We start from the raw sequence: 57671 nt of genomic DNA, 5'->3' as shown, positions 1-57671 counted from the left end.
CGCCGCCAGCCCCGCCTGGAGCACCATGAACAGACTGGTCCCGTGCACGCGGGCGAGCTCGCGCAGGCCGCGGTGCAGGTCGGCGTCCAGCCCGGCGCGCACGGAGCCGCCCCGGTGCGAGGAGACCGCCGGGCGGGGCCGGTCGGTGGGCAGCTCGATCCGCTCCGGCAGACCGGCCAGCCGGCGGGTCCAGTAGACCGCCTGGCCGGCGAACAGGCTGTCCAGGTCGGAGGAGTCACCTAGCAGTTCGTGCTGCCAGAGGGTGTAGTCGGCGTACTGGACCGGCAGCTCCTCCCACTGCGGCGCCTCACCGCGGCAGCGCGCCGCGTAGGCGACGGCCAGGTTCTGCGTGAGCGGGCCCAGCGACCAGCCGTCGCCCGCGATGTGGTGGAGCACCAGCTGGAACACGTGCTCGTCCGCTGCCAGCTCGAACAGCTCGACTCGCAGCGGAACGTCGACCGCCAGGTCGAATCGGTGGGCCTTCGCCTCCGCCATGACGGCCGGCAGTTCGGCCTCGGTGGTCCACCTCACGAGCAGGCGCGGGCTGGCTGCCACGACGTCCAGCACCTGCTGGTGCGGCACGCCGTCGACCGCCGGGAAGACGGTGCGCAGACTCTCGTGCCGCGCCACGACGTCCGCCACGGCGGCCTCCAGGGCCCGCCGGTCCAGGTCCCCGGACAGCCGCCAGGCGAGGGAGATGTGGTAGTTCGCGCTGGCACCCTCCAACTGGTGCAGGAACCAGAGCCGCCGCTGCGCGAACGACAGCGGGATCACCTCGGGGCGCTCCCGCCGTGCCAGGGCGGGCTGCGCCGGTCCGGCCGCCACCAGGGCGGCGGCCAGGCCGGCCGGGGTCGGCGCCTCGAACAGGGTGCGCAGCGGCATCTCCACGCCGAGCGTCGCGCGGATCCGGGCGGCCAGGCGGGTGGCCAGCAGGGAGTGGCCGCCGAGGTCGAAGAAGCCGTCCTCGACGCCGGCCGACGCCACGCCCAGGACCTCGGCGAACAGCTCGCAGAGGACCTGCTCCTGCGGGGTGCGCGGTACGCGGGCGATGGCCGCCGGGGTGAGGTCGGGGGCCGGCAGGGCCCGGTGGTCCAGCTTGCCGTTGGCGGTCAGTGGCAGCGCGTCCAGCACGACGAACGCCGAGGGCACCATGTACTCCGGCAGCCGCTCGGCCAGGTGGCCGCGTAGCTCGGCCGGGCGCGGCGCGGCTCCGGCGGTCGGGACCAGGTACGCGACCAGCCGGGTGTCGTCGGCACGGTCCTGCCGGGCCAGCACGGCGACCTGGGCGACGCCCGGGTGCGCGGCGAGCGCCGCCTCGATCTCGCCGAGTTCGATGCGGAAGCCGCGCACCTTCACCTGCTGGTCGGCCCGGCCGACGTAGCGCAGGCCGCCGTCGGCGGTCCGGCGCACCACGTCGCCGGTGCGGTACATCCGGGAGCCGGCCGGGCCGAACGGATCCGCGACGAACCGCCCGGCGGTCAGGCCGGGCCGGTTCAGGTAGCCGCGGGCCAGACCGGGGCCCGCGACGTACAGCTCGCCGGCGACGCCCGGGGCCACCGGGCGCAGGCCACCGTCGAGCACGTACGTGCGCAGGTCCGGCAGGGCCGTGCCGATCTGCCCGGTGGCGTTGCCGGAGGCGTCGAGCGCCGCGTGGGTGACGTGCACGGTGGTCTCGGTGATGCCGTACATGTTGACCAACCGCGGGGCGTCCTCCGCGCGCCGCTCGTACCAGTCGGCGAGCCGGGAGTGCTCCAAGGCCTCGCCACCGAACACCACCGTGCGCAACACGAGTTCACGGCTGGTGTCCGGCGCCTCGGCATCCGCCTGCATCAGCTGGTAGAAGGCGGAGGGCGTTTGGTTGAGGACGGTCACCCGCTCGCGGGCGAGGAGCTCCAGGAACCGGCCGGGCGAGCGGCTGGTCTCGTGGTCCACGACCACCAGCCGGCCGCCGCGCAGCAGCGGGCCCCACAGCTCCCACACCGAGAAGTCGAAGGCGTAGGAGTGGAACAGCGTCCAGACGTCCTCGGCGGTAAAGCCGAACAGGTCCTCCGTGGTCCGGAACAGCCGCACCACGTTCCGGTGCGGGACCACGACTCCCTTGGGGTCGCCCGTGGAGCCGGAGGTGTGGATGACGTAGGCCGCCTGACCGGGATCGACCGCGACCCGCGGGTCGGTGTCCGGCTGTCCGTCCAGGTCGGCGGTGTCCAGCAGCAGCCGGTCCACGCCGTCCGGGGCCGGCAGCTCGCCGGCCGCGCCGGTCGTCACCAGCAGCGCGGGCCGACCGTCCTGGAGCAGGTAAGCGATCCGGGCGGCCGGGTACCGCGGGTCGACCGGGAGGTACGCGCCGCCTGCCTTCAGCACGGCGAGCACCGCCACGACCTGCTCTGCCGAGCGGGGCAGGGCCAGCGCCACGAGCTGCTCCGGGCCCACCCCCCGGTCGATCAGGGCGTGCGCCAGCCGGTTCGCGCGGGCGTTCAACTCCCCGTAGGTCAGGGTGACTTCGCCGTCCGTGAGGGCGACGGCGGCCGGGGTCGCCCGCACCTGCCGCTCGAACAGCGCGGTCAGGCCGCTGTCCGGATACTCCTCGCCCTGGTCGGTGCGAGCCGGGAGCAGCGCGCCGAGCTCCTCGGCGGACAGCAGGTCCACCCGGCCGATCCGCCCGCCGGGGTCGGCCACCACGGCACGCAGCAGCCGCAGCCACCGCTCGACGATCCCGGCCGCGGTGGCCGCGTCGAACAGGTCGGTGCTGTACTCCACCACGCCCGACAGGCCGTCCTCGCCGGGCTGTTCGGCCAGGATGAAGGTCAGGTCACACTTGGCCGTCCCGGTGTGGACCAGGTCGGTCGCCACCCGCAGCCCCGGCAGGTCGAAGGCGCCGAGCGGCGCGTTCTGCAGGGTGAGCATGGTCTGGAACAGCGGGTGGTGCGCCAGCGTCCGGGTCGGGTTCAGCGCCTCCACCAGGTACTCGAACGGCACGTCCTGGTGCGCGTACGCGGCCAGCGCGTCCGCGCGTACCCGGCCGAGGAGTTCGGTGAACGACGGGTCGCCGGAGAGGTCGGTGCGCAGCACCAGGGTGTTGACGAAGAAGCCGACCAGCTCGTCCGCCGCCTCGTCGGTGCGCCCGGCGATCGGGGTCCCGATCGGGACGTCGCTGCCTGCGCCGAGCTTGCCCAGCAGTGCGGCCAGTCCGGCCTGGAGCACCATGAAGAGGCTGGCCCCGCCGTCGCGGGCGAGCGCGCGCAGGCCCTGGTGCAGCTCGGCGTCGATCCGCACCGGCAGGTGGGCGCCCCGGTAGGACATCGCGGCCGGCCGGGGCCGGTCGAACGGCAGCTCCACCTGCTCCGGAAGGTCCGCCAGCTGCTCGCGCCAGTAGGCGAGTTGGCTGTTCAGCAGGCTGCCCTGGTCGGTGCCGTCGCCGAGCAGCTCCCGCTGCCAGAGGGCGTAGTCGGCGTACTGGACGGGCAGCGGCGACCACTCCGGCTTGCCGCCCTCGGCGCGGGCCGCGTAGGCGGTCGTCAGGTCCCGCGAGAGCGGCCCCATCGACCAGCCGTCACCGGCGATGTGGTGCACCACCAGCAGCAGCACGTGCTCCTCGGCCGCCAATCGGAAGAGTTCGGCGTGCAGCGGCGGTTCCTCGGCGAGATCGAACCCGTACCGGCCCGACTGCGCCAGCCGCTCCGATAGCTCGCGTTCGCCGAGCTCCGTCACCCGCAGCCGCGGCCGGGCCTCGTCGGGGTCCAGCACCCGTTGGCAGGGCACGCCGTCGACCGTCGGGAAGACGGTGCGCAGGCTCTCGTGCCGCTCGACCAGGTCCCCCAGCGCGGTTTCCAGGGCCCGCTGGTCCAGGCTTCCGGACAGCCGCAGAGTCAGCGGGATGTTGTAGGTGGCGCTCGGGCTGTGACTCGCCCGCTCGCCGGACTCCATGCGGTGCAGGAACCACAGCCGTCGCTGCGCGAAGGACAGCGGGACGGTCACCGGCCGCTCGCGCCGCCCCAGCGCCGGGCGCGCCCGGCCCGCGACGTCCACGGCCGCCGCCAGTTCCGCCACCGTCGGCGCGTCGAACAGGTCGCGCAGCCCCAGCTCCACGCCCAGCACCGACCGGGCCCGGGCGACAAGCCGGGTGGCCAGCAGGGAGTGCCCGCCCAGGTCGAAGAAGCTGTCGTCCAGCCCGGGCTCGGACACCCCGAGCACCTCGGTGAACAGCCCCACCAGCAGGTGTTCGGTCGCGGTGCGCGGAGCACGGCCCGGCGCGGCGGGCTGCCGCTCGGGCGCCGGGAGGGCCCGCCGGTCGAGCTTGCCGTTCGGGGTCAGCGGCAGCGCGTCCAGCAGCACGTACGCGGCCGGCACCATGTGGCGGGGCAGCCGGTCCCGCAGGTGGTCGCGCAGGGCGGTGTCGGTCACGGTGGTGCCGGGCTCGGGCACCGCGTAGGCGACCAGCCGGGGTTCCTGCTCGGTGCGCACCAGCACGGCGGCCCGGGCGACCTGCGGATGCTCGGCGAGGACGGCCTCGATCTCGCCCGGCTCGAGCCGGAAGCCGCGGATCTTCACCTGGTCGTCGGTGCGGCCGAGGAACTCCAGGTTGCCGGACGCGTCCCAGCGCACCAGGTCCCCGGTGCGGTACATCCGCGATCCGACCGGCCCGAACGGGTCGGCGACGAAGCGCCCGGCGGTCAGGCCGGGCCGGTTCAGGTAGCCGCGGGCGAGGCACGCGCCCGCGAGGTACAACTCACCCGCCGCACCGGCCGGCAGCGGCCGCAGGGCGCTGTCGAGCACGTACAGCCGGGCGTTGGTGGCCGGCCGGCCGATGACCGGGCGCGGGCTCGAATCCAGGGACGCGATCACCGGGTTGACGGTGCACTCGGACGGCCCGTAGAGGTTGAGGCAGGACACCCCCTCGGCCGCCCGCAGCTGTTCCCACAGCTGCTCCGGGATGGCCTCGCCGCCCGCCGCGACCAGCGCCGGGCGCCACTGCGGGTCGCGCAGCAGCCTGTGGGCGACGAGGACGTGCAGGTAGGACGGGGTGGCTTCGATGTAGTCCAGTCCGCAGCGTGCCGCGTAGCGGACGAAGGTATCGGGGTCGGTCCAGGTCGCGTGCTCCAGGACGTGCAGCTCGTGGCCTGCGAACAGGGCGAGCAACTGGTTCCACGACGCGTCGAACGACACCGACGTGGTCAGGGCCACCCGCAACCGCTGCCGCTCCCCGAGCACCGGCGCGAAGCGCGCCTGTCGCAGGTCGGTGAGCAGGTTGAGCAGGCCGCCGTGGGTCGGTGCCACGCCCTTGGGTCGTCCGGTGGAACCGGACGTGTAGATGACGTACGCCGGGTGCCGCGGATCGATCGCCGCGGCCGGATCCACCGCCGGAGATCCCGCCACCAGGGCAGCCGTCTCCGGGTCGTCGAGCACCAGCCGGTCGACGGGACCGCCGTCGGGCAGGCGCTCCCCGCTGCGGGAGTCGGTGATCACCAGGGCCGGCCGGGCGTCGTCGAGCAGGTACGCGATCCGGGCGGTCGGGTACTCGGGGTCGACCGGGACGTACGCGGCGCCGGTCTTCAGCACCGCGAGGATTGCCACCACCAGCTCCACCGAGCGCGGCAGGGCCACCGCCACCAGCCGCTCCGGGCCGGCTCCCCGGGCGATCAGGGCGTGCGCCAGTCGGTTCGCCCGCGTGTCCAGCTCCGTGTACGTCAGCGAGACGTCTCCGCACACCAGCGCGACCAGGTCCGGGGTCGTCCGCACGTGCTCCCGGAACAGCTCCGGCAGGCTCTCGGACGGGGCCGGCGCCACCGGGCCGGTGCCGACGGCCGACAAGTCGTCGCGCTCCTCGGCCGTGAGCAGCTCGATCCGGCCCACCGGCTCGTCCTGTTCGCAGTCCGCGAGGGTGTCCAGCAGCGCGAGGAGCCACTGCTGGTGCGCGGCGAGGTCGTCGGGGCCGTACGCCTCCGGCGAGCCGTGCAGCCGGAGCAGCGGCGGGTTGCCGTCCCGGTAGTCGAAGACCCAGACGGCGAGGTCGGTGGTCGACCCGGACACGAAGTGGTGCACGGAGGCCGGGTGCCCGGCGAAGCTCGGCCTGGAGTTGAAGGCCATGATGTTGACGATCAGCGGGAACGCCGTCCCGATGCCGCCCGGGGCGCCGAGGTCGCGCAGCAGGTCCTCGCTGCGGTAGCGCTCGTGGGCGACGGCCGTCTCGACCTCCCGCGCCGCCTGGGCGACGAGTTCGCGCCACGGCATGTCGGGTCGCACGGTCAGCCGCAGCGGCACCACGTTGGACAGGGTGCCCGGCACCGACATCAGGTCGCGGTCGGCGCCCCGGCGGGCGGTGACGGGCATGGCGAGCACCACGTCCTGGTTGCCGGTCAGCCGGTGGGCGTAGAGCGCCGTCGCCGCGATCAGCAGCCGGGACCACCGGACGCCGGAACGGCCCGCCGCCGCCCGCAGGGCGTCCGGGCGGAGCAGTTCCCGCTCCTCGGCCAGGCGGAGAGCGCCGTGCGGGTCGGTTGCGGAGGTGTCGGTGAGCCGGGTCGGGGCGGGCAGGTCGGCGAAGCGTCCGGTCCAGTAGGCACGGTCGGCGGCGAAGTCGGTGGACGCGCGGTAGGCGGCGTCGCTGTCGACCAGGTCCCGTAGCGAGCCGAACGGGCACGGCGGTACGGCGCCGCCCTCGGCGAGCGCCGAGTACACTTCGCCGACCCGCTGCCGGAGCATGGAGCTGCTGATCGCGTCCAGCACCACGTGGTGGTAGTTCAGGTACCAGAGGAATTCCGTCGGCGACGCCTTGATCAGCGCGTGGCCGAACAGCGGGTCCCGGGTGAGGTCCAGCGGGCGCAGCAGGTCCCGCTCCATCCACTCCACGGCCGCCGCGCGGGGGTCGGGCTCCCCGCTGAGGTCGAGGTGCGCGGGTGTCCAGTCCCAGCTCTCCCGGAGGACCTGGCGCGGGCCGTCGCCGTCGTCGACGAAGGTCACGTGCAGGGCGTCGACCTCGTCGACGACCCGGCGCAGCGCGGTCTCGAACAGCTCCCGGTCCACCGGCCCGTGGATCTCCAGGCACTCGCCGACGCGGTAGCCCGGGATCGGCGTCCGGGAGCTCTGCTCGGCGAGCCAGATCTCGCGCTGGGCGGCTGTCAGGGGAAGGGCGTCGCCGTCGCGACGGGACATGGGGGTACCTCCGAAGGTGTGGGCAGGCATGTGGGCAGGGCGCGCCGGGCGCCGCCGACCGCGGTGTCGTCACGCGGTCGGCGGGCGGGCGCTGCTGCTGTGGTCAGGCGGCGAGTTCGCCGGCCTGGAGCTGCCAGAGGGATGCGTAGAGTCCGTGCAGGGCGAGCAGTTCGTCGTGGGTGCCCTGTTCGGCGACGACGCCGCCCTTGTCCATGACGTAGATCCGGTCGGCGTGGCGGACGGTGGAGAGCCGGTGGGCGATGACGACCATCGTCCGGTCGGCGGCGAAGCTGCGGAGCGTGCGCTGGATGGCGGCCTCGGTCTCGTTGTCCACGGCGGAGGTGGCCTCGTCGAGGATGACGACCGGGGGGTCCTTGAGGATCGCGCGCGCCAGGGCGATCCGCTGCCGCTGGCCGCCGGAGAGCGCGGTGCCGCGTTCTCCGATCAGGGTGTCGTAGCCGTCCGGCAGCGTCGCGATGAAGGTGTGCGCCTCGGCCATGCCGGCTGCCCGGACCACGGCCTCGTCGGAGGCCGCGAAGGTGCCGTAGCGGATGTTGTCGGCGATGCTGCCGTCGAAGAGGAACGGGTCCTGGGCGACGAAGCCGATGGCGTGGCGCAGGTCGTGCCGTCGCAGCTCCCGGACGTCCTTGCCGTCGAGCAGCACGCTGCCGGATTCGGCGTCCTGGAAGCGCATCAGCAGTTTGGCGATCGTGGTCTTGCCTGAGCCGGTGGCGCCCACCAGGGCGGTCACCTGCCCCGCCGGGATGGTCAGCGAGAGGTCCTCCAGTGCCGCCGGCCGGCCGGGGTAGGCGAAGGTGACCCCGTCGAGGACGATCTCGCCCCGCATCTCGGCGGGGTCGAGCGTCCCGTTGCTGCCGCCGGCCTCGACGGGCAGGGCGCGCAGCCGCCGGACCCGGTCGTAGGAGGCGAGGGTGCGCTGGTACTGGTCGACGATGCCGCCGAGCCGGCTCATCCGCATCAGCAGCATCTGGGGCAGCCCGATCAGCGGGCTGAACACCTCGAAGCGCAGGGTGCCGTTGAGCACCGAACGGCCGCCGATCAGCAGGGTGCCCGCCATCGACGCGGTCGTGCAGGCCCGGACGGTCTCGGCGTGGCGGAGCGTGCTCCGGTCGGTCTGCGTCCTGCTCTCCTGGGCCGCCTCACTCAACCCGTCGATGCGTTCGGCCTCGTAGTCCTCGGTGCAGAAGCTCTTGACGGTGGCGCTCGCCTCCAGCGAGTTGATCACCTGGCTGCCCAGCATGACCCGGCGCTCGCCGGTGACGGCGTAGTCGGCCGCAGCCTTGTCCTGGTGGCGCAGCGACAGCCAGGCGATGACCGGGATCGGCAGGAACGCGATCCAGGCGATCTGCGGCGCCAGCAGCAGGAACGCCGGCACCAGGAGGGCCAGGCTGGTGCCGAGTTGCAGCACGTCGTTGGCCGGGCCGGCGAAGAAGGCGCCCAGCTGGCCGACGTCGTCGGTGAGCGCCCCGGCCACCCGGGTGGTCCGCTCGCCCTCCAGGTGTCCCAGTTCGAGGTGCTGGACGTGCCGGTAGGTGCGGCTGCGCCAGTCGTGCTCGATGTCCCCGCCGAGCGTGCGCCACTGCCGGTTCGAGGCGTACGAGAGGCCCGCCACGGCGGCGCAGGCGGCGGCCACCAGTCCGGCCAAGCCCAGGAGTTGAGCGGACGCGGTGGTCAGGCCGAGGCTGACCAGGGGCGCTGCCTCACCCTTGATGAGGACCAGTCCGGTCCAGCCGAGGAAGGTGCCGAGCGCCATTTCCGAGATCTGGCAGGAGACCGAGAGCGCGGCGGCCCGGTAGAGGCGGGCACGGTGCGGTCCGACGATCTCCAGCAGGGGGTGGCGTTCGGCTCCGGGCCCCGCAGCGCCGCGGGAGGCGTCGACCGTTCTGTGCCAGGCCTTCCGGACGACGGCTGCGGTCGCTGCGGCCACCCCGCCCACCGCCACCAACTGCCTGCTCAGCGCCGACCCCTTGATCAGCGCGATCCCGGCCGCGACCCCTCCGCCGACGGCGAGCACCGGTCGCACGACCAGGCCCCGGTCCGCCCGCGGGGCCGGTGCGGCGGCGGGCCCGGCGGGGGCGGCCGTTCTGGCCGGGCCCTCCGCGACCAGGGCGACGGCCTTGCGGACGATCCGGCCGACGTCCGTGGCACGCACTCGCGCATCGTGCCGGACGAGCACCCCGCCGGTGACCGGATTGGCCTGGGCCTCGGTGATCCCGGGAACGCGGCGCAGCGCGGCGGCGAGCACCTCGGCCCTCCGGGGCCGTCCGAGCACCAGCTTGACGTCCCAGCGCTGTCGGCCCGGAGTGACCGAGCGCGGGCTCGCGTCCAATTCCACGGAGCGGAATCCGGCTGCGGCGCCCAGTAGCGATGGCATGTGTACGATCACCTGTTTGCGGAGGTCGCGGAAAACCGTCTCTGATACGACGGATTGCGACGGCGGAGTGGGAAAGTCTGGCGACGAATGCGCTGCGGCTGACCGGCCTGCAGTCGGCCGCCGTCGGGGCGCATCCCTTCGAAATTCATCGGAATGCGCACCCGACGGCGGCCTGGGTTCCGGACGGGCCGTCAGTTCGCCTTGCCGGCGCCTGCGGTCGCACGGATCTTGGGGGCCCTCGGGTCCTCCTCGGCGGCCCGTCGGGCCCGCTCGACGGCCTCGTCCTTCGCGGCGCTCGGGGCGCCGTTCTCGTCGGTGTGCTGACCGTCACCCGCACGGGCTCCGGTGTCACCGGCGACGATCTGGGCCGCCACCATGTCGGCGGCCACCTCGGCCGCGAGGTCGTGGATGTTCTCCCCGGCCTCGTGGGCGGCCTTCTTCACCTCCATCGCGATGCCGACGGACGTCTTGACGACTCCGCGCAGCAGCGGCTTGAGCAGACGCTTGGCCAGGGGTGCGACGACGAGGCCGATCAGGAAGGGCGGTACTACGGGCGGCATGATGCTCCATCCTCTCTACACATAGGTATGACAGGGAACCCGGACACTGCGAACACCGGAGCAGCGAACAGCCGGGCGGACGGAAGCATTCCACCTCGGAATCCGGGATGCACCTACCGGACCGAATTACCGCACACGGCACTCGCCGCCCGATCTCTCTGCCACCGTAGTCGAACCATGCCCGCCAGAGCCAAGCAGCCTCCGCCGGTTCACTCTTGTGAGCGTTTATGGCCTTCTCCCGCACCCTGAATTGCAGCGCACCCCTACACAGGCCAATACGCTTACCTGCTTTTCATACTCATTCGGGATCGCCTGGAAGGCCGAGTTCACGCGCCACCCTCCGCCGCAGTCCCGCGAACGGCAACGCCCCGCCCCCCAGTACCGCCTCGTGAAAGGCCCGCACATCGAACCCGGCCCCCAGCTCCGCCTCGGCCCGCGACCGGAGCCGGCCGAACTCCAGGAAGCCGGCCCGGTAGGAGAGCGCCTGACCGGGCAGGTCCGTCGAGTAGCGAAGCAGGTCAGAGGCGATCTGGCCGTCCGACTCGGTGGAGTTGGCGCTCATGAACTCCCGCGCCTGCTCCAGGCTCATCGTCCCGAGGTTGAGCCCGGTGTCGACGACGAGGCGCTGGGCGGTGAACCGCTCCTGTGCCAGGCGCCCATAGGCGTCCCATGGATCCGCATAGAGACCCGCCTCCCAGCCGAGGCCCGCCGCGTACTCGGCCCAGCCCTCGTTGAAAGCACCGAACTCCGCTGCCTCTCGCCGCAGTTGCGGCAGCGACCGGTCCTCCGCCTGGCGGGCGAGGTGGAAGTGGTGCCCCGGAGCCAGCTCGTGGAGGATCAGCGAGGCCGAGCCGAGCAGGGACCTGCGCTCCAGGTCCGAACCGTTGTAGCGGTAGCGCCCGACCGGATCGGCCGCGGTCGGAGCCTCGTAGTAGCCGAAGGTCATCCCCGGCTCCAGCGCCGGGTCCAGCCGGGCCAGCCCGTACGGCGCACGCGGCAGGGTGGCGAACAAGCGCGGCAGCACCGGGGCCAGCCGGTCGAGATGGCCGCGGTAACGGGCCTCGACCTCCTCCGGCGTCCGGGCGTACAGCCGGGGCTCGGTCCGCAGCCGCTCGTGGAACTCAACCTCGGGGCCCGGGAATCCGAGGGCGGTGCGGACCTCCCGCATCCGCTCGGCGAGCTCCTGGCACTGCTCGCGGCCGAGCGCGTGCAGCCGCTCTGGCGTCGCGTCGCCCCCACTGTGGATCCGGACGAACTCCCGGTAGGCCTCCTCCCCGCCCTCGTACTGCGCCCAGCCGACGGTCTGCGGCGCCGAGCTCAGATAGGCCGGGTCGTCCAGGACGGCGAGCAGCCGGTCGAAGGCCGGCGTCAACTCGGCCTCCACCAGCCGCCGTACGCCGTCCCGGACACGCCCGCGTGCGGCCGCCCCCAGCCCGGCGAGCCGCTCTTCGGCCACCTCCGCCCGGCCCGTCGCCGACGCCCGCAGGCCCGCGAGCGTGGCGCGTGCCCCGGCCAGTGCCGGGACGGGCACCCGGAAACCGTGCGCCGCCTGACCCACCACCTTGTCCCCGATCGAGCCGATCACCCCAGCCAGCTCGCGCACCAGCCCCAAGTACCGCTCGCAGTCCGGCGGTTCCGCGAACCGGAAGGGGCGCAGCACCGCGTCGGTGTACAGCGACAGCGGGAACAGCCGGTACGGCGTGGCCACGGGCGTCAGCCAGTAGCAGCGGTGGGCGCGCAGCTCCTGCTCGGCCAGCCGCGTGAGGAACGCGGCGGTGTCGGCGTCGGCACCGGACAGCCTCGCGCCGTCGAGCGCCCGCACCCGGCCCAGCACCTTCTTGGCGAACCGCGCCCGCTCCTCCGCCTCGGCGAGGGACGCCCTGGGCAGTGTCTCGACCGGGAGCCCCTGGCGGACTCTCAGCAGTGGATCGCGCTCCAGCAGGAACGCCCAGTAGCGGTCCACCAGATGGCCGATTTCCCGGCCCGGTCCGTTCGCACTCGTGCTCATACGGCCAGTGTGGCGGCGTTCGGCCGCCCGGTCCGCGGTACAGCCGCCGCTCGCCCCTCGAACGGGTGACCTCCGGCCGGGAGACAGCGGCCTCCGCACGTTCCGCGCAGGTGCCGCCACGCCCCATACGGAAGGCCGCATCAACCTGGACATCCGGAAATCACCTTACGTACAGGCGTTCTGTTCGTGGGGCAACGGCTGGTGCGTGACAAGCGTGGGACGCATCAGGACGGGTCCGCGCCCTCACAGCCCCGGCCACCCCGCATACCGTGCTCGGCGAGCCCTGCTCCTCCGGGCGCTTCCACGCCGCCCCGGAGGTCCTCGATCGCGCCCGAGCGGAGCACCGTCACATGACCCTCACCCAGGACACGCCCGTGCACCACCACACCGGCACGGGGTTACCCGTCCCGTTCGCCATCGCCGGGACCGGAATGCATCTGCCCCCGACCGTCATCACCAACGAGCAGCTGACCCGCACCCTGGACACCACCGACGAATGGATCACCAGCCGCACCGGCATCCGTGAACGCCGCCGCCTGGCCCCGGAGCTGGCCACCTCCGACATGTGCGTCGACGCCGCACACCAGGCCCTGGACGCTGCGGGCGCCACCCCCGACCGGCTGGACGCGGTGATCGTCGCAACGTACACCTGGGACCAGCCCCTGCCGTCCACGGCGCTGATCGTCAAGGACGCCCTGGGCGCCCACCGGGCCCTGGCCCTGGACGTCACCCAGGCGGCCTGCGCCTCCGGAGTCCAAGCCGTGCTGATCGCCGCCCACCTGCTGCAGAACCCCTCCATCAGCACCGTCCTGGTCCTCGCAGCCGACTGCGCCTCCAGGATCACCGACCCCACGGACCGCACCACCGGCGTCTTCTTCGGCGACGCCGCAGCCGCCGTCGTGCTCACCCGCAGCGAGACCGCCGGGGCGGGGCTGCTCTCCTACGACCTGGGCTCCCAGCTCTCCTACGACGTCCAGGTCCCCGCCGGCGGCTCCCGCCTGCCCACCACCTCCGCCACCCTGGCGGCCGGCGCCCACTACCTGCGGATGAACGGCCGCGCCGTCTGGGACACCGCCACCACACGTCTGCCGGAGAGCATCACCAGCGCGGCCCGGCAGGCCCGCGTACCGGTCGCCGGGATCCGGCACTACTTCCTGCACCAGGCCAACCTGAACATCCTCACCGAAACCATGAACGCCCTGGACGTGCCGCACGATCGCGTTCCCGTCACCGTCGACCGGCTCGGCAACACCGGATCAGCCGGCCTGTTCACCGCGCTCCACTCGACCGTCGCCGCAGGCGACCTGCGGCCAGGGGACACCTACGTCCTGTCCGGGATCGGCGCGGGCTTCCAATGGGGCACCCTCTGCCTCCGGCACGCCTGACCCCGATCACCCCAGGAAGGAATATCCGAAGCGGTCCCGCCCTCCAATGCAACCCGAACACCTGTGCAGAACAAGCGAGTTGACTCGCCAGCGACAACACTCGGTGGCACCATGACGCCCATACCCCGTCGTACCCAGCCGACCGCCCGGGCGGTCGCCGCCGCCGTCACCGCCATCGCGGTGGCCGGCTGCGGAGGCGCCGCCCGGTCCTCGACGAGCGGGGCACTCGTCGACCACGGGACCGTCCGGATCGCCGAGTCCAGCGAGACGCCGAGCTTCAACCCGTACTCCACCTTCGGGTCCGGTCAGGCCCGCTACGCCTACGACTCGCTGGTCAACACCACCCCCGACGGCACCGTGGTCTCCGGCCTCGCCTCCTCCTGGCAGTCCACCACCACCGCGGCCACCTTCACTCTCCGCCAGGGCATCACCTGCTCCGACGGCACCCCGCTCACCGCCTCCGCCGTGGCCCGGGCGCTGACCTACGCGGGCGACCCGGCCAACCAGCTGGCCGGCGCCCAGACCGTCCTCCCCAACGTCCCGTTCACCGCAAGCTCCGACGACCGGGCCGGCACCGTGTCGGCGACCACCGCCGCGCCCTTCCCGTTTCTCACCCGTACCCTCGGGCTGCTGCCGATCGTCTGCCCCGCCGGCCTCGACCGGCCCGAGGCACTGGACCGCACCACCCAGGGCACCGGCCCGTACGTGCTCACCCGCTACTCCCTCGGCGGGCCCTACGAGTTCTCCGTCCGCGAGGGCTACACCTGGGGCCCGGCCGGCGCGACCACCGCCACCCCCGGCCTGCCGGCCCGGATCGCCCTCTCGGTCGTGCCCCAAGCCTCCACCGCCGCGAACCTGCTGCTCACCGGGGGCGTCGACATCGCGAGCGTGAACGGGCCCGACCGGGCCCGGCTCGCCGGCCACGGCCTGGCCACCGAGGACGTGGCAACGGTGGTCGGGCTGACCTTCTTCAACCAGCGCCCCGGCCGCCCCCTCGCCGACCCGGCGCTACGCCGCGCCCTGGTGTCGGCCCTCGACCGCCAAGGCCTCGCCAACGTCGCCGTCGGCGGCACCGGCCGGCCCGCCACCGACTTCGGTGCCGAAGGCGCCGTCTGCCACGCCGACCTCGCCGCCGCCAACCTGCCCGCGCAGGACGCCGCCGAGACCCTGCGCGCCGCCGGCTGGACCCGCGCCCCGGACGGCCGACTGACCAAGGGCGGCCGACCGCTCCGGCTGCGCCTGATCACCAGCCCGGACCTCGGACCGACCCTGCCACCCGCCGCCGAACTGATGGCCCGGACCTGGACAGCGCTCGGCGCAGACGTCGAACTGGTCACCGAAAGCCTGCCCGCCCTCGTCAACGCCATGTACCAGAGCGGCGAATTCGACATCGTGGTCGGCAGCACGCCGGGTTTCGCCCTGCCGGTCGGCTTCATCCCGTTCTTCTCCGGCCCCACTCCCGCGCAGGGCCTCAACTTCGCGGGCGTCGCCAACCCCGAGTACGACGCCCTGGTCGCCCAGGCCCTCCGGGAGCCGGACACCGAAGGCTGCGGCACCTGGAACCGGGCCTCCGCCGCACTCCTCCGATCGGCCGACGCCCTGCCGATCGCCGACGGCCGGAGCACCGTGTACGGCTACCGCACCACCTTCGCCACCACCTTCGGCGGCCAGATCGTCCCCACCAGCATCCGCCTCCACCATTGACCGGGGGGCCCGTCGTGTCCTTGCCCCAGCTGCTGCGGCGCCCGTGGGCGGCCTTCCTCGGCCGCCGCACCGCCCGGCTGCTCGTCTCCCTCGGGGTCGTGCTCACCGCGTCCTTCGCGATGGTCCGGCTCGTCCCGGGCGACCCGGTCCGCGCCGCGCTCGGCGTCGACGCCGCCCCCGCCCTGGTCGCCGCCCGCCGGCACCGACTCGGCCTCGACGCACCCTTCCTCGCCCAGTATCGGCACTACCTGGCCGGCCTGGCGCACGGCGACCTCGGGACCTCGCTGGTCACCGGCACGCCGGTCGCCGAACTGGTCCAGACCCGGCTGCCGGCCACCCTGGAGATCGCCGGCCTGGCCTTCCTGGTCACCCTCACCGTCGCCCTGCCCGGCGGGCTACTCGCTGCCGTCCGCACGCGCGACGGCCGGCACCCCCGCAGCGAGCTGGCGTTCACCGCGGCCACCGCCTGCCTGGCCGGGGTGCCGGACTTCGTGCTGGCCGCCGGGCTCACCGCGCTGCTGGCCGTCGGCCTCCAACTGCTGCCGGTGGCCGGTACGACGGGAGCCGAGTCCTTCGTCCTGCCGGTCCTCGCTCTCGCCCTCGCACCCACGGCTGTCCTGGCGCGCATCGTCCGGGTCGAGGCGCTGACGGTACTGGGCCAGGACTACCTGCGCACCGCCCGCGGCAAACGACTGTCCCCCGCCCACCGTTACCTGCGGCACGCCGCGCCCAACATGGCCACCGCCGCGCTCACCGTCGCCGGGAGCCTGCTGCCCGCCATGATCGCCGGCACCGTACTGGTCGAGAAGGTGTTCGCCTGGCCCGGCATCGGATCGGCGATGGCCCAGTCCGTGGTGAGCCAGGACTACCCGGTGATCCAGGCGATGGTGCTGATCCTGGGCTCCACCGTGCTGCTCTCCGGCCTCATGGTCGACGTGCTGCTCGCGCTGCTGGACCCTCGTTCGACGATCCGGGAGAGCTGAGATGACCCTTCCCCCCAGGTACCTCCGCTCACCGATGGCCTGGACCTCGGCGGTCATGCTGACGTCGCTGCTCGTCCTCGCGCTGGCCGCTCCACTCCTGTGGGGCACCGCGGCCGACCGCCCCGACCCCTTCGCGGTACTCCAAAGCCCTTCCACAACCCACCCGTTCGGCACCGACAACCTCGGCCGGGACGTGCTCGCCCGGGTCCTGACCGCCACCCGGCCCTCCCTGCTGCTGGCACTGGCCGCCACCCTGATCGGCGCCACCGGCGGCATCCTGCTCGGCGCGGCCACCGCCGTCGTCGGCCGCCGCGCCCGTCGGCTGCTCACCTCCCTGATCAACCTGCTGCTCGCCTTCCCCGCGCTACTGGTCGCGATGTTCCTCGCCGTCGTGTTCGGCGCGGGCGCCGGCGCGGCGGTGCTCGCCCTCTCCGTCGCGGGCGTCCCCGGCTTCGCCCGGCTCGCCCAGACGCTCTCCGCCGCGGTGGCCGGCACCGACCACCTGGCCGCGGCCCGGGTCCTCGGCCTGCGCCGACACCGGCTGCTGTGGCGGCACGTCCTGCCCAACATCGCCGAGCCCCTGCTGCTGGCCACCACCACGGCCGCGGGCACGGCCCTCGTCGCGCTCTCCGGGCTGAGCTTCCTCGGACTAGGCGTCCAGCCGCCCGACTACGACTGGGGGCAGCTGCTCAACCAGGGGCTCGACCGGATCTACGCCGAACCGCTGCCCGCGCTCGCCCCGGGCCTGGCGGTCCTCTACGCGGCCCTGGCCTTCCAACTGCTCGGCGAGGTCCTGGCCGGTGGCGTCGCCCGTCGCGGCCCGGCACCCCGTACGCCCGCGCCACCGCCCGCCCCGAACCGGCCCGCCGAGGACGACCTGGCCCTCCAGGTCGAGGACCTGTCCGTCGAACTCCCCACCCCGGACGGGGCGATCAGGCCCGTGCGCGACGTGAGCCTCTCCCTGCGCCCCGGCGAGATCGTCGGGCTCGTCGGCGAGTCCGGTTCCGGCAAGTCACTCACCGCACTCGCCATCGCCGACCTGCTCCCCGAACGGGCCCGCGTCACCCGGCGCGCCCTCCACCTGCTCGGTGCCGACCCCGCCACCATGACGCGGAAGCAACGCGAGCACCACCTCGCGACCAGCCTGGCGATGGTCTTCCAGAACCCGGCCTCCGCACTCAATCCGTCCCTGCGGATCTCCACCCAGCTCACCGAGGCCGTCCGAGCCCACCGCGGCGCGAGCCGCGCCCAGGCGCTGTCGGAGGCCGCCGACGCCCTGCGCCGGGTCGCCCTTCCCCCGGCCACGCTGCGCTCGCGTCCCCACCAGCTCTCCGGCGGCCAGCGCCAGCGAGTGATGATCGCCGCCGCGCTGATGCTGCGGCCCGGCCTGATCATCGCCGACGAGCCGACCACCGCGCTCGACGTCACCGTGCAGCGGCAGATCACCCGGTTGCTCTCCGACATCCGGCGCGATACCGCCGCCGCCGTCCTGTTCATCAGCCACGACGTCGCGCTGGTCGGCGAGTTCTGCGACCGCGTCCTGGTGATGTACGCGGGCACCATCGTCGAGTCCCTGCCTGCCGGCCGCCTTGCCGACGGCACCCGGCACCCCTACACCCGGGCCCTGGTCGCCTCGGTACCGGACCTCGCGGCGGACCGCGACCGGCCCCTGCCCACGGTGGAGGGCGCACCACCCGACCCGCTGGCGCCCGCCCCGGGCTGCCCGTTCGAGCCCCGCTGCCCGCACCGTCGGGACCACTGCGCCGAGCAGACCCCGCCGCTGGGAGAGCTCGACGCGGAGCACCGGGTCGCGTGCTGGAACCCGGTGCCGGTGGAGGTCCTCGCCCCATGACCACCCTTCAGGTCCGCGACCTCACCGTCCGCCACCACAGCCCGCGCGGCCCGGTCGCCGCCGTCGACGGGGTGTCGCTGGAGATCCCGCCGGGCACCACGCTCGGCCTCGTGGGCGAGTCCGGCTCCGGGAAGTCGAGCCTGGCCCGCGCGATCGTCGGACTCACGCCCGTGCACGGTGGCCGGATCCTGCTCGACGGCCGGGAAGTCCGGGTCCGCACCGTCCGCGACCGGCGTCGGCTCGGCCGTCAGGTCCAGATCGTCCTCCAGGACCCGGACACCGCACTGAACCCCAGAATGACGGTCCGTCAGTCCCTGGTCGAGGCGGCCACCGTCTTCCACCGGCTCGATCGTCCGACCTGTACCGAGCGCGTCACCGGCCTGCTCAGCCTCGTCGGCCTGGACCCCCGGTTCGCCGACCGCCTGCCGCGCCAGCTGTCCGGCGGCCAGCGCCAGCGGGTCGCCATCGCCCGCGCCCTGGCCGTCGGACCGGGTTTGCTGATCGCGGACGAGATCACCTCGGCCCTCGACGTCTCGGTGCAGGCCTCCGTCCTCAACACGATCCGCGAACTCCAACGGCGGCTCGGACTGTCGATGCTGTTCATCGGCCACAACCTGGCCGCGGTCTGCCACGTCTCCGACGCGGTGGCGGTCATGCGGCACGGCCGGATCGTCGAGACCGCCCCCACCGAGGCCCTGCTGGGCGCCCCGCAGCACCCGTACACCCGGGAGCTGCTCGACTCCGTGCCCCGCCTGCCGTTCCGAAGGACCTGATGACCAGTCACCGAGCGGACGCCGTAGTTGTCGGAGCCGGAGTGATCGGCGCCGCCATCGCCCTCGAACTCGCCCGCACCGGGCGCCGTGTGGTCGTCGTGGACAAGGCGGGCGCCGCCGGCCACGGCTCCACCAGCGCCTCCAGTGCGATCATCCGGTTCAACTACTCCACCTTCGACGGCGTCGCCACCGCGTGGGAATCCCGGCACCTCTGGACATCCTGGCCCGAGCACCTGCGACTCACCGGCCGCCGCCCGCTCGCCGCGTTCCACCGCACCGGCGCCGTACTGCTCGACTCCCCCGCCGCCGACCCCACGGAGGTCACCGCCCTGTTCGACCGCGCCGGCGTCCCGTACGAACGGTGGGACGCCGCCGCGCTGCGCCGACACCTGCCCGGGATCGACCCCGGGCGGTACTGGCCGCCGAAGCCGGTGGACGACGACGCCTTCTTCGCCGGACCGTCCGGCGAGCTCGGCGCACTGTTCACCCCGGACGCCGGGTTCGTCGACGACCCTCAGCTCGCCGCCCAGAACCTCGCGGACGCGGCGGGCGAGCTGGGCGCGGGTTTCCTGTTCCACCGGGCCGTGGTGGCCGTGGACCGGGACGCCGACCGGGTGACGGGCGTCCGCCTGGCCGACGGCACCCGGATCGCCGCGGCGGTCGTGGTCAACGCCGCCGGCCCGTGGTCAGGAGGCCTCAACCGGCTGGCCGACGTCGGCAGCGACTTCACGATCGGCGTCCGCCCGCTGCGCGAGGAGGTCCACCAGATCGCCGCGCCGAGCAGCCGCCCCACCGGCCCCTTCCCCCTCGTCGCCGACCTCGACCTCGGCACCTACCTGCGGTCGGCTCCCGGCGGCCACCTCCTGGTCGGCGGTACCGAGCCGGCCTGCGACCGGCCGGAGTGGATCGACGACCCGGACCAAGCCGACCCCCGCCCCACCGCCCGCCGCTTCCGCACCCAGGTGACCCGGGCAGCCCGCCGCTTCCCGGAGATCGGCGTCCCCAACCGGCCGCTCGGTGTCGCCGGGGTGTACGACGCCGCCGACGACTGGACCCCGATCTACGACCGCACCGCGCTGGACGGCTACTACGTCGCCATGGGGACGAGCGGCAACCAGTTCAAGAACGCTCCACTGGTGGGCCGCTTCCTCGCCACCCTGGTCGACCGGATCGAGGCCGGCCACGACCACGACCACGAGCCCCTCCGCTACCGCGGCGACCACACCGGCAACCCCGTGAACCTGGGGTCCTTCTCCCGCCACCGCCCGAACCGGGAGGACCCCGCGCGGAACGTCATGGGCTGATCACACGCAGCTCCCGCACCAGCTCCGCGACCACACCGACCACGAACTCGGGCGCCTCGTGCGGAAAGTCGTGGCCCGTCCCCTCCGGCGTGTGCACCAGCCGGGACGCCGTCGACGCCGCCAGGTACCGCGTCCTGCTCCGGAGATAGAAGCGACTGATCCGCTCGGCCTCGACCGCGTCCCGGGCGCCGGCCAGCACCGCCTCGCCGCCGATGAGGTCCCGGGGTATCACCAGCACCAGCGGCAGGTCACCGAGATCACCGTCGTACACCACGGTCTCCCAACCCACTCCCGCCAACCCCGACGGCGACAGCTCGGCGAAGATCGACGCGGCGGCGCAGCCCTGTCCTGCCCGGCTCCCGGGGGCGTGATGGGCCCCGAACAGCTGCCGCACCGCCGTCAGCAGGAAGCCGCGACGCATCGCCGCGAGCTGCCGGCTGGGCGGCGCGAAGGCGATGACCTCCAGCGGCGTCGGATCCAGTAGCACGAGCCCGGCCACCAGCTCCGGCTGGCGCCTGGCCACGTTCGCGACCAACAGCCCACCGAAGGAATGGCCGACGAACACGAAGGGGGGATGCTCCCCCGCCCCCTCCAGCGCCGCCAGTAACTCCTCGGCCTCGACCGCCGTCGTCCGCGGGAAGGGCCCGACATCGCTCCAGCCCGTCCCGAGGCGGTCGACCAGCACCGACCGCGCCCTTGCCGACAGCATCGTGTGCAGCTCCCGGAACTCCTCACCAGGGGCGTGTCCGCCGGGTACCCAGACCACCGTCGGTCCGCCCCCGGCCTCCCCCTCGGCGAGGACGTGCATCCGGTGACCGCCCACGTCGACCAACAGCCCCGGTGGGGGATCCCGCCGCCCCTCGTGGGCCACCAGCACCAGGTGACGAACGGATCCTGCCGCCAGCAGCACACCGACAGCCATCGCCATGCCACCGAGCGCCGCCGCCCATGCCGCGCCGACCCCGAGCAGCCCGCCACCCGCCGCCACCACCAGCACCGCGACCGGCAGTCCAAGCCAGTCCCGGCTCAGCAGTGCGAGCAAGGAGTTTACGACCCGTCCGTCCCGTCGCATCGGTCCTCCGCAACGGCACTCGAAACCCGATCCCTGCCAGTGTCATCCCCCCGTCCACCTGGCTCAACGCCGGACCGCCCCCGCAATCGTGCGACAAACGCACCGCACGTGATCCCCCGGGTGAGTCCGTCCCACTCACCCAGCTCGAACACGCCGCCGAGTACGGTGTCGGCGCCGTGCCCTGCTTCGACGTCGCCCTGGTGGACGACTCCTTCACCGCAGCGCCTTCGAATACCGGCCCGGTAGGCGCCCACGACCACCAGCCGCCCCGGCGGGGGGTTCTCCCGCCCCTCCGGACCGCCGGCGCCAGGGTGCCAAGCCCACGGACAACCCCACCGCGGTGGCGCCCGGCGCCACAGCCCCAAGCGCCACCCGGTCCGCCCCCACCTGGGCAAACGCGTCCCACGGCCCACCCACCAGCCCGGGTCCAGGGACGCCCGCGCGGCTGGGCCGGTCGGCTGACAAGCGGGCGCAGTCGGACCGGGGAATCAGTCCGTCCCGCTGGTCCCGGCTCCGTGACCAGCCGAAGATGGCGACATGGCTGTCGACGACTCGGGGCCCGGGCTGCTGGTGACGAACGTGCGCGTCTTCGACGGGATCGGAGAGGAATCGATACCCGGGTACGTCCGGGTCGACCGGGACAGGATCGCGGAGGTGGTGCTGGGCCGCCCATTCCCGCGCGGAATCCCCGCAGGCGCGACGGTGCTCAACGGCGGAGGCCGCGTCCTGCTCCCCGGCCTCACCGACGCGCACGTCCACCTGTTCGCGACCGGCAGCACCATGGCGAACCTGCGAGGCGCGCCGACCGGCACCGTCTACTACCAGGCTCTGGCGGCGGCCCGCGACATGCTGATGCGCGGCTTCACCACGGTGCGGGACATGGCCGGTGACACCGAACCGCTGCGGCAGGTTCTCGACCGCGGGCTGTTCCCGGGCCCACGGATCTACCCGAGCCAGGCGGCCATCTCCCAGACCGCCGGCCACGGCGACTTCGGGGCGGTCCACGACGCCCCGACCGCACTGGGCGGGCCGCCGGCCCGATCCGAACAGATCGGGTTCACCAGAGTGGCCGACGGACCGGACCGAGTTCTCGCAGCAGTACGCGAGCAGCTCAAGAAGGGCGCGACCCAGATCAAGCTGATGGCCGGCGGCGGCGTCATCTCCGACTACGACCCGCTGGACGTGCTGCAGTTCACCGCTGCAGAGCTGGGGGCCGCCGTCGCCGCGGCTTCGGACTGGGGCACCTACGTGAGCGTGCACGTCTACACCTCCGAGGGCGTCCGCCGCGCGGTGGAGGCCGGCGTGCGCTGCATCGAGCACGGGCACCTCGTCGACGAGGACACCATTCGCTACCTCGCGGAGAAGGACGTGTGGCTGAGCACCCAGCCGTTCGAGGTAGACGACCACCACTACGACTCCCCGGACAGCGACCACAAGAACCGCGAGGTCTGCGAGGGCGGCTCCCGCGCCCTCGCCTGGGCCGTACAGCACGGCGTTCGACTGGCCTTCGGCACCGACCTGGTACTCGATCCCGGGAAGGCCCATCGGCAGAACGAGATGCTGGTCCGACTCGGCACCCACCTCAGCCCGGTCGACGTCCTGAGGACCGCCACCTCCGGCAACGCGGAACTGTTCCGCCTGTCCGGCCGCCGCGACCCCTACCGCGCGGCGCGGCTCGGCGTCATCGCGCCCGGGGCATGGGCCGACCTCCTGGTGGTCGACGGCGACCCGACCACCGACCTGTCCGTCCTCGCCGATCCCGAACGCAACCTGCGTCTCATCATCAAGGGCGGCATGGTCCACAAGAACGAACTCGACTGACCCGCACCTGCTTCCACCTGCCCACGGCACCGGACAGCCCGCCTCCAGACGGACCGGATCGCCGAGCCAGGTCACGATCCCTGCGCGCGAGAACCTCGATCACGACCCAGGGTGCCCTCGGCGGTTCGGTGGAGCGGCTCAGCCGTGTCGGAGGCAGAGGGTTCTCCACTGGAATCCTGCGCCGATCCCGGACAGCACATAGGTGTCATGTCTCCCGTGCCCGTTGATCGGATGTCTACCGGCGCTTCCTACGTTCTTCGGCAGCAACCTGGATCAGCGGACACGCTATCGACCGAAAGCTCAACGGCAGCCATCTACAGCTGCCGTGACTTCGAAGGCCCGGAATGACCCCGCCCGGTTTCCCTTTGGCTTCCTGAAGCCCCGCCCGGCCGGGTCGAGTTCGCTTCGGACGGGCGGCGCGGCCGGGGCCTGCGCCCGTCCGTTGTCCGGCGGACTGCTACATGCGCCACTTTGGAGAGGAGTTGGCCTCGTGAGGCCTGAACTGAGTCAAGAGGATGAGAGTCGAGCCGCTACCGCGCTCGAACCGGCCGGTCCGCGTGCCGTGGTCTGTGTGCCGCAGCTGTTCGAGGAGCGGGTACGGGCCAGCCCTGATGCTGTGGCGGTCGTCGACCGCGACGGGTGCGTGACGTATGCGGGGCTTGACGCTGCCGCCAACCGGCTGGCCGGAGTGCTGGTGGAGCGCGGTGCGGGCGCCGAGAGCGTGGTCGCGGTGAACCTGCCGCGCGGGCGTGAACTGGTGACGGCGGTGCTGGCCGTGCTGAAGTCCGGTGCCGCCTACCTGCCGCTCGACGCGGCGCTGCCGGCCGAGCGCCGCAGGTACCAGCTGGAGGCCGCCGGTGTCACCCTGCAGATCGGGCCCGGGGGCTGTGAGGGGGTCGAGGTGGTCGACCTGGCTGCCGGCGAGCCGGCCGGGCGGTCCGCGCAGAACCCGGCGGTGGCGGTTACCCCCGACGACCTTGCCTATGTGATCTTCACTTCGGGTTCGACCGGGCGTCCCAAGCCGGTGGCCGTCACCCACGGGTCGCTGGCCAACCACGCGGTCGCCGTCGGCGCGGCCTTCGAATTGACCGCGGCCGATCGGGTGCTGCAGTTCGCCGGTCCGGGGTTCGATGTGTTCGGCGAGGAGGTGTTCCCGACTCTGCTGGCCGGCGCCCGGGTGGTGGTGGCTCCCGATTCGGTGCCGTCGCCCGCGGAGCTGGAGGAGTGTCTGCGCCGTGAGCGGGTCACGGTGGCCAACTTGCCGACGCCGTACTGGGACCAGTGGGTCCGCGATCTCGACGCCGAACCGCGGGAGGTGCCCGAGGCCCTGCGCCTCCTGGTCGTGGGCAGCGACACCGGGCATACCCGTACGTTGGCCGGCTGGCGAGGGCATACCTCGGTCCCCGTGGTCAACGCCTACGGTTTGACGGAGACCACCATCACCGCCACGCTCCAGGCGTTCACCGGGGACTCGATTCCCGAGGGGGAGACGCTGCCGATCGGGCGGCCGCTGGCCGGGGCGCGGGCGTACCTGCTGGACGCTGATCTGGAGCCGGTTGCGGCGGGCACCCGTGGCGAGCTGTACCTGGGTGGGGCGGTGCTGGCTCGCGGGTACCTGGGGCAGCCGGGGCTCACCGCCGACCGTTTCGTGCCGGACCCGTTCGGCGAGACGCCGGGCGGGCGGCTCTACCGCACCGGCGACCTCGCGGTGCTTCGCGCCGACGGTGCCCTGGCCTTCGTCGGGCGGGCCGACGACCAGCTGAAGATCCGCGGCCGGCGGGTCGAACCAGCGGAGATCAGTGCGGCCCTGTGCACGCACCCTGCGGTGCGTCAGGCGCACGTGCGGGCGGTGGACGATGAGACGGACGGCAAGCGGCTGGTCGCCTACGTGGTCGCTGCCGAGGTCGAGTCGTCGCAGCTGCGCGCCCACCTGACCATGAGTCTGCCTGCCGCGATGGTCCCGGCCTCCTACGTGGTGCTCGACGAGCTGCCGCTGACCGCGAACGGCAAGATCGACCACAGGGCGCTCCTGGTGCCGACCGTCGGCATCGCCACGTCCGGCGCGCCGCAGACGGTGGCGCTGACCGGCCTGGAGGAGCAGATAGCGGCCGTGTGGCGTGAGGTGCTGCGGGTCGGCCGGGTGGGGCCGGACGACAGCTTCTTCGAGATCGGCGGTCACTCGCTGCTGCTCGTTCAGGTGCAGCGCAAGCTCAGCGGGGCGCTGGGACGCCAGGTTCCCGGTGTCGCGCTCTTCGCCCATCCGACCATCCGCAAGCTCGCCGCCCATCTGCGCGGCGGCTCCGGGCCGGCCGTCGACGCGCTCGGTGACGAGCGTGCCGATGAGCGCCGCAGCGGGCACGCCCGGCTCCAGCAGCGCCGCGCCCGCCGGAGCGCCGGGGGTGCCCGATGACGCGGGCGGCACAGCCGGTGGATCCGGACAGCCCCTTCCTCGCCGTCGTCGGGATGGCCGGGCGGTTTCCGGGCGCGCGTGACCTCGGCGAGTTCTGGGACAACCTGATCAAGGGCGCGGAATCGGTCACTCGATTCCCCGGCGACCCGTCCACTCCCGAGTACGTCCCCGCGCTCGGAGTACTGGAGGACGCGGACGAGTTCGACGCGGCGTTCTTCGGCTACTCGCCGCGGGAGGCGCTGATCCTCGACCCGCAGCAGCGGCTGTTCCTGACCTGCGCCTGGGAGGCGCTGGAGGACGCCGGGTACGACCCCCGCTCCTGTGTCGGGCCGGTCGGCGTGTATGCGGGCAGTAGCCAGACCGGGTACCTGGATACGCTGAGGGCCCACCGCAACCGGCTCGGCCCGGTCAGCGAGTGGCAGCTGCGACTGGCGACCGGCATCGACTTTCTCACGTCGCGGGTCGCCCACCGGCTCGGTCTCGCCGGGCCGGCGGTGACGGTGCAGACCGCCTGCTCCACCTCTCTGGTCGCCGTACATCTCGCTGCGCAGGCGCTGCTGTCCGGCGAGTGCGACCTGGCTCTGGCCGGCGGGGCCAGTGTCAACGTCCCGGTTCGCCTGCCCGAGTACTCCGAGGGCGGTGTCATCTCGCCCGACGGGCGCTGCCGGGCCTTCGACGCCCGGGCCCGTGGGACCGTGGCGGGCAACGGTGTCGGCATCGTGGTCCTCAAACGGCTCGCCGACGCAGTTCAGGACGGCGACCACATCCGTGCCGTCCTGCGCGGCACCGCGGTGAACAACGACGGCATGGACAAGGTGGGCTTCACCGCTCCGGGAGTGGCCGGCCAGGCCGAGGTCATCCGCGCGGCCCACCTGGTGGCCGAGGTCGAGCCGGACAGCATCGGCTACGTCGAGACGCACGGGACCGGGACGCCGCTGGGTGACCCGATCGAACTGGCCGCGCTGACCCAGGCCTTCCGGCGCGGCACCGACCGGCGCGGGTTCTGTCGGATCGGGTCGGTGAAGACCAACATCGGCCACACCGACGCGGCCGCCGGGGTGGCGGGCTTCATCAAGGCGGTGCTGGCCGTCCAGCACGGCCTGGTCCCGCCGAGCCTGCACTACACCTCGCCCAACCCCGAGATCCCCTTCGCGGACGGCCCGTTCGTGGTGAACACCGAACTGTACCGGTGGCGCCCCGACGGTCCCCGCCGGGCCGGGGTCAGCTCGTTCGGGATCGGAGGCACCAACGCGCACGCGATCCTGGAGGAGCCGCCCGCGCGACCTTGCCTGCCCGGCGCGCCTGCGAGCCATCTGCTGGTGCTGTCCGCCCGGACCGCCCCCGAGCTGGACCGCGCCGCCGCCCGGCTTGCCGAGCACCTGCAGCGGCAGGCCGCCGGCGCCGCCGACCCCGGCCGGGAACTGGCCGACACGGCCTGGACGCTGCAGACCGGCCGCCGCGCCTTCGTGCACCGCCGGTTCGCCGTGGCCGCCGACCACACCGAGGCGATCCAAGCACTGACCGGGGCCGGCACCCACGGCTACCCGCCCGTGGGCGGCGAGCGGCCGGTGGCGTTCGTCTTCCCCGGGCAGGGCGGACAGCACGTCGGCATGGGCCGCGAACTGTACGAGAACGACCCGGTCTTCCGTGCCGAGGTCGACGCGTGCTGTGCGCAGCTCGCGCCCACACTCGGCCTGGACCTGCGGGCGGTCTTGTACCCTGCCGGCGAGCAGCAGAGCGCGGCGGCCGAAGAGTTGCTGCGCGACATGGGCGTGGCCCAGCCGGCCGTCTTCGTGGTGGAGTACGCGCTCGCCCGGATGTGGGAGCAGCGAGGGGTACGGCCGGCGGCTGTCGCCGGGCACAGCCTCGGTGCCTTCGTCGCCGCCTGCGTGGCCGGGGTGTTCTGCCTGGCCGACGCCCTGCGGCTGGTCGCCGAGCGCGGCAGGTTGCTGCAGAGCCTGCCCGTCGGGGCGATGCTGGCCGTGCCGCTGGCCGAGCGCGACGCCACCGAACTTCTCGGCGACGGCCTGGAACTCGCGGCCGTCAACGGACCGAACCAGTGCGTGGTGTCCGGGCCGCGGGGGACGGTCGACGCGGTGTTCGCACGGCTGACGGAGGACGGTGTCGAGGCGCGCCGGCTGCACATCGCCGCCGCCGGACACAGCGCTCTGGTGGAGCCGATCCTCGACCGGTTCGCCTCCCTGGTCGCCGAACTCGACCTCAAGGCGCCTTCGATCCCCTGGGTCGGGGACACCACCGGGGAGTGGGTCCGCATGGACCGCGTTCCGGGCGTCGAGTTCTGGACCGCCCACATGCGCCGGGCGGTGCGCTTCGGCGACACCCTCGCCACCCTGTTCGCCGAGCCTGACCGGATCCTGCTCGAAGTCGGCCCCGGCCTCACCCTGACGACACTGGCCCGTCGGCACCCGGCCCGCACCGAGAGCCACCTGGCGCTGCCCAGCCTGCCGCACCCTGCCGGCGAGCAGTCCGCCCTGCGGACCTCGCTGGCCGCCGCCGGACAGCTGTGGGCGGCCGGCGTCGAGCTCGACTGGCCACGGCTGCACGAAGGTCACCGGCCGGGCCGGACTCCGCTGCCGACCTACCCGTTCAGCCCGCAGCAGTACTCACCGCTCCCTACCGACAACCCCGCACCGACCGTCACCGCCCAGCCCTCGCCGGCCGTCCAGGAGCCCGCACAGGACGGCGACACCGAAACGCAACTCGCCCAGATCTTCGGTCAACTGCTCGGACTGGAGCATGTGGCGGCGCAGGACGACTTCTTCGAACTGGGCGGCGACTCCCTGATCGCCGTTCAACTCGCCTCTGCCGTCCGCGCGGCCTTCGACGTGCGCATCACCGTCAAGCAGGTCTTCACCGCCCCCGCTCCGCGCCGACTGGCCCGGGTGGTCGACGCCGCCCGGCAGCCGGCCTGAACCGTCACGCGACACACCGACCCAAAGGACAGCCATGTTCGAGGACAACGACGACCGGACCTACGAGGTGGTCCGCAACACCGAGGACCAGTACTCCATCTGGCCGGCCGGCCGGGCGCTACCCGCCGGGTGGGAGCGAACGGGCGGACGGGGCAGCAAAGCGGACTGCCTCACCCTGATCGACGGCCTGTGGAGTGACCTTCGGCCGAGGAGCATACGTGAACGGCCGGCCGCCCGATGACGCGACCGGCACCCTCGCCGGGACTGCTGCGCCACCAGGGCTTCCGACGGCTGTGGGCCGCCCAGACGGTCAGCGTGCTCGGCGCCCAGATCTCCGAACTCGCGCTGCCCCTCGCGGCCGTGACGGTGCTGAAAGCCACCCCGTTCCAGGTGGGACTGCTGGCCGCCGTGCAGTACCTGCCGTTCCTGCTGGTCGGCCTGCCGGCCGGGGCATGGGTGGACCGGACGCGCCGACGGCCCGTCATGATCGCAGCAGACCTGGTCCGCTGCGCGGTCCTGCTGACCGTGCCGGCGGCCGCGCTCTGCGGGGTTCTGAATCTGTGGCTGCTGTATCCGGTCGCCTTCGCGGTCGGGGTCATGACGGTCTTCTTCGACCTGGCAGCACAGTCGTTCCTGCCGACCCTGGTCGGCGAGGAGCAGCTCGTCGAGGCCAACACCAAACTGCAGCTGTCCCAGACCTCCGGCGAGCTGGCCGGCCCCAGCGCCGGCGGATTCCTGGTCCAGCTGCTGACCGCGCCACTCGCCGTGCTCGCCGACGCGCTCAGTTACGCCGGGTCGGCGGCCCTGCTCCTGTTGGTCCGGGTGGAGGAGCGCCCGATCCGCGATGCGGTCCGGCCGGGACTGGTCGCGGAGGTCAAGGACGGCCTCGGGTACGTGTTCCGGCATCGGCTGCTGCGCCCGATCGCGTTGAGTGCGGGGATCACCAACCTCTTCGGCCTGTTCGGAATGGTCCAGGCGATCCTGGTGCTCTACGCGGTCCGTGACCTGCGGCTCTCACCGGCCGGGCTGGGCACCACGCTCGCGATCGCGAACGCAGGCGTGCTGCTCGGCTCGCTCGCCAACGGCCGGGTGGTGCGGCGCCTCGGCGTCGGGCCGTCGCTCACCTGGGCCACCTTCGGGCTGGGCGGCACCATCCTGCTGCTGCCGCTGGCCACCCCTGGCACCGCGATGCCCGTCCTGGCGGTCGCGATGGCCCTGGCCGGGCTGTGCGCCTCCGTCTTCAACATCAACCAGATCAGCTTGCGGCAATCCGTCACCCCCGCCCCGATGCGCGGGCGCATGACGGCGACGCTGCGGTTCGTGGTCTGGGGCGTCATCCCCGTCGGGACGTTCCTCGGGGGCGCGCTGGTCGGCCCGCTCGGACTGCGCGGCGTCCTCTGGCTCGCCGGTGCGGGCAGCGTCCTCGCCGGGCTGCCGCTGCTGTTCTCCGCCGTGCACTCACTGCGGGCCATGCCCGACGCCGCACCGACCGCCCAACCGATGAGCCAGGAGACCCTTCATGCCTGACGTTGCGGGGCACACCGTCCCACGCTGGCTGGTCAACCGCCGCAAGCGCCCCGACGCCGCGATTCGGCTGTACTGCTTCGCCCACAGCGGCGGCACGGCCGCCGAGTACGTCCGCTGGGGCGACGATGTGCCCGGCATCGAGGTGTGGGGCGTGCAACTGCCCGGCCGCGGCTCGCGGCTCGACGACCCGCAGTACACCCGGGTCGGCCCGCTGGTTCACGATCTGGTGGAACAGGCCTCATTCCGCGCACCGTTCGCCTTCTTCGGACACAGCCTCGGCGCCCTGCTGGCCTACGAGACCGCGCGCGCCCTGCGCGAGCAAGGCCTGCCCGGCCCCGAACGCCTGTTGCTGTCCGCCTGCCCGGCCCCGCACCGGCCCCGCGGACTGCCGCCGATCCACCACCTCGGCGATCGGGAGCTGTTCAGCGCCGTCCAGGGACAGTACGGCTCACTCCCCGACGAGGTGGCCGAGGACCCGGACCTACTCGCGATCATGATGGCCTCGCACCGCTGCGACTTCGAACTGGTCGACAGCTACCGCCACACCCCCGGCGAGCCCCTTGACCTGCCGCTGCACGTCTTCGGCGGCACCGAGGACCGGCTCTCTGCCGAGGAACTCACCCAATGGCAGGGCCACGGCCGCGGACCGTTCGCCCTGAACCTGCTGCCAGGCGGCCACTTCTACCTCCGTGAGCACCGCGCCGCCCTGCTCGCACTGATCCAGGCCGCACTCACCGACCGCCGGCACGCCGGGTCGCCTGTCGACTCGCTCTCCCCCAACCTGTGAAGGCAGACATGACTCACGACACCATCACCCCGGCCGGCTTCCTCGCCGAGCTCCACCTGGGGCACGTGCGCTGGGACCTGATCAGCCCCTTCCCTGCCCCGTCCGACGAGGACCGCGCCCGCGGCGACGCCGCCGTCGCCGGGCTGATGCGCTTCCTCCAAGAGACCGTCGACCCGACCGAGGTGGACCGCACCGCGAAGCTGCCCGACGGCTTCCACGAAGCCTGCGCCGCCCGCGGCTACTTCAAGCTTCAGGACCCGCTCGAGCGCGGCGGTCTGGGCCTGTCCGCCCACAACGCCTTCCGGATGATCCAGGCCGCCGCCAGTTGGTCGGTGACCGCCTGCTACGCCATGTCCGTCCACCTCGGACTGGGCGCCGGCGCCTACCTGCCGATCCTGACCGACGGCGAGCTGAAGTCCGAACTCGAACGGCTGCTCGCAGCGGGCGCGATCTCCGGCGACGCCGACACCGAGCCCACCGGTGCGATCAACCGGACCCGGTCCACCACCGCGGTGCCAACCGAGGACGGCACCGGATTCCGGATCAGCGGCGAGAAGGTGTTCATCCAGAACGGCCCGATCGCGGGCCTGCTGAGGGTCTCGGCCACCGTGCACGACAAGAACCGGGAGTACATCCGGCTGTTCTTCGTCGACACCACCGACCCCGGCTTCACGGTCAGGTCCTGGCACGAGTACCTGGGTCTCAAGGGTCTGCCCAACGCAGCCCTCACCTTCGACCGGGTCTTCGTCCCGCACAGCCGGGTCTTCACCCTCGACGGCCTGACCGCCGAGGACGAGTGGCGTCTGGCCCCCGAACTGCACACCATCAGCGTCCGAGGCCGGATGTACCCCATCTCGGCGCCCGCCCTGGCGATCGGCCGGCTCTGCCTGCACTGGTCCCGGGAGTTCGTCCGGCGGCGTTCGGTCGGCGGGCTCGGGCTGGAGCAGTACGACGAGATCCAGCGCATCATCGCTGCCAACCTCGCCGAGACCTTCGCCATGGAGAGCGTGGTGGAGTGGTGCCTGCTGGCCGAGGAACGCCACCCGGGGATCGACCTGGACCCGGAGCAGACGGTGGCCAAGAACATCAACTCGATGACCAGCTGGCGCATCGTCGACCGCACCCTGTCCCTGCTGGCCGCCGAGGGCTTCGAGACGGCAACGAGCAAGGCCCGGCGCGGCGCTCAGCCGCTGCCGGTGGAGCGGTTCTTCCGCGACGCACGTGCCCTGCGGGTGGCCGGCGGGGTGGACTTCCTCGTGGACCACTGGGCGGCCCGGCACCTGCTCTCGCGCCACTACCCAAAGCCGCAGGCCATCGCCGAGGCCGCGACCGACCTCACCGCAGCGGACGCCTGCCTGTCCCCGCGCAACCGGGACCACCTTCGCTTCGTGGCCGAACAAGCCGTGCAGTTCGCCCGCCTCAGCCGCGACCTGGTGGACCGACACCCCGACCCCGAGGAGCTGTTCGCCAAGGAGCGCCTGCTGATCCTGCTCAACCAGCTCTCCGCCGAGCTGTTCAGCATGTCCGCAGTGCTGGCCAATGCCGCCCGACTGCACTGCGAGGGCACCGGGCCGGCCCAGGACCTCGCCGACGTGTTCTGCGCCGAAGCACGCCACCGTATGGCGGACGCCCAGCGGCGCCTGGCCGACACCGACGGACCGGACCACGCCGGCACCTGCGCGCAGTGGCTTCACGGCGACGGCCTGGAGTTCCTGCTCCGCGACACCGTCACCGCCACCCCACCCGCCCGCTGAGCCGGTGGTATCCGAGGCCGCCCCGGCCACCAGCCCCGCACACCGAACGACCACCGACCCGGAAAGGGCCGCAGCGATGTTCAACCTCTCCCGTTCCCAGGAGATCGTCTGGCTGCACGAGGAACTCTTCCCCGAGAGCCGCGCCTACAACTTCACCGCCTCCCTCGACCTGCGCGGCCCGCTGGACGAGCCGGCCCTGCGGCAGAGCCTGGCGACCGTGCTCGCCCGCCACGACGCGTTCCGCCTCGAACTCGATCCCGAGGACTTTCCACCGAAGCAGCGGGTGAACGACACCTGCGCACCGCGCTACCGCACCGTGGACCTGACCGGTCGCGAGGACCACGAGGCAGCCTTCGAGGACCTGTGGCGCGAGCAGCACGACGAGCCCTTCGACACCGCCGAGGCGCCCATGGTGCGGTGGACCCTGATCAGGCTCGCCGAGGAGCACCACCGGCTGCTTCACACCGAGCACCACCTGGTGCACGACGGCTGGTCCTTCGGCCTGGTCCTGCGCGACCTGTTCACCACCTACCGGGCGCTGGCCCAGGGCATCCCGGCCGACCTGCCCGCGCCCCGCTCCTACCTCGAACACGTCCGCCAGTCGGTGGCCGCCGAGGAACAACCGGGCCACCACGACGACGCCGTGGCGTACTGGCGGGGCGCCCTGGACGGCGCCCCCTTCGACCTGCCGCTGCCCGGCCTGGACCCGGGACGGGTCCGCGACATCCCGCACGGCGACCAACTGCGCCAGCTGCTGGAGCCCGAGCTGGCCGAGCGCCTACGGACAGCCGCCCGCCGCCACGGGCACACCCCGTTCTCGGTTCTGCTCACCCTCTTCGCGGAGCTACTACGCCGACAGAGCGGCCGGTCCGACCTGGTGATCGGCAGCGCGGTGGGCAACCGCCCGCCCGGCTTCCAGGAGAGCGTCGGGATGTTCGTCAACACCATCCCACTGCGCATCCGCCTCCAGCCCGACGGCAGTGCGCTGAACGCGGTCGACGAGGTCACCGAGGTCCTGGTCCGCTCGCTGCCGCACCAGGGCGTCCCCGTCCAGGACCTGACCCACGAACTCGGAGAACACTCCGGCACCGGCCTGGACAACCCACTCTTCCACGTCATGTTCAGCGCGCACGACGCGCCGATCCCGCACGTCGAGGGGCTGAACCTCGAGGTGTCCATCCACGAGGCATTCAACACCGGCACCTCCCGTTTCGCCCTCGACGTGGTACTGATCCCCGACTCCCGCCGGACCGTCAACGCCCGCTCGGGCCCCGGCGGCATGCTGCTGATCTGGGACTTCGCCACCGACCTGTACGACAGCGCCCGGATCGCCGAACTGCAGCGGCAGTTCACCGCACTGCTGGAGGCCTACCTCGCCGACACCGCGACCGGCCTCGCAGCACTCACCGCAGCAGCCAACGGCTGACCCCACCCCCCGAACCATGCCCCGAGGAGACGAGATGACCTCCGTGACCTCCCGCGAACCGACCGGCCACCAGCTGCCCAGCATCGCCTGGGGAGGTGAGCCCGCGCCCGCTCCCGCGCCGGGGGCGGGACCACTCGAGTGGTTCGACAGCTGGCTGGCCAAGCAGCCCGACGCCCCGGCAGTCGTGGACAACACCATCACCTGGAACTACCGCGAGCTCGACCGAGCCTCCGCCCGGATCATGCAGGCCCTCGGCGGCCGAGTCACCCGCGGCGAGTTGGTGGGAGTCTGCCTGGAACGCTCCGCGCTGCTGGTGGCCGCGGCGGTCGCGTTGGCCAGGATCGGCGCGGTCTACCTCTCCCTCGGCGCGCAGCCGGGGGCCGCGCGGGTGGAATCGATCACCGAGGACGCCGGCATCAGCTGCCTGCTCACCGACGGCACGTCAACCCCGCTACCCGGCTGGACCGTTGCGCCGGCCGACGCGGTGGACGGGCTCGTGGTCGCTCAGCGCGCCGGACGGGCGAACGGTGCGCCCAGCGACGCCTTCTGCGCCGTCACCACCTCGGGCAGTACCGGCAAACCCAAAATCGCACTGCTGTCGCAGGGGGCGATAGCCAACCTGGTCCGCTGGACCTGCGACCGGCTCGAGATCGGCCCCGAGTCCCGGGTGGGTCTCTTCGTCGGCACCACCTTCGACGCGCACCTCAAGGAGTTGTGGGAGGCACTGTCGTCGGGCGCCACCTTGCACGTCGCGCCCGAGGACGCCCGCGGCTCGACGGCCGAACTGTTCCAGTGGTGGCAGGAGTCGGGCCTCACCCACTGCCTGCTGCCGACCCCGCTCGCCGAACTCGCCTTCACCCAGCCCTGGCCCGTCGACCTGGCCATGCGCCACATCCTGGTGGGCGGCGACCGGATGCGGGTGCGGCCGCCCGCGCAGTGCGCGGCGGTCGTGCACAACGTGTACGGTCCCGCCGAGGCCACCGTGCTCACCACCACCCACCGCCTGCGGCCCCGAAGCGACGACCCGACCGCCATCGTGCCGATCGGACAGCCGCTGACCGGCTACACCGTCTTCATCACCGACGAGGACGGCCGGATCCTGCCCAGAGGACGTGCCGGAGAGATCCGGATCGGCGGTACGGGCCTGGCGCTCGGCTACGTGGACCCGCAGCGGACCGCCGAACGCTTCGTACCGGCCCCCGCAGGTCAACCATACGTGGACCGCGTCTACCGGACCGGCGACAAGGCGCTGATGCGCGCCGACGGACCGCTGGAATTCCTCGGCCGCATGGACGACCAGGTGAAGATCAGCGGCGCGCGGATCGAACCGGCCGAGGTCGAGGCCGCCCTGGAGACCCACCACTCGGTCCGGCACGCCGTCGTGGTCCCGTACCAGGGCACCGGCGGCGGTCTACGGCTGGCCGCCTTCCTCCTGCTCGCCGAAGGGGCGCAGGCCGACGAAGACGCTGTGCTGGCCGCCGCCCGCGCCCGGGTACTGAAGCAAGCGGTGCCCGCCAGGGTCCGCTTCGTCGACTCCTTCCCGCTGAACGCCAACGGCAAAGTCGACCGCGCACTGCTCACCCGGCAGGCCGCCGCCGCGGCGTCCACCGCACCCGGGGCGGCGCCGACCCGGGAGACCCCGCAGGCAGAAGACACCGAAGCGTTCCTCCTCGTGGCCTGCCGCCGGCTGCTCGACCAGCCCGACCTCACGCCCGCCGACAACTTCGCCGAATCGGGCGGGACTTCGCTGGCCGTCGCGCGCTTGATCGCGCTGATCGAAAGCACCTACCCGATCCGGGTCAAGGCCGCAGAGGTCATGCGCCAGCCCGACCTGGCAGCCCTGGCTGCCCTGGTCGACACCCGCCGCGCGGCGTCGGCGCGCAGCTGAACACTCCCGCCACCACCGCCCACCCGCCCTCCTGAGAGGACTTTCCGTGGACCGCCCCACCCTGACCAAGCAGTATCTGGCCGAACTGAGCGAAAGCACAGCCACCGCAGCCGAACTGCTCGGTCGTGCGCAGCACGACACCCTGCTCACCATCGACTACGAGAACCGCTTTCTGCCCCGCCCGCTCTTCCTCGGCCACGAAGAGCAGGAGCAGCTGATGGAAGATCTGGAAACGCTCCACACCGCGCTGTTCAGCCTGCCCGACAGGCTCTTCGACGGCGATCTCGGCGCGTTCGCCCGGGCCGTCGGCATGACCGAGACCCAGATCGAGGTGATCCTGCGCAGCCGGGGCGCCGGCGCGACCCGCATGGCCCGTACGGATCTGTGCGTCGACGAAAGCGGATTCAAGGTCGTGGAAGTCAACATGACCAGCTCGCTCGGCGGCATGGGCAACGGCGTGATGGCCCAGGCCCTGCTGGAACACCCGCTCCTCGCCGACTTCGCCGCCCGGCACGGCCTTGGCTTCGCCGACACCGCCAGGGAACTGCTGCACACCATGTACGCCGCCACCGGGTTCGACCCACAATCCCGGCCGGTCATCGCGGTCGCCGACTGGCCGAGCAGCTACCTGAGCGGCTGGGCCGCCTTCCTGAGGGAGTTCTGCGCCCATCTTCAGGCGCTGGGCGCAGACGCACACCCCTGCCACATCGGCCAGCTCGACTACCGCGACGGCCGGGTCTGGCTCGGCGACCGGGCCGTCGACATCATCCACCGGATCTTCCTCGCCGAAGACCTGCTCGAATCCCCCGAAGCCCCAGCGCTGATGGACCAGGTCGTCCGCGCCGCCGCGGCCGACCAGGTGAAGCTGTTCGTCCCGCTGGACGCAGAGCTCTACGCCAGCAAGACCACACTGGCGATGCTCTCGGACGAAAACAACCGGCACCTGTTCAGCACCGAGGAGCTGGCGGCGTTCGACCGCATCCTGCCATGGACCCGAACCGTCCGGCCCGGCACAGTGACGCTGGAGAGCGGACAGATGGTGGAACTACTCGACTACGCCCGGGCCAACCGACACGACCTCGTACTCAAACCGACGGTCCTGCACGGTGGCAGCGGTGTGCTCCTCGGCGGGGACGTCACCGAGAAGAGCTGGGCCGCGCACCTCGACGCCGCGCTCGGCAAGCCCTACATACTTCAGCGCCGGATCCGCCCGGTCACCGAACTGTTCCCGGACGAAAACGGCCGGTTGCAGCCATGGCTGACGGTCTGGGGCGTGTTCACCATGGCGCGCGGCTTCGCCGGCATCATGGCCCGCGGCACCCGCCTGGAAGCCAATGTCGGCGTGGTCAACATCACCAACGGAGCACACGGCGGCACCGGACTGTACGAGCTGCCACCCCGCAAGCGGACCGACGAGTAACCGACTCTGGTGATGAAGTCGCCGAGGTGCGCAACACCGTTCGAAAGGAACGGATGCCGGTTCAGCGGTGTTCGGGGTTCTCGAAGCCGAAGCGGCAGCCGGCGTCCCATTCGGAGCGCTGGTTGCCGTGGGCCAGTCCGCGGCGGACCACTGCGGGGGCTCTGGACGTCCAGGCGACACAGCAGAGCGCACGGTGCCGGAACCGGCCGATGGCAGATCCTCATTCACCGGTACCGGCTCCCTCACTGCCGACGACGAACGGCGCCGGTTCCACCGAACTCACGCAGCGGGTGTCGGGATGCTCGGGGTCGTCGAAGAAGGAGGTGATCACCTTCGCCCCGCACGGGGTGTCGTACGTCCCGTGGGCGACACCGGCCAGCGTCACCACCGTGGAGCGGGAGAGCGTCCGGGCCACGTAGCGCCCCCACTGCGCCCCGGTCTGCGCGTCGAAACTCCCGGAGATGGCAAGCGTGGGGATGCTGCTCCGAGTGACCTCGCGCACGGCGTCGGGTGCCTTCGGGACGTTCCAGGCCCGACATGCCTGGCGCAGGAACGGCAGCTGGGGTGCCTGGGCCAGGACCGAGCGGGGGAGCTCGGCAAAGGCCTCCTGACCCTTGGCGAGCTGCTCCTCGGGGGTCTCGAACGGAACCCACTCGCTGCACCACACGCTCAGCGACAACCCGTGAGCGAACATCCCCTGAGAGCCGGGAAGCCAGGCGGCCGCCCACTGCTCCGCGATGCGCTCGGGGTGGCCGTGGGCCAGCTCGTCCACGCCCACCGCGAAGGTCTCGGGAGCGTGACTGGCACGCACCAGCCAGTTCAGCAGCGCCCCGCCGTCGAGGACCACCTCCACCCGTCCGACCTGCGGCACCGTCACGTGCGTGGTGACCGGATCAGCCTCCAGCTGACGCACCATGCGCAGTAAAGCGGCACCGATGTCCGGGTAACGCTGCCGGCAGGAGAGCTGCGCCGCGCAAGCGCTCACGATGTTGTCGACCGACTCCCTCAGGCTGCTCCACGTCCACCCAGGCGTCGCCACGGACGGCGGTACGACGCCGTCGACCGTCACGGAGCGGATGCCGTCGGGGAACATGCGCATGTAGGTCAGCGCCAGTTGCGTCCCGTAGGAATGCGAGAGGACGTTCCACTCCCGGATTCCCAGGACCCTGCGCAGATCCGCCACGTCGGCAGCGTTCTCGCTGGTGTTGTAGGCAGCCAGATCGATCCCCTGGGCCGTCAGGCGGTCACGGCACCGGGCCGCCGCCTGGGCGTACCGGTCTCCGGTGGAGGGCGCGCCGTAGAGGAGGTGGACGCGCTCCCCGTAGAACCGGTCGATCTCCGGACACGTCAGCGGCCGCTCGGACGAGTACGTCCCGCGCTGGGACAAGACGATCAGATCACGGTCGCGGTTCAGCCCCGCCTCGGTCAGTCCCGAGATGTCTCCCAGGGCGTCCGCGCCGGGCCCGCCGGCGAAGAACACGATCGGATCGGGGTGCGGCGTCGGGGATGACGAGCGGACGAGCGCAACGGCCAGGCGAAGGGTGCGCGGTGACGGGTGGACCCGGTTCTCCGGAACGACGAGGAAGCCGCAGCGGGTGTCCTTCAGCTCTCCGTAAGTGGTCGGGCATGGAGCGGACACGAACCGCGACGACGGCTGCGTCCGCGCCATCGGGGGCTGAGGCAGAGTGAGCACGGTGCCCGGGAAGATCCAGTGGCCCCGGTCGCTGGAGGGGTATCCGTGCCGCAGGGCCTCGTGCTCGATGGTCTGCCGGTTGAGGTCGTAGAGGCTGTCCCATCGCATGGCGTCGCCGAGGGCCTGCAGGGCTATGTCCCACAACGTGTTACCGGAGGCGACAGTGTGCATGCCGGCCATCGCGTCTGCGGGCCCGGACTCATCGGCTGGCCGTCCCGGCGACAGGCCGGACTGCGGACGGCTCACGAGCGGGGAGGCACCCTCCCTCGCTGCCCCCTCGCCGTGGGCCGGAGCCGCGCTCAGCACCGTCAAACCGGCCAGGAACATGGCGGCTGCGGCAGCTGTGCCGCGATTGCGTATCGGCATGTCGTCCTTCCGAGGCGGTGCCGGCGGCTACGCGTCGGCTCCGCTCGACTCGTCACACATGGGGGGGTTGTTGAACGCCATACTGCAAAGTCGATTCGTGCCCCGCACCGCAGCAGGGACCAATCGGGTCGTGCACGCGCCCGCCGAGTGCGCAGCCGGTGAGCGGCCGTTCCGTGCCGTGGAGAGCCGTGGGTCGAAAGGCACCGATGCCCGCTTCGAAAGGCCCGGATCGGGACGGGACCAGGGTGTGCTGCGGGGTGAACCGTCGGCTGGTGGAGCCGACGGCGAGCCGTGGATGGTGGGCAAACTGGGTGGGCTCAGGCGGTGTCGTCTCTCATCACCAGTACGGCTCACCACGGCGGCCCCGCCGGCCTGTGGAGCGGTCGCCGGCGTTTGGCCTGGAGTGGCTGGGGGCGCCCGACGGGGTGATGATGGGCAGATCGTCCGGCGCTTGGTCTTGGTGCCCCGCCGTCAGACGCGGGAGGCGGCCACCGGCGGCCCCGCGCCGGTGCCGCGGCGCGAGGGGTTCTGCGCGTCCCCCGCCGGCGGGCGGACCGAGGAGGCACTGTGAACGACTACCCCCCGATCGGGGACCACGGCATCGTCGGCGACCTGCAGACGGCGGCGCTGATCGCCGCCGACGGCACGGTCGACTGGTGGTGCACCCCCCGGTTCGACTCCCCCAGCGTGTTCGCCTCGCTGCTCGACAGCGACCGCGGCGGCTACTGCCGGCTTCACGCCGACGTCAGCGAGGAGGCGACCGTCCGCCAGTTGTACCTGCCGGACACCGCCGTCCTGATCACGCGTTTCATGGCGCCGGGCGGCGTCGGCGAGGTACTCGACTTCATGCCGCCCGACCCGTCGCCGACGCCGTCGGCCACACACCGGCTGGTCCGGGTGGCGCGGGTGGTGCGCGGCAGCATGCCGTTCGAGCTGCTGTGCCGGCCTCGCTTCGACTACGGCCGCGCGCCCCACGACCTGACTCGCCTGGACGACGGGTCGATGCTCTTCCGCGGCCCGGGTACGGACCTGCAACTGCAGACCACCGCGCAGATCGAGCTGCACCCGGACGGCACGGACGTCTCCGCGCGCTTCACGCTGCACGCCGGTGAGCGTGCCGCCGTGGTGCTGACCAGCGAGACGGGCGAGCCCGGCGAGCTGAGCGGCCGACCCGGCGGCGCGATCCCCACCGCCGAGGCGGTACTCGCCGAGTTCGAGGCGTGCACCGGGTTCTGGACGGACTGGCTGCGATCGTCGCGCTACCGCGGCCGCTGGCACGAGATGGTGACCCGCTCCGCCATCACCCTCAAGCTGCTGACCTACGCCCCGACCGGCGCCCCGATCGCCGCCGCCACCATGGGCCTGCCGGAGCAGATCGGCGGTGAACGGAACTGGGACTACCGCTACACCTGGGTGCGCGACGCCTCGCTGTCGGTGCGCGCCATGATCGACCTGGGCTTCACCGCGGAGGCGAACGCCTTCCGCCGGTGGCTGCGCGAGCGCCTGGACGCCAGCGGCACAGCCTCCGGCGAGCCGCTGCAGATCATGTACCGGGTCGACGGCGAACCGCACCTCACCGAGGAGGTACTGGACCACCTGGAGGGCTACCGCCGCTCCGCGCCGGTGCGGGCCGGCAACGCCGCCGCCGACCAGATCCAACTCGACATCTACGGCGAGGCCGCCTACGCCCTCGCGCAGGCCGAGGACATCGGCGGCATCCGCGGCTGGCAGGCCTTCACCCGGCTCATCGACTGGCTGGTCGACCACTGGGACCGCCCCGACGAGGGCATCTGGGAGACCCGCGGCGGCCGCCAGAACTTCACCTACAGCCGGCTGATGACCTGGGTCGCCTTCGACCGGGCGATCCGGCTCGCCACCGCCCACTCCCGCCCCGGCGACGTGGCCCGCTGGCAGGCCGCCCGCGACACGGTGTTCCGACAGATCGTCGACTCCGGCTGGAGCGAGAAGCGACGCGCCTTCGTCCAGCACTACGACACCGAGGTCCTCGACGCGTCCCTGCTCCTGATGCCGAAGGTCGGCTTCCTCACCCCCACCGACCCGGACTGGCTGACCACGCTCGACGCCATGGACGGCGAACTCGTCAGTGACAGCCTGGTCTACCGCTACGACCCCGCCGCCTCCCCGGACGGCCTGCGCGGCTCCGAGGGCACCTTCAACCTCTGCAGCTTCCTGTACGTGGAGGCACTCGCCCGGGCCGGACGCCTCCACCAGGCCCGCTACGCCTTCGACAAGATGCTCACCTACGCCAACCACGTCGGCTTGTTCGCCGAGGAGATCGGCCCCTCTGGCGAGCAGCTGGGCAACTTTCCGCAGGCGTTCACCCATCTGGCCCTGATCGACGCGGCGATCGCCCTGGACGAGGAACTCGACCGGGCCGAGCGCCGGCCCCGCTGACCGCACACGCCGGCCGGCACGTCCCCGGGGCGGTCGGCGGCGTCCGGCCGGCGCACGGCGCTACAGCGGTGCGGCCCGGTCTGCCCCGGCGGCGGCGGGCGGGCTGACTCGCGGCAGCAGGGCGGCGGCGGCCAGGCCGCCCAGGCCGATGACCGCGAGCGCGGCCATCGCCGCCGCGTACGCGCCCTTGGTCAGCCCCGACACCAGGATCGTGCCGGCGATGGCCGTGCCGAGCGAGGACCCGAGGTTGGAGATGCTGCGCGACAGGCCGGAGATCTCGCCCTGCTGCGACTCGGGGAAGCAGGACTGGACGACGTTCACCGACGGGGTGAGCATCACCCCCACGCCCAGGCCGATCAGCAGCAGTCCGGGCGCGAACGCCCACGCGCCGGGCGTCCAGGCCACCAGGGCCAGCAGCACGGCGATGCCGGCGATCGTCACGACGAACCCGGCCATGATCAGAGTGCGCTGCGGTCGGCGCCGCGCCAGCTTCTCGGCGGCCAGCGAGGTGGCGAGAATGCCGAGAGTGGCGGCGGTGAAGATGACGCCGGTCTGGATCGCGTCGTAGCCGCGCACGACCTGCAGGTAGGCGGCGACGGTGAACGAGACGCCCATCAGCATCAGCCACTGCGTGTTCTGCGTGACCAGACCCAGGTTGGAGGTGCGGTTACGGAACAGCGCCGTCGACAGCAGCGGCTCCCGGCCGGCCCGCTCCCGGCCGCGCACCCAGACGAAGAAACCGACCAGCACCAGCGCACCGGCCGCCAGCAGGCCCAGCGCCAGCCAGCCGTTCTTGTCGACCGCCAGGATGCCGGTCACCAGCAGCACCAGACCCGCCGCCGACAGCACCGCCCCCACGGTGTCGAAGGGCCGGGCGGGGTCCGGCGGCAGCGGATCGACGAGGTGGCGGCTGAGCACCACGATCACCACGATCACCAGCGCCTGGAACACGAACGCGGCCCGCCAACTGATCGCACTGGTGATCAAACCGCCGATCAACGGGCCCGCGGCCGCCCCGATACCGCCCATCGCCATGATCGCGCCGAACGCACGCGCCCGGGACGCCGTGTCGGTGAACAGCAGCGTCGTCAGGATGTAGACCGGCGGGATCAGCAACGCCGTGCCCACACCCTCCAGGATCGAATTCCCGAGGATCAGCAACCCCAGCCCCGGCGCCACCGCACTCAGCACCGCCCCCACCCCGTAGACCACCAGCCCCGCCAGCAGGCACCGCTTGCGCCCCCACTTGTCGGTCAGCTTCCCGCCCGGAATCATCAGCGCGGCCATCACCAGCAGAAAGATCGTGATCGCCGTCTGGACACCCTGCACCGTGGTGTCCAGGTCCTCACTGATGTCGTTGATCATCACGTTCATGTTCGAGCCGGCGAAGCTGCAGATGAACTGCGCCAACGCCAACGGGGCCAGCACCCGCCGCGCCCCCGCTGCTGCCGTCCCCGCCATAGCGCCACCTTCCCATCCACCGAATCCACTGGTCCGCGGAACTACTCGACCTCGCCCGCACGCGGCCGACGCCGACGGAACGCAACCGCCACCCCGACCGTCGCACAGCCCGTCGCCACAGGGCCTGAGGCGCGCAGCAGCGGCTTGTCGGCGGGGCCAGGAGCCGGTGGCGCACCAGCCGCGGCGGACCGCGCGCCGGATCGGCCGCCTCAGTGCCCGAGGGCGGCCTTCGCGGTGACGATGACCAGTCCCAGGACCAGGTTGACGACGCACTCCACCATCACCTGGCGGGCGGAGGCACCCGCTCGGTGCGCGCCCAGGCACGCCCAGACCACCTGCTGCGTCACGGCCACACCGAGCGCGAACCAGGCGGTTCCCGCCAGGTCGAGACCGAGCAGCGGGCTGACGGCCACCGCCAGCGCGGGCAGCGCGGCCGCCTCGACGATGGACCACTCCTGGCGGGCGACGCGGCGGATCCGCGGCCTGCTCCAGGGCTGTCCCGGCAGCCGTTCGCCGGCGACGCGCGCGTAGACGTGCGCCGCCCAGAACACGATGCCGGTGATGATCAGCAGCAGTCCGAGCTGGAGCCGCGGATAGCCGCCGACGCTGCCGGCCGTGGCGATCACGGACGCGGCGAGCAGAGACCCGTAGACGGCGCCGGCGAAGTCGGTGCGTGGCGCTCCTGACGTGCCGTCACCACCTGGTGGACCGGCCGGGGAGCTGGTGCGACTCACCGTCACAACGTACGAGCGGGGCTCGCGGGACGCCAGCCGAGGCTCCGGCACTGCTGCCGTTCGGCCGACACGGCTCAGGGCTGCTTCGACTTCCTGGCCGAGCGCAGCCGGGAGATCCCCCGAGCACACCGGTACTCGTGTCGGTGACCGAGGAGAAGATGTGCCTGACCGTATCGGCCCCACTGCCCGTCAGGCCGTAGCGGTCGATGATGCGCTGAGCCACGTCACTGCCCCCGAAGTGGGCCGGCACGGAGCCGTAGACGATCGCGAGCGGGATCATCGCCGTCAGCATGCTGGAGGCCGGCGCCATCGACCGGTCGAAGACCGCTATCCGCTGGAAGCGGTTGACCACGCGGAGCGCGAATGCCGGACGCAGCCAGAACGTGAGTGTCCTGACCAGGCGCTCTCGGTTGATCTGCTACTCCCCCGTGTCCTGGCCCGCGGCCGCCTCGTGCTGCTCGGTCACCCGGCCGCTCGCGGCCAGCAGCGCGAGCACGGCGAGCACGGCGAGCAGGATGAGCACCAGGAGCAGCACGGTCAGCACCGTCGGATAGCTCCACAGCGCGAGCACCAGGGCGAGCACCAGCAGGACGCCCAGGGCGACCCACCGCCGGTAGGACTCGGTCCAGGTCCCGACCCGCCCGATGTGCACACCGTGCCTGTCGCCCCAGCGGGCGGCGGAGTCCGCGGTCCGGTCGGCGGCGCCGCGTACCGCGCGCGGCAGGCGCCCGCCGCCGCCCAGGTAGGCGCCGAGCGCCACCACCAGGCCCAGGGTCAGCACCGTGCGGGTGCTGATCCGCAGGAAGCGCAGCAGTGTGTCGAAGATGGCCGCCGCCGCTGCCGGGGACTGCACCTGGGCGGGCAGGTGGTCGAGGTAGTAGTGGCGGGCGACGACCAGCCCGATGGCGAGCACCAGGCAGGCTGCGGCCGCGCCCAGCCCGGTCGTGACCAGCGCGCGGCGGCGCCGGCGGGCGAGCAGCACCCCGATCGCGCCGAGCACCACCGTGAAGATCGGCACCCAGTTCCCGAGGACGTCGAGGAGGTGGGCCGCGCCCTGGATCTTGGCGAGCTTGTCGGACTGGAAGAGCACCAGCTGCTTGTTGACCTGGGGGATCTTGTCGGCCGGGGTGAGGCCGGCACTCACCAGATCCTGCTTGACGGTGTCCACGGCGGTGCCGACGTCGAGGGTGACGGTGCCATTGCTGACCTCCACCGCACCCCGGCCGTGGCCGGTGAGCGCACGGACCACGGCGGTGTGGGCGGCGCGGTTGGCGGTGGTCCAGGTTTTCTCGAAGGTGTCGCTCTGCACGAACCGGGTCGCCGCCTTGCTGACCACGTCGTTGACAGCCTCGTCCAGCTTCGGGCCGAGCGCCTTGACGCCGGCCGCCGCCTTGGGCGGCAGCCCCACGGACTGCAGCCAGGCGGCCGTCTCCGAGGCGACCTCGCTGCCGTCCACCCGCACGTCGACGGCCTGGGTGATGCGGGTGGCCGCGGCGGCCTCGATCGCGGGATTGGTCGCCAGCGGCGCGACCGTCGACACGTACCGGTCGGTGTCCAGCACGATGTCGTGCACCCAGACGGTGAGCAGGGACACCGGCACCAGGATGCAGGTGAGTGTGATGACCACGGCCGACACCGCGCTCATCGCGATCCGGCCGGCTCGCGAGCCGTGGCTCCGCGCGGCCGGTGTCGAGGCGGGCGCGGGTGTTCCTTCGGACGGCTCGGGCATGCTCATGGCGCTCCAAGGGATGACGTGCGGCAGGACAGCGCTCGCCTCCATTGACACCCAGGGCGACCGGATCCGCACACGGGGTTGCATCCGATCGGCGGACCGCGCCAGTCCCTGATGCCTGCCGCGGCGTGCCGGAGCGGCCGGTGGCGCGCATCCTGGCACTGCGGGCGGCCGCTGGAGCAGGCGCCCGGCAGGCACCTGGGCGAATCGGAGGGAGCGGCAGTGGCATCGACCGATTTCCACGCACCCGCGCGCGGCCGTCTGCTGGCCCGGCTGGCGCTGCTCTGCCTGCTGGGCTCGCCGGTGGCGCTGCTCGTCGTGAGCGGACGGGGCGGCCTGCTGATCCTCGCCATCGGGGTGGCCGGTCTGGCGGTCGCGGCGGCCGGGATCTGGTGGGCGCTGTCGCACCACGGCGTGGTGCGGGTGGCCGGGGCACTGCTCGCGCTCGCCGCGCCCGTGGGCGTCGTGGTGCTCTACGCCTGGGCAAGTCTGTGGCCGGCCGCGCTGACCGCGGTCGTGCTCGTCGCGGCGTCGATGCTGTGCGCGAGGTCGGCACTGCGCGCGACCCGGCGGCCCCGGGGCATGCGGGCCGTCGCGTCCCCCGCCCCCAGGCATCCCGTGCTGATCATGAACCCGAAGTCCGGGGGCGGCAAGGTCGGCAAATTCGCGCTCGTCGAGAAGGCCGAGCAACTCGGCGCCCGGGTGGTGCTGCTGGACACCTCCACCCGCACGGACGTCGCCGCGATCGCCCGCCGCGCGGTGGCCGACGGCGCGGACCTGCTCGGTGTCGCGGGCGGCGACGGCACCCAGGCGCTGGTGGCCGCGGTCGCCGCCGAGCACGGCCTGCCGTTCCTGGTGGTCAGCGCCGGCACCCGCAACCACTTCGCCATGGACCTGGGCCTGGACCGCGACGCCCCCGACCGCTGCCTGGACGCGCTCAGCAACGGCGAGGAACTGCGCATCGACCTGGGCACAGTCGACGGCCGACCGTTCGTCAACACGGTCTCCTTCGGGGTGTACGCGCAGATCGTGCAGCGCCCCGAGTACCGCGACGCCAAGGCGGGCTCCATCCTGGACGCGCTGCCCGACCTCCTGCACGAATACACCGGCCACCCGCTGGACGCGGTGACGGCCACCGCCCGTCTGGAGGCCCAGCAGGCGCTCCTGATCAGCAACAACCCCTACGCCGCGCCCCAGCCGGCGGCCCTGGTCGGCCGCAGAGCGCGGCTCGATCTGGGCACGCTGGGGGTCGTCGGCATCCGGGTGGGCAACGCGGCCGAGGCAGCCGGGATCGCGCTGCGCGGCGCCCAGGCCTCCGGTCTGAACATCCTGACGGCGCCCCAGGTCACCGTGGTCGCGGACGCCGACCGCATCCCGGTCGCCGTCGACGGCGAGGCACTTGAGCTGCCCACCCCCGTCACCTGCGGCATCCGCCCTGGCGCGCTGCGGGTCCTGGTGCCCAGGAACCGGCCCGGCGCGCCCCCGGCGGCGCCTCCCCTCGACTGGCGGGCGGTCCTCACGCTGGCCCTCGGCCGGCCCCGATCGGGGTCCACCGCACCGGATCACGTCGATGGGTAGCCCCCGCGAGGTGGTGCGCGACCTCATGGCCCTCGACAGCGCCGTCTACGCCGCGGTGGCCGCCACCGAGACCCCGACGCTCGACCGGGGCCTGCGACGCCTGGGGACTACTCGGCCTGTCCGGTCCGCCACTTCAGCTCGATCTCGAGTTCGATCTCCCCGTCGCCGACCTCGATCTCGACCTCGCTGCGCAGTTCCTCGGGGATCCGCAGGCTCAGCGTCCCCGGACCGAAGTCCAGTTCGGCGTTGCCGCCGTGCCGCAGCGCGTCCGCGAGCGCCGACAGGCGGTCGGCGGCCTCAAGACGCGAGAGTGAGCTCTTCTGCTCGAACTTGAGGTCCTTCACGACCGCCTCCACTGTCGTCGGGTCCTACCGTGCCGAACAGGTTGGTCAGGCAAGGACCTTCGCCTTGGCCTGGGCGTACTCCTCGTCCGTGATGTCGGCGCTCTTCCTGAGCTCGGCCAGCCGTGCCAGTCCGTCGGCGTGCCCGCCACCTGTGTCGGGGACGGAGCGGACGTACTCCTGGAAATCGCCATGGTCCGGAACAGGTCTGGCATCGGGTACTCCGATGCCGGAGTCACCGCGTTGTTCATGGTCTTCTCCGTCGGTCGCAGTCGCACAACGCTTTCTGAATCCACCATGCGCCGGAATCCCGAGGTGTGCATCACCCCGCCGGTACGCCCTCCTGCGGCGCCGCCATTCGACTGACCGGCGTGGCCGGTCGCCGGTCCGCGCCCCGGGCGCGCTGGGACCACGGCGCCCATGGCAGGTGCCCCTGAGAATTCGACCGCGCCAGGTCTCGTCCTGCTGACGCTGGGGGCCGGGCAGTTCCTGATGCTGCTCGACACCTCCGACATGAACGTCTCGATCGCGACCGTGGCCGCGGACGTGGGCTCGACCGTGACCGGGATCCAGGGCGCGATCACCGCGTACCCGCTGGTGATGGCGATGCTGATGATCCCCGGCGGCAAGGTCGGCGCCTCATCGGCCGCAAGCGCGCGTTCGTGATCGGCTGGGTCATCTACGGCTGCGGCTCGCTGACGACCGCGCTCGCCCCGAACCTGCCCGTGCTCATGTTCGGTTGGTCGTTCCTCGAAGGGGTCAGGGCCTCGCTCATCCTGCCCTCGATCGTGGCGCTGGTGGCGGGCAACTTCGTGGTGGAACGCCGACCTGAGCCTGTTCTGGATCGAGGTGTGGGGGTACCCCGACATCGGCGTGTACTTCGCCACCACCCCCTCGGCCGGCCACGACATGCTCGCCCTCGACTACCGTGCCTGCGGCAAGCGCGGCGATCCGGCCGTGGTGCACGTCGACCAGGAGGACAGCTTCGCGATCACCATGCTCGCGGAGACCTTCGAGGACTTCGTCACCGGCCTGGTCGACGAGTCCGTCCACGACACCGCGGAACAGGACCTGCTCGCCGACCTGGCCACCTTGGCCTGATGCCCGGGAATCCTCCGGGACGACCTTGCGGCCTTCGCGTGGTCCTGGACTCCGCCGAGCGGGCGAGGACGTGACGCGAAGCCCGCACCGCGGGATCGCGCCCTTCTCGTTCCCGGCGGCATCGTACTCGGCCACGATCCACAGTGCGGACTCGGGAGCCGAACCTGCGGCGCTCCGGCCTCGGGGCCGGGCCGGACCCGGGCGGCTCGGTCACTGGTCATGGGGGTGGAACTGCCCCTCGTGTCCTTGCGGGACGACCCTGCCGGGCGGGACGGTCCCGCCCGGGGCCGACCGCGGGGGCCGGTGGATCCGGGGCCGGGGCCCGGTCGCCCGACGATCACCGACTCCGCCGCTGCCACGAACGACACCGGGGTGACGGGTCCAAACATGCGGAACAGCGGTGCCCCGATTCTGGCTCGTTTCCCGCACTCGGCGCCCCGCGGCCCCAGGTAGTGCTTGTGGCGGGAGGGATGCGCACCTAGATTCACGACGTGTCGATCCAGTAGCTGAGAGTGGCAACGGCGTCCCGCCGTGAACTCGGTGCCCGGCGGTCCGATCGTGGTGGACAACACCCTCTTCCCCGGTCGGGTGGAGATCCCGCCGCCGGCGATGACCGACGGCGTCACCCCGGCCTGGAAGAAGCCCCGATCCGTTCCCCGTCCTCTCGACTCCCTCGTGGAAAGGCTCACGCATGACCGCCCTCACCGGACAGCACGAGAACGGCCGGCACGTGAACAGCCCGTCGGGCCCCGACTCGGACCCGCACGAGACCGACCTGCGCCGGATCCGCGCCCTGATCCTGGCGGCGGACGGGCCCGAGGAGCAGCTTGCGGCGGTGATCAGGTCGGCGGGCGCCGAGCAGACGGCCGCCGACCTGGTGGACGAACTGGTCAGCCGGGCCCACCTGAGCGAGCAACTCGCCGCCGCGGCGGTGGTGGTGCAGTTCGAGCTCGCCTTCGACGACCGGGTGCTCCGGCACCACCTGCTGGCCGGCCCCAAGGCCGAGCACCGCACCGGGCCGGCCGACGAGCCCAGCGCCACCGTCGAGTTGGACCTGCTCGACCTGGCCCGCGCCGTCTTCGGCGCCCGGCACACCGCAGGCCACCGCACGCCCGGGATCACCTGGCACGGCATCGAGGACCCGGCTCGGCTGATGCCCGTACTGGCGGCCTTCCCGGTCGTCCAGCAGCTGCTCCGCGGCTTGGTGGAGCAGCCGCTCGACCTGGCCGAGTTGTCGCTGCGCCACGGTTCGGACAAGTGGGGGCTGCACTACTACACCGAGCACTACGCCCGGCACTTCGCCCCGCTGCGGGACCGGCCGCTCACCGTCCTGGAGCTGGGGATCGGTGGCTACGCCGACCCGGCGGCGGGCGGTGGCTCGCTGCGGATGTGGAAGCGCTTCTTCCGGCGGGGCCTCGTCTACGGGGTCGACGTCTACGACAAGACGGCGCTGCGCGAGCAGCGGATCCACACCGTCCAGGGCGACCAGGCGGACCCGGCCTTCCTCACCGCGCTGGCCGAGCGGATCGGGCCGATCGACATCGTCATCGACGACGGCAGCCACTACTGCCCGGACGTCATCGCCGCCTTCGGCGCGCTCTTCCCGCACGTGGTCCCGGGCGGGCTCTATGTGATCGAGGACCTGCAGACCTCCTACTGGCCGGGCTACGGCGGCAGTTCGGAGCGGCTCGGCGACCCGACCACCAGCATGGGCTTCCTCAAGCAGCTGCTCGACGGCCTCAACCACGAGGAGCACGAGCCGCCGACCGCGCACCGCCCGAGCGGGACCGACCGGACGCTGGCCGGCGCGCACTTCTACCACAACCTGGCGATCCTCGACAAAGGCCGCAACGAGGAGGGCACCGTCCCCGCCTGGATCCCGCGCCGACAGCTGAGCGCCGAGGAGATCGCGGGCGCCCAGTGGGCCGCCGAGCAGCAGTCCGAGCCGCAGCCCGAGGCCGGCCCGGACCAGGACCCCAGCTGAGCCGCGCGGCCTGCCGCGCCCCTTCTCCCTTCCCGAATCGCGCTTCTTGCTTCCCTCTTCCCTCGTTCCTCTTCCCGATACCGACGGAGTAGCAGTGAGCCACATCCTGATGGTCAACATCCCGGCCCACGGCCATGTCTTCCCCACTCTGGCGGTCGTCGGTGAACTGGTACGCCGCGGGCACCGGGTCACCTACGCGGCCGTCGACGACTTCGCCCAGGCCCTGGCCGAGGTCGGCGCCGAACACCTGCGCTACGACTCCACCCAGCCGCTGGACAGCGTGGGCGGTCCCGAGAACGGGCGCACCCCGCTGATCTTCCTGGACGAGAACATCGCCATCCTGCGCGCGGTCCAGGAGTGGTTCGGCGACGCCAGGCCCGACGCGGTGGTCTACGACGCCGTGGCCTTCCAGGCCGGCCGGATACTGGCCCACACCTGGGGGCTCCCGGCCGTCCAGTCGACGCCGTTCTTCGCCTCCAACGACACCTACTCCTTCGTGCAGCAGATGATGGAGGCGGACGGCGCGGTCCCGCTCACCGAGGAGGTGGTGGTCGAATTCGGCGTCCGGATGGCCGAGTTGCTGGCCTCGCACGGCGTCGACGAGCCGGCGCACGAGTTCCTGATGCGCACCGAGGGCCTCAACCTCGTCCACGTGCCGCGGTTCTTCCAGCCGCACGGCGAGAGCTTCGACGAGCGCTTCGCCTTCGTCGGGCCGTGCCTCACGGACCGCTCCTTCCTGGGGGAGTGGCAGCCCCCGGCGAGCGGCCTGCCGGTGGCGCTGGTCTCGATGGGGACCGTGCACAACAAGCATCCGGAGTTCTTCCGGCTGTGCGTGGACGCCTTCGCCGAGCTGCCCTGGCACGCCGTCATCTCGGTCGGCGGGGGGATGGACCCGGCCGACCTCGGTCCGCTGCCGGACAACGTCGAGGTCCACCGCTGGGTCTCGCACCTGGCGGTGCTCCGGCACGCCCGGCTGGTGATCACCCACGGCGGCATGGGCGGCGTACTGGAGTCCCTGGACGCCGGCTGCCCGATACTCGGAGTGCCGTCCTGGCCGGACGTCGCGGCCAACACCGCGCGGGTGGCCGAGCTGGGCCTCGGCCGGGTACTGCTGCCGGCGGAGGCCGACGTGAGCCTGCTGCGGGCCGCGATCACCGAGGTGGCCGCCGACGCTGCCGTGCAGGAGCGGGGCACCGAGGCGCAGCGGCTCACCCGGGAAGCGGGCGGTGCCACCCGCGCCGCCGACGAGATCGAGGCCTACCTGAAGCGCACGACCTGATCCCACCACAGGGCCCGGCGTCCCCGACGAGAAGCGGAACGATCAACGGCCGCCCAGGGGTCCCGGTGGGCGGTGCGCGCCACTACGGTGGGCTGATGTCATCGATCAAGCAATTCCAGGTCACCTTCGACTGTGCGGAACCCGAGCGCCTCGCCCGTTTCTGGTGCGAGGTGTTGGGGTACGTCGTGCCGCCGCCACCGGAGGGGTTCGCCACGTGGGAGGACTACAGGAGCGCGCAGCCGGCCGAGCGGCGGGACGCGTGGTTCGCCTGCGTCGATCCGTCAGGCGTGGGGCCGCGGTTGTACTTCCAGCGCGTTCCCGAGGGCAAGGCCGCCAAGAACCGGCTGCATCTCGACGTGCGGGTCGGTACCGGGCTGGTGGGTGAGGAGCGGCTGGCCGCGCTTGAGGCCGAATGCGCACGGCTGGTCCCGCTCGGCGCGGTACACGTGCGGACGCTGTACGACGGCAACGACGCGTGCATCCCGATGCAGGACATCGAGGGCAACGAGTTCTGCGTAGACTGAGGAGAGGCCAAGACGTGCCGCACTGACATCTCTTGATGAATCGTCAGATATCCGGGGCGTCGCGGGAGCCGGCCAGCATCTCGAACAGTCCTCGTCGCCCCAGCGATCCGGCGAGGCAGCCGGCGGTCATCGCGCCGAGGCTGAGGCCGCCGATGGCCGCGGGGCGCAGGTTGAACGAGGCGAGTACGTCGTGTACGCCGATCGCGAGGGCGGCTTCGCGGACTGTGCCGACACTCTCGCGCTCCTCCTGGGCGGTCTGGAGGTCTTCCTCCAGGATCTGTCTGACCGTCAGCCCGGTCCACTCGGAGACTTGTTCATACCAGCCCTAAACGACCTCGTAGGTCCGGTAGAGCCCCAGGCCATGCGGCTCGGCCCCGACGCCGCCGCCGAACAGGTACCCCAGACTCATGACAGCTCCTGTGAATCGGAGCGAATGAAGGGGTGCCAGTACGGCCCGAGCGCAGTGCAGCAGAAGTGGGCCTGACACCAGAATGCCGCAAAATCCGGCGTTCGACCGGACACCCGGGAACCCGTCTCGCGGCGCGATATCGATACGATATCCGGGTCTGGGAAAATATCTCCGACAGCATGCCGGCGGAGTGAATTTTCCGCTTTCGGAAAGGATCTTTTCGGCCCGTCCCCCGGGAGGGAACTCACGGGGGAGATCAGGGAGCGGTGCGCGCCGCGCTCTGCTAGGACTCAAGGAATTCCGGGAGGACGCGGGGTGGCCATGCTCCGACGCTCAGCACACCGAGGGAGTGCGCCCGGGAGACCAGAGCCGGCCGGTTCGCGGCCTGGAAATGGCGCATCATCAGCCCGATGCGGTACTCGATGCCCTGCGGGCTCAGATAGAGCGATGCCGCCAGCCGGACGGTCGGGGTGCCGACCGCGACGCCTTCCAGGATGCGGGCGTCCACGGCGGTCAGCCGACGGACGCCCGCGCCGTCGGCAGGGCCCCCGACTGCCGGACGGGCGTCGCCGGCGGGCCCGGACCGCGGCGGCCGCTGCGCGGGCTTGATCTCCTCAGAGGTCGCTGACGGTGTCACTCCTCGGTCCCCCTTCCCTGTCGTCGGCGGTCTCAGGCGCGCGGCGCACCGGCGAGGTGGTCGCGGAGCATGCCGGTCACCTCGTCCGCCCGGCTGCTGAGGTAGAAGTGCCCGCCGGGGAAGACCTTGAGGTCGAACGCGGCCGTCGTGCGGTCGCGCCAGTGCCCGGCCTCGGGGACCGGTGTCCAGGCGTCCTGGTCCCCCAGCACGGCGGTGACCGGGCAGCTGACCGCGGCGTCACGGTCGGTCCGGTAGGCCCCCAGGGCCCGGTAGTCGCCGCGCAGCACGGGCATCACCATCCCCAGCAGTTCCTCGTCCTCCAGGAGCCGGGCGTCGGTGCCGCTCATGGCCCTGACCTCGGCCACGATGCCCGCGTCGTCGAGTGGGTGGGAGGGCCCGGGCCGGTCTGCGGACGGCCCCTTGCGGCCGGAGACGAAGAGGTGGTCGATCCGACCGCCCGCGCGCTCGATCCGCCGGGCCACCTCGAAGGCGACGAGCGCGCCCATGCTGTGCCCGAAGAGGGTCAGGGGGAGGTCGTCCCAGCGGCGCAGCGCTTCGGACACTTCGTCGGCCAACCGGTGCAGGTCCTGGACACCGGGTTCCTCCCGGCGGTCCTGCCTGCCGGGGTACTGCACGGCCAGGACGTCCACCGGACCGCGCAGTGCGGCGGATACCGGAAAGTAGAAACTCGCCGAGCCGCCGGCGTGCGGAAAGCAGACCAGTCGGCGCGTGGCCGTCGGCGAGGGATGGAAGCGACGGCACCACAGGTCGCTGTCCAAAGAGAGGGAGGTCATGTCGGCCTTTCTCCTTTCGCGAAATCCGCGCGGTGCCGGCGGGTGGGGTGTGGTGATCACGTCGGACACCCGCAGCACCGGTGGGCCGGCTGGTACGTACTAATACGGGGATCCCCGATCGGCGACGATCGGCGGGTCACGGGCGCCGCATATGACAGCCTGCCATGCCTCCGGGAATGTCAGCAAGTACGCATCGGAGCGCATCCGGCACTCATGTCCGGGTTCAAAACCGGCCGTTTCTTCGGCGAATGGTAAGAACGTTGCAGTGCGGAGCAATCCTGCGGGATTTACTTGGCTCCGACTCGGCAGCAACGGTCCGGCCGGACCGCGCACCGCGGATCCGGGCGAAGAGGCGAGGGCGCCTCATGGCAAGGTCGTACGCCGTCAGCGACCTCCGTGTCGCCCGCCCGGAGAACAGGGCGATCGTCGAGGGGCTGTTCCCGGTGGACGAGGAGGACTGGCTGCTGCCGGCCGGGGAGGTGGGCGAGCCGGCCGCGGACGTGGAGTGGGTGCTGCGGCTGCCGGCCGACCGGTTCTCGACCGTGGTGTGGGTGCCGGGCAACCACGAGCTGTGGACCCATCCGTCCGACCCGGTGCGGCTGCGCGGCGAGTACCGGTACGGCAAGCCGGATCCGCTGCTGCGTGAGGTCTTCCCGTCCGGTGAGTAGCGGTGACGGGCTCCGGCCGGTGGGCCGTGGTGGGCGGCCTGGTCCTGACCACCGTGACGGTGCCGCGCAGCGTAAACCCGGCATGCGTGCAAGACCTGTGCTCTAGGAATACCTCTAGATACGACAGGACCGCGTTGACCCGCTCATGGTCACCCAAGACGCTGGAGGCAGTGTTGCCCACCGGTCGTGCGATGAAGAGGACTCCCCCTTGAACTTCCTGTTGCTGGGCCCGCTTTCCGTCCGGTTGAACGCGCGTGAGGTGCACGTGTCGGCGCCGAGACAACGCGTGGTCATGGCAGCCCTCCTCCTCAACGCCAACCGGGTGATCTCGGTCAACCGGATCGCCGAGTACGTCTGGGACGGCGCCCCGCCGCCGAGTGCCGCCGCGACCGTCCGCACCTATGTGATGCGCCTGCGGCAGTCGCTGGGCGAGCACGCCTCCGCCCGGATCCTCACCCGGGCGCCCGGCTACCTCCTCGAACTCGGCGAGCACGAGAGCGATCTCGGGCAGTTCACGGCCCACCGCCGGCGCGCGGCGGAGCTGGCCGAGCGCGGAGACCTGGAAGGTTCCTCCGCCGAGCTGGCCGAGGCGCTCGCCCTGTGGCGCGAGGAGCCGCTGGCGGACATCCCGTCGCAGACGCTGCGCGATGTGGAGGGCCGCTACCTCCAGGAGCTTCGCCTGCAGACCATGGAGATGCGGTTCGACGCGGAGCTGGCGCTGCTGCGGCACGCCGAGGTCGTGCCGGAGCTGGTACGGCTGGTGCGGAAGCACCCCTTACGGGAGGCCCTGGTGGGCAAGTTGATGCTGGCGCTGGGCCGCTCGGGACGGCAGTCGGAGGCCCTGGACCTCTACCAGCGCACCCGGGCGCTGCTCGTCGAGCAGCTCGGCGCCGAGCCGAGCACCGATCTGCGCGAGGTTCACCGGCACATCCTCTCGGCCCACGACCGGCCCCGCGCGCCCGACCCGCTGGAGCAGCCCGCGAAGGCCCCGGAGGCGGCCGTCGCGCCGGCGCCGGGCGCCGCCTGGGAAAGATGCTGGCCGAGCCCGGCGCAGCTGCCCTCGGTGCCGCTGCCACTGTCGGCCCGCTCCGGTGCACTGGCGCGGCTGCAGCACTTCCTCACGACCGGCACGATGCCCGCGGGCATGGTGGCGACGGCGGTGGTGACCGGCCGGGGCGGTGTCGGCAAGAGCGCACTGGCCCTGCAAGCGGCGCACGCCGTGCGCGGTTCCTCGGTGCACGGCCAGCTCTACGCGGACCTCGGCGGAGCCGCGCGGCCGCTGACCGCCCGGGCGGTTCTGCCGCGCTTCCTGGCGGACCTCGGTGTGCCCCGGGACGAGATACCCGAGGAGGAGTCGGAACGGGAGAGCCTCTACCGCTCGCTCACCGCGGGCCGCCGTCTGCTGGTGGTACTCGACAACGCCTCCAGCACCGCGCAGGTGCGGCCGCTGATACCGGGTAGCGGGGGCAGCAGGCTGCTGGTGACCAGCCGACGGCGGCTGGCCGATCTGGAGGGGGCGTCCCCGCTCGTACTCGGCCCGCTGGACGAGGCCGGGTCGCTGGAGCTGCTGGGCAGCATCGTCGGCCCGGCCAGGGTCGGTGCCGAACCGCGGTCGGCCCGTTCGGTGCTGACGGTCTGCGCGGGCCTGCCGCTGGCGATCCGGATCGCGGGGACCCGGCTGCTGGAGCGCCCGCACTGGACCATCGGGCACTTCGCCCGGCGGCTCACGGACGCCCCGCGGCTGCTGGACGAACTGTGCGCGGGCGACCTCGGTGTCCGGCCCTGCCTCGACGCCGACCACGCCGGGCTCCGGCGGACGGCTCCGGCCGGGGTCGACCCGGCCGAGGTGTTCACCGCGCTGGGGGCCGCCGGATCGCGTTCGGTCTCCAGCAGTAGGGTCGCGGTGATGTTCGGCTGCTCCGAGGCGCAGGCCGAGGAGGCCTTGGACGCCCTGGTCGAGGCGAATCTGCTGGGTGAGCCGGCGGGGGGCCGCTACCGGCTGGACGCGCTGCTGCGGGCGTACGCCCGCGAGCGGGCGCAGGCGGTCGCCGTACGGCAGCACGATCACCCGTACATGCGCGCCGGGTGACCGTCCCGGCGGCCCGGCGACGGGCACCCGGCGGCCCGGTTCCCCTTCCCCCGATGCTTTCGACCCGATCTCCTTCACCCGATCTCCTTCGAGAGGACCCCCGCGCCATGGCCCACCAGACAGAAGCCACCCACGACCTGCTCGCCTACGTCCGGGAGGTCTCCCTCCGTGACGACGACCTACTCAGGGAGCTGCGGGAGGCCACCGCGGACCTGCCGGGCGGGACCGCCATGCAGGTGATGGCGGAGGAGGGCCAACTGCTCTCCCTGCTGGTCGGGTTGACGGGGGCGCGGGCGGTGCTGGAGGTCGGCACCTTCACCGGCTACAGCACCCTGTGCATGGCCCGCGCTCTCCCGGCCGACGGGGTGCTGGTGTCCTGCGACATCGACGACCGGTGGCCGGCCATCGGCGCTGACTTCTGGAAGCGGGACGGGGTCGACTCGCGGATCGACCTGCGGATCGGCGATGCCACCTCAACCCTGGACGCGCTGCTGACGGAGCGCGGGCCGGAGAGCTTCGACCTGGTGTTCATCGACGCGGATAAGAGCAACTACGTCCGCTACTACGAGACTTCGCTGGCGCTGCTGCGCGCCGGCGGTCTGATCGTGGTCGACAACACCCTCTTCTTCGGCCGGGTCGCCGATCCGGCCGCCGTGGACCCGGAGACCGCCGGGGTCCGGGCTTTGAACCGGCTGCTGCACGAGGACCCTCGGGT

General features: G+C 72.3%; 37 protein-coding genes and 2 pseudogenes (2 of these 39 only partly in view). 26 read left to right on the top strand and 13 right to left on the bottom strand.

Going from position 1 to position 57671, the window contains the following annotated elements; genetic code table 11:
- The 4 genes from ACZ52R_RS06785 to ACZ52R_RS06770 form a co-directional block, all read right to left on the bottom strand.
- Positions 1–7149, bottom strand: the 5' portion of a protein-coding gene (locus tag ACZ52R_RS06785) for a non-ribosomal peptide synthase/polyketide synthase (protein WP_465752970.1). 16824 nt of this gene lie to the left of the window's left edge; 7149 of the gene's 23973 nt are visible here — the first part of the coding sequence; it begins with the start codon at positions 7147–7149; the stop codon falls past the left edge of the window.
- A 103-nt stretch (positions 7150–7252) separates the two neighbouring features.
- The gene (locus tag ACZ52R_RS06780) at positions 7253–9544 is read right to left on the bottom strand and encodes an ABC transporter ATP-binding protein (protein WP_465752968.1); all 2292 of its coding nucleotides are present in this window, start codon (positions 9542–9544) and stop codon (positions 7253–7255) included.
- Between the two features lie 191 nt (positions 9545–9735).
- Complete coding sequence (locus ACZ52R_RS06775; protein ID WP_465622872.1) at positions 9736–10104, bottom strand: DUF5132 domain-containing protein; 369 nt, start codon at positions 10102–10104, stop codon at positions 9736–9738.
- Between the two features lie 298 nt (positions 10105–10402).
- Positions 10403–12112 carry a DUF885 domain-containing protein gene (locus tag ACZ52R_RS06770; RefSeq protein ID WP_465752966.1) on the bottom strand — a complete coding sequence of 570 codons (1710 nt, stop codon included), beginning with the start codon at positions 12110–12112 and terminating at the stop codon, positions 10403–10405.
- 350 nt (positions 12113–12462) lie between these two features.
- On the opposite strand from ACZ52R_RS06770, the gene ACZ52R_RS06765 reads away from it, so the two are divergent.
- From ACZ52R_RS06765 to ACZ52R_RS06740, 6 genes are all read left to right on the top strand, one after another.
- Positions 12463–13497 (top strand): 3-oxoacyl-ACP synthase III family protein, encoded by a 1035-nt coding sequence (locus ACZ52R_RS06765; RefSeq protein ID WP_465660797.1) that lies wholly within the window; start codon positions 12463–12465, stop codon positions 13495–13497.
- A 111-nt stretch (positions 13498–13608) separates the two neighbouring features.
- The gene (locus ACZ52R_RS06760; RefSeq protein WP_465752964.1) at positions 13609–15201 is read left to right on the top strand and encodes an ABC transporter substrate-binding protein; all 1593 of its coding nucleotides are present in this window, start codon (positions 13609–13611) and stop codon (positions 15199–15201) included.
- Positions 15202–15215: 14 nt separating this feature from the next.
- On the top strand, positions 15216–16184 hold the full coding sequence (locus tag ACZ52R_RS06755) for an ABC transporter permease (protein WP_465752962.1): 969 nt from the start codon (positions 15216–15218) through the stop codon (positions 16182–16184).
- Position 16185: 1 nt separating this feature from the next.
- Positions 16186–18036 (top strand): dipeptide/oligopeptide/nickel ABC transporter permease/ATP-binding protein, encoded by a 1851-nt coding sequence (locus ACZ52R_RS06750; protein WP_465752960.1) that lies wholly within the window; start codon positions 16186–16188, stop codon positions 18034–18036.
- Entirely contained in the window at positions 18033–18809 is a 777-nt protein-coding gene (locus ACZ52R_RS06745) for an ABC transporter ATP-binding protein (protein ID WP_465752958.1), read from the top strand. The genes ACZ52R_RS06750 and ACZ52R_RS06745 overlap by 4 nt, the downstream gene beginning before the upstream one ends.
- Entirely contained in the window at positions 18809–20113 is a 1305-nt protein-coding gene (locus ACZ52R_RS06740) for an NAD(P)/FAD-dependent oxidoreductase (protein WP_465752957.1), read from the top strand. The genes ACZ52R_RS06745 and ACZ52R_RS06740 overlap by 1 nt, the downstream gene beginning before the upstream one ends.
- On the opposite strand, the gene ACZ52R_RS06735 is transcribed toward ACZ52R_RS06740, so the two are convergent.
- Positions 20103–21185 (bottom strand): alpha/beta fold hydrolase, encoded by a 1083-nt coding sequence (locus tag ACZ52R_RS06735; RefSeq protein WP_465752955.1) that lies wholly within the window; start codon positions 21183–21185, stop codon positions 20103–20105. The genes ACZ52R_RS06740 and ACZ52R_RS06735 overlap by 11 nt on opposite strands.
- 537 nt (positions 21186–21722) lie before the next feature.
- On the opposite strand from ACZ52R_RS06735, the gene ACZ52R_RS06730 reads away from it, so the two are divergent.
- The 10 genes from ACZ52R_RS06730 to ACZ52R_RS06685 all read left to right on the top strand — a co-directional run bounded on the left by ACZ52R_RS06730 (position 21723) and on the right by ACZ52R_RS06685 (position 37151).
- On the top strand, positions 21723–23006 hold the full coding sequence (locus ACZ52R_RS06730; protein ID WP_465752953.1) for a metal-dependent hydrolase family protein: 1284 nt from the start codon (positions 21723–21725) through the stop codon (positions 23004–23006).
- 571 nt (positions 23007–23577) lie between these two features.
- Complete coding sequence (locus tag ACZ52R_RS06725; protein ID WP_465752951.1) at positions 23578–25416, top strand: non-ribosomal peptide synthetase; 1839 nt, start codon at positions 23578–23580, stop codon at positions 25414–25416.
- Positions 25413–28349, top strand: coding sequence for a type I polyketide synthase (locus ACZ52R_RS06720; protein ID WP_465752949.1), 2937 nt, complete (start codon positions 25413–25415; stop codon positions 28347–28349). The genes ACZ52R_RS06725 and ACZ52R_RS06720 overlap by 4 nt, the downstream gene beginning before the upstream one ends.
- Positions 28350–28383: 34 nt before the next feature.
- On the top strand, positions 28384–28590 hold the full coding sequence (locus ACZ52R_RS06715) for an MbtH family protein (RefSeq protein WP_360508561.1): 207 nt from the start codon (positions 28384–28386) through the stop codon (positions 28588–28590).
- Complete coding sequence (locus ACZ52R_RS06710; protein ID WP_465752947.1) at positions 28587–29876, top strand: MFS transporter; 1290 nt, start codon at positions 28587–28589, stop codon at positions 29874–29876. The genes ACZ52R_RS06715 and ACZ52R_RS06710 overlap by 4 nt, the downstream gene beginning before the upstream one ends.
- Positions 29869–30663 carry a thioesterase II family protein gene (locus ACZ52R_RS06705; protein WP_465752945.1) on the top strand — a complete coding sequence of 265 codons (795 nt, stop codon included), beginning with the start codon at positions 29869–29871 and terminating at the stop codon, positions 30661–30663. Before ACZ52R_RS06710 ends, ACZ52R_RS06705 begins: the two co-directional genes overlap by 8 nt.
- 8 nt (positions 30664–30671) lie before the next feature.
- Positions 30672–32417 (top strand): acyl-CoA dehydrogenase family protein, encoded by a 1746-nt coding sequence (locus ACZ52R_RS06700; protein ID WP_465752943.1) that lies wholly within the window; start codon positions 30672–30674, stop codon positions 32415–32417.
- 76 nt (positions 32418–32493) lie between these two features.
- Positions 32494–33843 (top strand): condensation domain-containing protein, encoded by a 1350-nt coding sequence (locus ACZ52R_RS06695; protein WP_465752941.1) that lies wholly within the window; start codon positions 32494–32496, stop codon positions 33841–33843.
- A 34-nt stretch (positions 33844–33877) separates the two neighbouring features.
- A complete protein-coding gene (locus tag ACZ52R_RS06690) occupies positions 33878–35731 on the top strand; it encodes a non-ribosomal peptide synthetase (RefSeq protein ID WP_465752938.1) in 1854 nt (617 codons plus the stop codon).
- Between the two features lie 46 nt (positions 35732–35777).
- The gene (locus ACZ52R_RS06685) at positions 35778–37151 is read left to right on the top strand and encodes a hypothetical protein (protein ID WP_465752936.1); all 1374 of its coding nucleotides are present in this window, start codon (positions 35778–35780) and stop codon (positions 37149–37151) included.
- 220 nt (positions 37152–37371) lie between these two features.
- Here the strand turns inward: ACZ52R_RS06685 and ACZ52R_RS06680 are convergent, their stop codons facing one another.
- Positions 37372–39015, bottom strand: coding sequence for an alpha/beta fold hydrolase (locus ACZ52R_RS06680; protein WP_465752934.1), 1644 nt, complete (start codon positions 39013–39015; stop codon positions 37372–37374).
- 762 nt (positions 39016–39777) lie between these two features.
- On the opposite strand from ACZ52R_RS06680, the gene ACZ52R_RS06675 reads away from it, so the two are divergent.
- Positions 39778–41625, top strand: a complete 1848-nt coding sequence (locus ACZ52R_RS06675; protein WP_465622906.1) for a glycoside hydrolase family 15 protein — start codon at positions 39778–39780, stop codon at positions 41623–41625.
- 60 nt (positions 41626–41685) lie between these two features.
- Here the strand turns inward: ACZ52R_RS06675 and ACZ52R_RS06670 are convergent, their stop codons facing one another.
- From ACZ52R_RS06670 to ACZ52R_RS06660, 3 genes are all read right to left on the bottom strand, one after another.
- The gene (locus ACZ52R_RS06670) at positions 41686–43086 is read right to left on the bottom strand and encodes an MFS transporter (RefSeq protein WP_465622908.1); all 1401 of its coding nucleotides are present in this window, start codon (positions 43084–43086) and stop codon (positions 41686–41688) included.
- 209 nt (positions 43087–43295) lie between these two features.
- A complete protein-coding gene (locus ACZ52R_RS06665) occupies positions 43296–43820 on the bottom strand; it encodes a hypothetical protein (RefSeq protein ID WP_465622910.1) in 525 nt (174 codons plus the stop codon).
- 418 nt (positions 43821–44238) lie between these two features.
- Positions 44239–45555, bottom strand: a complete 1317-nt coding sequence (locus ACZ52R_RS06660) for a hypothetical protein (protein WP_465752932.1) — start codon at positions 45553–45555, stop codon at positions 44239–44241.
- 219 nt (positions 45556–45774) lie between these two features.
- Here ACZ52R_RS06660 and ACZ52R_RS06655 point away from each other — a divergent pair, with 219 nt between their 5' ends.
- Positions 45775–47130: a diacylglycerol/lipid kinase family protein gene (locus ACZ52R_RS06655; RefSeq protein WP_465752930.1), complete on the top strand. Its 1356-nt coding sequence runs from the start codon at positions 45775–45777 to the stop codon at positions 47128–47130.
- 107 nt (positions 47131–47237) lie between these two features.
- Here ACZ52R_RS06655 and ACZ52R_RS06650 read toward each other — a convergent pair whose 3' ends face one another.
- Positions 47238–47474 (bottom strand): amphi-Trp domain-containing protein, encoded by a 237-nt coding sequence (locus ACZ52R_RS06650; RefSeq protein WP_360509325.1) that lies wholly within the window; start codon positions 47472–47474, stop codon positions 47238–47240.
- 417 nt (positions 47475–47891) lie between these two features.
- On the opposite strand from ACZ52R_RS06650, the pseudogene ACZ52R_RS06645 reads away from it, so the two are divergent.
- From ACZ52R_RS06645 to ACZ52R_RS06625, 5 genes and pseudogenes are all read left to right on the top strand, one after another.
- Positions 47892–48301: pseudogene (locus ACZ52R_RS06645) on the top strand (MFS transporter); the annotation flags it as partial.
- A gap of 19 nt (positions 48302–48320) precedes the next feature.
- Positions 48321–48572 (top strand): SMI1/KNR4 family protein, encoded by a 252-nt coding sequence (locus tag ACZ52R_RS06640; RefSeq protein ID WP_465752929.1) that lies wholly within the window; start codon positions 48321–48323, stop codon positions 48570–48572.
- A gap of 691 nt (positions 48573–49263) precedes the next feature.
- Positions 49264–50556: a hypothetical protein gene (locus ACZ52R_RS06635; protein WP_465660808.1), complete on the top strand. Its 1293-nt coding sequence runs from the start codon at positions 49264–49266 to the stop codon at positions 50554–50556.
- 94 nt (positions 50557–50650) lie between these two features.
- A complete protein-coding gene (locus tag ACZ52R_RS06630) occupies positions 50651–51835 on the top strand; it encodes a macrolide family glycosyltransferase (RefSeq protein ID WP_465622920.1) in 1185 nt (394 codons plus the stop codon).
- A 95-nt stretch (positions 51836–51930) separates the two neighbouring features.
- The gene (locus ACZ52R_RS06625) at positions 51931–52359 is read left to right on the top strand and encodes a VOC family protein (RefSeq protein ID WP_465660812.1); all 429 of its coding nucleotides are present in this window, start codon (positions 51931–51933) and stop codon (positions 52357–52359) included.
- A gap of 49 nt (positions 52360–52408) precedes the next feature.
- On the opposite strand, the pseudogene ACZ52R_RS06620 reads toward ACZ52R_RS06625, so the two are convergent.
- From ACZ52R_RS06620 to ACZ52R_RS06610, 3 genes and pseudogenes are all read right to left on the bottom strand, one after another.
- Positions 52409–52651: pseudogene (locus ACZ52R_RS06620) on the bottom strand (ACP S-malonyltransferase); the annotation flags it as partial.
- A gap of 400 nt (positions 52652–53051) precedes the next feature.
- Positions 53052–53405 (bottom strand): helix-turn-helix transcriptional regulator, encoded by a 354-nt coding sequence (locus tag ACZ52R_RS06615; RefSeq protein ID WP_465752928.1) that lies wholly within the window; start codon positions 53403–53405, stop codon positions 53052–53054.
- 32 nt (positions 53406–53437) lie between these two features.
- Positions 53438–54199 (bottom strand): thioesterase II family protein, encoded by a 762-nt coding sequence (locus ACZ52R_RS06610; RefSeq protein ID WP_465622924.1) that lies wholly within the window; start codon positions 54197–54199, stop codon positions 53438–53440.
- A gap of 365 nt (positions 54200–54564) precedes the next feature.
- On the opposite strand from ACZ52R_RS06610, the gene ACZ52R_RS06605 reads away from it, so the two are divergent.
- The 3 genes from ACZ52R_RS06605 to ACZ52R_RS06595 all read left to right on the top strand — a co-directional run.
- Positions 54565–54867, top strand: coding sequence for a metallophosphoesterase family protein (locus ACZ52R_RS06605; protein WP_465622926.1), 303 nt, complete (start codon positions 54565–54567; stop codon positions 54865–54867).
- Positions 54868–55126: 259 nt separating this feature from the next.
- A complete protein-coding gene (locus ACZ52R_RS06600) occupies positions 55127–56956 on the top strand; it encodes an AfsR/SARP family transcriptional regulator (protein ID WP_465753027.1) in 1830 nt (609 codons plus the stop codon).
- Between the two features lie 107 nt (positions 56957–57063).
- Positions 57064–57671, top strand: the 5' portion of a protein-coding gene (locus tag ACZ52R_RS06595) for a class I SAM-dependent methyltransferase (RefSeq protein ID WP_465752927.1). Its footprint extends 55 nt past the window's final position; 608 of the gene's 663 nt are visible here — the first part of the coding sequence; it begins with the start codon at positions 57064–57066; its stop codon lies off the right edge, out of view.

This window comes from Kitasatospora sp. NPDC034023, assembly GCF_055575795.1.
The sequence above is the reverse complement of the archived record's forward strand: the minus strand, read 5'-3'. Positions and strand labels throughout refer to the sequence as shown.

Coding starts and splice junctions, on each gene's coding strand:
- ACZ52R_RS06780 (WP_465752968.1), bottom strand. CDS start 9,544: ATGCCATCGCTACTGGGCGCCGCAGCCGGATTCCGCTCCGTGGAATTG.
- ACZ52R_RS06775 (WP_465622872.1), bottom strand. CDS start 10,104: ATGCCGCCCGTAGTACCGCCCTTCCTGATCGGCCTCGTCGTCGCACCC.
- ACZ52R_RS06770 (WP_465752966.1), bottom strand. CDS start 12,112: ATGAGCACGAGTGCGAACGGACCGGGCCGGGAAATCGGCCATCTGGTG.
- ACZ52R_RS06765 (WP_465660797.1), top strand. CDS start 12,463: ATGACCCTCACCCAGGACACGCCCGTGCACCACCACACCGGCACGGGG.
- ACZ52R_RS06760 (WP_465752964.1), top strand. CDS start 13,609: ATGACGCCCATACCCCGTCGTACCCAGCCGACCGCCCGGGCGGTCGCC.
- ACZ52R_RS06750 (WP_465752960.1), top strand. CDS start 16,186: ATGACCCTTCCCCCCAGGTACCTCCGCTCACCGATGGCCTGGACCTCG.
- ACZ52R_RS06745 (WP_465752958.1), top strand. CDS start 18,033: ATGACCACCCTTCAGGTCCGCGACCTCACCGTCCGCCACCACAGCCCG.
- ACZ52R_RS06740 (WP_465752957.1), top strand. CDS start 18,809: ATGACCAGTCACCGAGCGGACGCCGTAGTTGTCGGAGCCGGAGTGATC.
- ACZ52R_RS06735 (WP_465752955.1), bottom strand. CDS start 21,185: ATGCGACGGGACGGACGGGTCGTAAACTCCTTGCTCGCACTGCTGAGC.
- ACZ52R_RS06730 (WP_465752953.1), top strand. CDS start 21,723: ATGGCTGTCGACGACTCGGGGCCCGGGCTGCTGGTGACGAACGTGCGC.
- ACZ52R_RS06720 (WP_465752949.1), top strand. CDS start 25,413: ATGACGCGGGCGGCACAGCCGGTGGATCCGGACAGCCCCTTCCTCGCC.
- ACZ52R_RS06715 (WP_360508561.1), top strand. CDS start 28,384: ATGTTCGAGGACAACGACGACCGGACCTACGAGGTGGTCCGCAACACC.
- ACZ52R_RS06710 (WP_465752947.1), top strand. CDS start 28,587: ATGACGCGACCGGCACCCTCGCCGGGACTGCTGCGCCACCAGGGCTTC.
- ACZ52R_RS06705 (WP_465752945.1), top strand. CDS start 29,869: ATGCCTGACGTTGCGGGGCACACCGTCCCACGCTGGCTGGTCAACCGC.
- ACZ52R_RS06700 (WP_465752943.1), top strand. CDS start 30,672: ATGACTCACGACACCATCACCCCGGCCGGCTTCCTCGCCGAGCTCCAC.
- ACZ52R_RS06695 (WP_465752941.1), top strand. CDS start 32,494: ATGTTCAACCTCTCCCGTTCCCAGGAGATCGTCTGGCTGCACGAGGAA.
- ACZ52R_RS06690 (WP_465752938.1), top strand. CDS start 33,878: ATGACCTCCGTGACCTCCCGCGAACCGACCGGCCACCAGCTGCCCAGC.
- ACZ52R_RS06680 (WP_465752934.1), bottom strand. CDS start 39,015: ATGCACACTGTCGCCTCCGGTAACACGTTGTGGGACATAGCCCTGCAG.
- ACZ52R_RS06670 (WP_465622908.1), bottom strand. CDS start 43,086: ATGGCGGGGACGGCAGCAGCGGGGGCGCGGCGGGTGCTGGCCCCGTTG.
- ACZ52R_RS06660 (WP_465752932.1), bottom strand. CDS start 45,555: ATGAGCATGCCCGAGCCGTCCGAAGGAACACCCGCGCCCGCCTCGACA.
- ACZ52R_RS06635 (WP_465660808.1), top strand. CDS start 49,264: ATGACCGCCCTCACCGGACAGCACGAGAACGGCCGGCACGTGAACAGC.
- ACZ52R_RS06625 (WP_465660812.1), top strand. CDS start 51,931: ATGTCATCGATCAAGCAATTCCAGGTCACCTTCGACTGTGCGGAACCC.
- ACZ52R_RS06610 (WP_465622924.1), bottom strand. CDS start 54,199: ATGACCTCCCTCTCTTTGGACAGCGACCTGTGGTGCCGTCGCTTCCAT.
- ACZ52R_RS06605 (WP_465622926.1), top strand. CDS start 54,565: ATGGCAAGGTCGTACGCCGTCAGCGACCTCCGTGTCGCCCGCCCGGAG.